General features: G+C 67.7%; 47 protein-coding genes and 2 pseudogenes. 25 read left to right on the forward strand and 24 right to left on the reverse strand.

Going from position 1 to position 56,578, the window contains the following annotated elements; genetic code table 11:
* Positions 1–476 precede the first annotated feature (476 nt).
* The 3 genes and pseudogenes from OEJ37_RS25425 (at position 477) to OEJ37_RS25435 (ending at position 4,581) form a co-directional block, all read left to right on the forward strand.
* Positions 477–1,727, forward strand: a complete 1,251-nt coding sequence (locus OEJ37_RS25425) for a hypothetical protein (protein ID WP_263346722.1) — start codon at positions 477–479, stop codon at positions 1,725–1,727.
* Between the two features lie 953 nt (positions 1,728–2,680).
* Positions 2,681–3,903, forward strand: a pseudogene (locus tag OEJ37_RS25430) (MFS transporter).
* 132 nt (positions 3,904–4,035) lie between these two features.
* Positions 4,036–4,581: a DUF4303 domain-containing protein gene (locus OEJ37_RS25435; protein ID WP_174418651.1), complete on the forward strand. Its 546-nt coding sequence runs from the start codon at positions 4,036–4,038 to the stop codon at positions 4,579–4,581.
* A 105-nt stretch (positions 4,582–4,686) separates the two neighbouring features.
* Here the strand turns inward: OEJ37_RS25435 and OEJ37_RS25440 are convergent, their stop codons facing one another.
* From OEJ37_RS25440 to cobA, 7 genes are all read right to left on the reverse strand, one after another.
* On the reverse strand, positions 4,687–5,385 hold the full coding sequence (locus tag OEJ37_RS25440; protein WP_263346723.1) for a fumarylacetoacetate hydrolase family protein: 699 nt from the start codon (positions 5,383–5,385) through the stop codon (positions 4,687–4,689).
* A gap of 125 nt (positions 5,386–5,510) precedes the next feature.
* On the reverse strand, positions 5,511–6,452 hold the full coding sequence (locus OEJ37_RS25445) for a helix-turn-helix transcriptional regulator (protein ID WP_263346727.1): 942 nt from the start codon (positions 6,450–6,452) through the stop codon (positions 5,511–5,513).
* Between the two features lie 91 nt (positions 6,453–6,543).
* The gene (locus OEJ37_RS25450; RefSeq protein WP_263346729.1) at positions 6,544–7,332 is read right to left on the reverse strand and encodes a YkgJ family cysteine cluster protein; all 789 of its coding nucleotides are present in this window, start codon (positions 7,330–7,332) and stop codon (positions 6,544–6,546) included.
* 61 nt (positions 7,333–7,393) lie between these two features.
* Positions 7,394–7,993: a uracil-DNA glycosylase family protein gene (locus OEJ37_RS25455; protein WP_263346734.1), complete on the reverse strand. Its 600-nt coding sequence runs from the start codon at positions 7,991–7,993 to the stop codon at positions 7,394–7,396.
* A 127-nt stretch (positions 7,994–8,120) separates the two neighbouring features.
* Positions 8,121–9,173 carry a CmpA/NrtA family ABC transporter substrate-binding protein gene (locus OEJ37_RS25460; protein WP_174418647.1) on the reverse strand — a complete coding sequence of 351 codons (1,053 nt, stop codon included), beginning with the start codon at positions 9,171–9,173 and terminating at the stop codon, positions 8,121–8,123.
* A gap of 5 nt (positions 9,174–9,178) precedes the next feature.
* Positions 9,179–9,775 (reverse strand): ANTAR domain-containing response regulator, encoded by a 597-nt coding sequence (locus tag OEJ37_RS25465; protein WP_152857066.1) that lies wholly within the window; start codon positions 9,773–9,775, stop codon positions 9,179–9,181.
* Between the two features lie 165 nt (positions 9,776–9,940).
* The gene (gene cobA / locus OEJ37_RS25470; protein WP_263346744.1) at positions 9,941–10,702 is read right to left on the reverse strand and encodes a uroporphyrinogen-III C-methyltransferase; all 762 of its coding nucleotides are present in this window, start codon (positions 10,700–10,702) and stop codon (positions 9,941–9,943) included.
* Positions 10,703–11,355: 653 nt separating this feature from the next.
* On the opposite strand from cobA, the gene OEJ37_RS25475 reads away from it, so the two are divergent.
* From OEJ37_RS25475 to OEJ37_RS25500, 6 genes are all read left to right on the forward strand, one after another.
* On the forward strand, positions 11,356–12,681 hold the full coding sequence (locus OEJ37_RS25475) for an MFS transporter (RefSeq protein ID WP_263346754.1): 1,326 nt from the start codon (positions 11,356–11,358) through the stop codon (positions 12,679–12,681).
* A gap of 21 nt (positions 12,682–12,702) precedes the next feature.
* Positions 12,703–15,294 carry a nitrite reductase large subunit NirB gene (gene nirB / locus OEJ37_RS25480; RefSeq protein ID WP_263346755.1) on the forward strand — a complete coding sequence of 864 codons (2,592 nt, stop codon included), beginning with the start codon at positions 12,703–12,705 and terminating at the stop codon, positions 15,292–15,294.
* A 38-nt stretch (positions 15,295–15,332) separates the two neighbouring features.
* The gene (nirD, locus tag OEJ37_RS25485) at positions 15,333–15,677 is read left to right on the forward strand and encodes a nitrite reductase small subunit NirD (RefSeq protein ID WP_047903106.1); all 345 of its coding nucleotides are present in this window, start codon (positions 15,333–15,335) and stop codon (positions 15,675–15,677) included.
* A gap of 16 nt (positions 15,678–15,693) precedes the next feature.
* Positions 15,694–19,881, forward strand: coding sequence for a bifunctional nitrate reductase/sulfite reductase flavoprotein subunit alpha (locus tag OEJ37_RS25490; protein ID WP_263346758.1), 4,188 nt, complete (start codon positions 15,694–15,696; stop codon positions 19,879–19,881).
* A 553-nt stretch (positions 19,882–20,434) separates the two neighbouring features.
* A complete protein-coding gene (mprF, locus tag OEJ37_RS25495) occupies positions 20,435–23,029 on the forward strand; it encodes a bifunctional lysylphosphatidylglycerol flippase/synthetase MprF (protein WP_263346760.1) in 2,595 nt (864 codons plus the stop codon).
* A complete protein-coding gene (locus OEJ37_RS25500) occupies positions 23,026–24,309 on the forward strand; it encodes a virulence factor family protein (RefSeq protein WP_263346761.1) in 1,284 nt (427 codons plus the stop codon). The genes mprF and OEJ37_RS25500 overlap by 4 nt, the downstream gene beginning before the upstream one ends.
* A 79-nt stretch (positions 24,310–24,388) precedes the next feature.
* Here OEJ37_RS25500 and OEJ37_RS25505 read toward each other — a convergent pair whose 3' ends face one another.
* From OEJ37_RS25505 to OEJ37_RS25525, 5 genes and pseudogenes are all read right to left on the reverse strand, one after another.
* The gene (locus OEJ37_RS25505) at positions 24,389–24,832 is read right to left on the reverse strand and encodes a DUF934 domain-containing protein (RefSeq protein WP_174418640.1); all 444 of its coding nucleotides are present in this window, start codon (positions 24,830–24,832) and stop codon (positions 24,389–24,391) included.
* On the reverse strand, positions 24,829–26,613 hold the full coding sequence (locus OEJ37_RS25510; protein ID WP_263346762.1) for a nitrite/sulfite reductase: 1,785 nt from the start codon (positions 26,611–26,613) through the stop codon (positions 24,829–24,831). Before OEJ37_RS25510 ends, OEJ37_RS25505 begins: the two co-directional genes overlap by 4 nt.
* 196 nt (positions 26,614–26,809) lie before the next feature.
* Positions 26,810–27,205: a hypothetical protein gene (locus OEJ37_RS25515; protein ID WP_263346763.1), complete on the reverse strand. Its 396-nt coding sequence runs from the start codon at positions 27,203–27,205 to the stop codon at positions 26,810–26,812.
* Between the two features lie 106 nt (positions 27,206–27,311).
* A complete protein-coding gene (locus OEJ37_RS25520) occupies positions 27,312–28,745 on the reverse strand; it encodes a PLP-dependent aminotransferase family protein (RefSeq protein ID WP_263346879.1) in 1,434 nt (477 codons plus the stop codon).
* Positions 28,746–28,850: 105 nt separating this feature from the next.
* Positions 28,851–29,040: pseudogene (locus OEJ37_RS25525) on the reverse strand (MFS transporter); the annotation flags it as partial.
* Between the two features lie 337 nt (positions 29,041–29,377).
* On the opposite strand from OEJ37_RS25525, the gene OEJ37_RS25530 reads away from it, so the two are divergent.
* The gene (locus OEJ37_RS25530) at positions 29,378–30,508 is read left to right on the forward strand and encodes an extracellular solute-binding protein (RefSeq protein ID WP_263346765.1); all 1,131 of its coding nucleotides are present in this window, start codon (positions 29,378–29,380) and stop codon (positions 30,506–30,508) included.
* Positions 30,505–32,286 carry a diguanylate cyclase domain-containing protein gene (locus OEJ37_RS25535; RefSeq protein ID WP_263346767.1) on the forward strand — a complete coding sequence of 594 codons (1,782 nt, stop codon included), beginning with the start codon at positions 30,505–30,507 and terminating at the stop codon, positions 32,284–32,286. The genes OEJ37_RS25530 and OEJ37_RS25535 overlap by 4 nt, the downstream gene beginning before the upstream one ends.
* A gap of 97 nt (positions 32,287–32,383) precedes the next feature.
* Here OEJ37_RS25535 and OEJ37_RS25540 read toward each other — a convergent pair whose 3' ends face one another.
* The 3 genes from OEJ37_RS25540 to OEJ37_RS25550 form a co-directional block, all read right to left on the reverse strand.
* Positions 32,384–32,683 carry a DUF4148 domain-containing protein gene (locus OEJ37_RS25540; protein WP_175918060.1) on the reverse strand — a complete coding sequence of 100 codons (300 nt, stop codon included), beginning with the start codon at positions 32,681–32,683 and terminating at the stop codon, positions 32,384–32,386.
* 276 nt (positions 32,684–32,959) lie between these two features.
* A complete protein-coding gene (locus tag OEJ37_RS25545) occupies positions 32,960–33,217 on the reverse strand; it encodes a hypothetical protein (RefSeq protein ID WP_069617906.1) in 258 nt (85 codons plus the stop codon).
* Between the two features lie 53 nt (positions 33,218–33,270).
* Entirely contained in the window at positions 33,271–34,707 is a 1,437-nt protein-coding gene (locus OEJ37_RS25550; RefSeq protein ID WP_263346774.1) for a D-serine ammonia-lyase, read from the reverse strand.
* On the opposite strand from OEJ37_RS25550, the gene OEJ37_RS25555 reads away from it, so the two are divergent.
* Positions 34,706–35,656 (forward strand): LysR substrate-binding domain-containing protein, encoded by a 951-nt coding sequence (locus OEJ37_RS25555; RefSeq protein WP_263346882.1) that lies wholly within the window; start codon positions 34,706–34,708, stop codon positions 35,654–35,656. The two genes, OEJ37_RS25550 and OEJ37_RS25555, sit on opposite strands and share 2 nt — an antisense overlap.
* Positions 35,657–36,060: 404 nt before the next feature.
* Here the strand turns inward: OEJ37_RS25555 and OEJ37_RS25560 are convergent, their stop codons facing one another.
* Positions 36,061–36,909 (reverse strand): sulfite exporter TauE/SafE family protein, encoded by an 849-nt coding sequence (locus tag OEJ37_RS25560; RefSeq protein WP_263346776.1) that lies wholly within the window; start codon positions 36,907–36,909, stop codon positions 36,061–36,063.
* Positions 36,910–37,327: 418 nt separating this feature from the next.
* Between OEJ37_RS25560 and OEJ37_RS25565 the strand changes: the two genes are divergently transcribed.
* Positions 37,328–38,224 carry a LysR family transcriptional regulator gene (locus OEJ37_RS25565; RefSeq protein ID WP_263346779.1) on the forward strand — a complete coding sequence of 299 codons (897 nt, stop codon included), beginning with the start codon at positions 37,328–37,330 and terminating at the stop codon, positions 38,222–38,224.
* 126 nt (positions 38,225–38,350) lie between these two features.
* Positions 38,351–38,983 (forward strand): LysE family translocator, encoded by a 633-nt coding sequence (locus tag OEJ37_RS25570; RefSeq protein WP_175918058.1) that lies wholly within the window; start codon positions 38,351–38,353, stop codon positions 38,981–38,983.
* Between the two features lie 69 nt (positions 38,984–39,052).
* Here OEJ37_RS25570 and yddG read toward each other — a convergent pair whose 3' ends face one another.
* From yddG to OEJ37_RS25585, 3 genes are all read right to left on the reverse strand, one after another.
* Positions 39,053–40,003, reverse strand: coding sequence for an aromatic amino acid DMT transporter YddG (gene yddG / locus OEJ37_RS25575; protein WP_263346783.1), 951 nt, complete (start codon positions 40,001–40,003; stop codon positions 39,053–39,055).
* Between the two features lie 237 nt (positions 40,004–40,240).
* Positions 40,241–40,522, reverse strand: a complete 282-nt coding sequence (locus OEJ37_RS25580) for a hypothetical protein (protein WP_263346784.1) — start codon at positions 40,520–40,522, stop codon at positions 40,241–40,243.
* 103 nt (positions 40,523–40,625) lie between these two features.
* Complete coding sequence (locus OEJ37_RS25585) at positions 40,626–42,311, reverse strand: purple acid phosphatase family protein (protein ID WP_174418629.1); 1,686 nt, start codon at positions 42,309–42,311, stop codon at positions 40,626–40,628.
* Positions 42,312–42,636: 325 nt separating this feature from the next.
* Here OEJ37_RS25585 and OEJ37_RS25590 point away from each other — a divergent pair, with 325 nt between their 5' ends.
* The 7 genes from OEJ37_RS25590 (at position 42,637) to OEJ37_RS25620 (ending at position 47,932) form a co-directional block, all read left to right on the forward strand.
* Positions 42,637–42,936, forward strand: coding sequence for a YXWGXW repeat-containing protein (locus tag OEJ37_RS25590; protein ID WP_174418628.1), 300 nt, complete (start codon positions 42,637–42,639; stop codon positions 42,934–42,936).
* Between the two features lie 226 nt (positions 42,937–43,162).
* Positions 43,163–43,930, forward strand: a complete 768-nt coding sequence (locus OEJ37_RS25595; protein ID WP_174418627.1) for an RNA polymerase sigma factor — start codon at positions 43,163–43,165, stop codon at positions 43,928–43,930.
* Complete coding sequence (locus OEJ37_RS25600; protein WP_174418626.1) at positions 43,927–44,346, forward strand: hypothetical protein; 420 nt, start codon at positions 43,927–43,929, stop codon at positions 44,344–44,346. The genes OEJ37_RS25595 and OEJ37_RS25600 overlap by 4 nt, the downstream gene beginning before the upstream one ends.
* Positions 44,343–44,846 carry a periplasmic heavy metal sensor gene (locus OEJ37_RS25605; protein WP_174418625.1) on the forward strand — a complete coding sequence of 168 codons (504 nt, stop codon included), beginning with the start codon at positions 44,343–44,345 and terminating at the stop codon, positions 44,844–44,846. The genes OEJ37_RS25600 and OEJ37_RS25605 overlap by 4 nt, the downstream gene beginning before the upstream one ends.
* Before the next feature lie 245 nt (positions 44,847–45,091).
* The gene (locus OEJ37_RS25610) at positions 45,092–46,495 is read left to right on the forward strand and encodes a DUF1800 family protein (protein WP_174418624.1); all 1,404 of its coding nucleotides are present in this window, start codon (positions 45,092–45,094) and stop codon (positions 46,493–46,495) included.
* Between the two features lie 2 nt (positions 46,496–46,497).
* A complete protein-coding gene (locus OEJ37_RS25615; protein ID WP_411859286.1) occupies positions 46,498–47,655 on the forward strand; it encodes a DUF1501 domain-containing protein in 1,158 nt (385 codons plus the stop codon).
* A 58-nt stretch (positions 47,656–47,713) separates the two neighbouring features.
* Positions 47,714–47,932: a YXWGXW repeat-containing protein gene (locus OEJ37_RS25620; RefSeq protein WP_152859865.1), complete on the forward strand. Its 219-nt coding sequence runs from the start codon at positions 47,714–47,716 to the stop codon at positions 47,930–47,932.
* Positions 47,933–48,061: 129 nt separating this feature from the next.
* On the opposite strand, the gene OEJ37_RS25625 is transcribed toward OEJ37_RS25620, so the two are convergent.
* Positions 48,062–49,255, reverse strand: coding sequence for a tyrosine-type recombinase/integrase (locus OEJ37_RS25625; RefSeq protein ID WP_175946344.1), 1,194 nt, complete (start codon positions 49,253–49,255; stop codon positions 48,062–48,064).
* Positions 49,256–49,788: 533 nt separating this feature from the next.
* Here OEJ37_RS25625 and OEJ37_RS25630 point away from each other — a divergent pair.
* From OEJ37_RS25630 to OEJ37_RS25640, 3 genes are all read left to right on the forward strand, one after another.
* Positions 49,789–50,289, forward strand: a complete 501-nt coding sequence (locus OEJ37_RS25630; RefSeq protein WP_244130682.1) for a hypothetical protein — start codon at positions 49,789–49,791, stop codon at positions 50,287–50,289.
* Positions 50,187–50,906 (forward strand): OmpA family protein, encoded by a 720-nt coding sequence (locus OEJ37_RS25635; protein WP_411859287.1) that lies wholly within the window; start codon positions 50,187–50,189, stop codon positions 50,904–50,906. Before OEJ37_RS25630 ends, OEJ37_RS25635 begins: the two co-directional genes overlap by 103 nt.
* A 188-nt stretch (positions 50,907–51,094) precedes the next feature.
* Positions 51,095–51,475: a DUF4377 domain-containing protein gene (locus OEJ37_RS25640; RefSeq protein ID WP_263346802.1), complete on the forward strand. Its 381-nt coding sequence runs from the start codon at positions 51,095–51,097 to the stop codon at positions 51,473–51,475.
* A 9-nt stretch (positions 51,476–51,484) separates the two neighbouring features.
* Here OEJ37_RS25640 and OEJ37_RS25645 read toward each other — a convergent pair whose 3' ends face one another.
* Positions 51,485–52,873 carry a DHA2 family efflux MFS transporter permease subunit gene (locus OEJ37_RS25645; RefSeq protein ID WP_263346804.1) on the reverse strand — a complete coding sequence of 463 codons (1,389 nt, stop codon included), beginning with the start codon at positions 52,871–52,873 and terminating at the stop codon, positions 51,485–51,487.
* A 6-nt stretch (positions 52,874–52,879) separates the two neighbouring features.
* On the opposite strand from OEJ37_RS25645, the gene OEJ37_RS25650 reads away from it, so the two are divergent.
* Entirely contained in the window at positions 52,880–53,275 is a 396-nt protein-coding gene (locus OEJ37_RS25650) for an SDR family oxidoreductase (protein WP_263346805.1), read from the forward strand.
* A gap of 45 nt (positions 53,276–53,320) precedes the next feature.
* Here the strand turns inward: OEJ37_RS25650 and OEJ37_RS25655 are convergent, their stop codons facing one another.
* From OEJ37_RS25655 to OEJ37_RS25665, 3 genes are all read right to left on the reverse strand, one after another.
* Positions 53,321–54,046: a hypothetical protein gene (locus OEJ37_RS25655; protein ID WP_174418700.1), complete on the reverse strand. Its 726-nt coding sequence runs from the start codon at positions 54,044–54,046 to the stop codon at positions 53,321–53,323.
* Positions 54,047–54,377: 331 nt separating this feature from the next.
* Complete coding sequence (locus tag OEJ37_RS25660) at positions 54,378–54,998, reverse strand: c-type cytochrome (protein ID WP_411859288.1); 621 nt, start codon at positions 54,996–54,998, stop codon at positions 54,378–54,380.
* A 51-nt stretch (positions 54,999–55,049) separates the two neighbouring features.
* Complete coding sequence (locus OEJ37_RS25665; protein ID WP_263346890.1) at positions 55,050–56,390, reverse strand: cytochrome C; 1,341 nt, start codon at positions 56,388–56,390, stop codon at positions 55,050–55,052.
* Between the last annotated feature and the right edge of the window lie 188 nt (positions 56,391–56,578).

Here is a 56,578-nt window from a genome sequence, read left to right on the forward strand (position 1 = left end):
CTGCGGAAGACCAGCAGTCGATCCAAAGTGTGTGTGGGTCGCGAAGGCTTTACGCTGGTCCCGCCGCGTACAACGAATGCGTGGCGAGCCAACTGGCCTCGCTGAGCCGGACACCTCGAGCCCCGGACTTTTCGGGTATTTCTGCGGAAGACCAGCAGTCGATCCAAAGTGTGTGTGGGTCGCGAAGGCTTTACGCCGGTCCCGCAGCATATAACGCCTGCGTAATCAGTCAAGTCGTTGCGCTGCGACCGAGAACACAACCCTAATCGTCGTCACGCCATCGCAAGGTTGGGAGCCCTGGAGTCGAATGATTCCTTGCAGAACCTGATGGGACAGGCAGATGCCTACGTTTAAAAATCCGCGAGTGGCCCCAAATGGCCGACCGCAGCCCCACGGTGACCCGATGCCGAATGCCGACGTCGAACCGACTGCATCCGACGGAGGTCGACCCGTTGCAGCCTATCCCTATCGATTGCATGAAACTCAACGGCCAGTTTAGAAAATCAACCGGCCGCACGATCCTGATCAGAAGCGATAGCAGCCGTTTCTTTGTCGCTCGTATAATCAACCGCTCCGCAAATTCGACAGAGTCAGGGATGAACAACAGAGAACCCGAGCAAGAAGAGCCCAATAGGCTGCTGTCGCGCGAGGAAATTCTCGCAGCCTTAGATACGAAACCTGTTTTCGAGATCGTTACTCACGACGCCGGCACAATCAATGTCACGCCCGTGCTGGCGAAAACATTGGAGAGAATCACCGTCGAGTTTGAGCGTGACGACTCTGGCGTCGATGACAAGTTGCGTTTCCTGCTCTGCCAAATCGGTCGAACGAATGGCGACGACGGGCAATTGACCCCTATCTCCGACTCACTCGTAAGCCATGTGACGAGCGTCGAACTTGCGGACTTCGCGCGTAAGCTTCTTGTATCCGAAGAATGGGCCAGCGAGGATGAAGTCGTAGATGAGCCCGATCCGAAGGGACGTGTTATCGAAGCGCTCCGCGGAGAGATTGAGGCTGCCGGAGCCTCCTATCGGAAGTTGCTCGACGCTCTCGGGCCCAGTATATCCGCGGCCACTCGCGCGTCCATCTCGAACGCTACCCGATTGGCCGACAAGCTCCGGATGGACATCGCCACGAGTTCGCATACGTTCAGAGCCATTGAGACCCTACAAAGGGACGGTTCTGTCGCCAAGCTTGCGACGTCCGTGGCACAGATGCACAAGTCGATAGCGGGAGAAGCGGAAATCCGAGGGCAAGCGCTCCGATTGAAAGGCACACTTCCATCGTTCGCCATGTCACCTGTCCCATCAAGAATTCAAAGCCTTCCGCCGATCGTTAATCCCACTGCTGCGTCCGCCAAGGCTACAGCCGAAAGCGCGGCAAAGATGGAACAAGCGTTGGAGAGGTTAGAACAACGCGCTGACGATTCAGCGCTTCTCATCGCGGGTATTCATGACATGATCCGCGATACGACGTTGGATATGGCAAGGAACGCCCAAGAAAGCAGCGCGGCGACGAAGCAATCCTTGGATCAGGCTGCTGCGTCTCTGGCAATCGGCGTGCAGTCGTTAAACTGGGCAAAGTACGCGCTGATGGCCAGCGTTGGTATTGGACTTGTTGGTTTGGTTTTCGCCGGCATAAGCGCGTGGTATGCGGTATTCCTCGCAAACACAGCGCAATCGCCGGGTACTGTGACGGAGACGATTCATGCGCCCTCGAGCATGTAATCGACGCCCACTGATCAGCTCAGAAGGGCGCCAGCGGACAGTGGTGCCCACAAGGACTAGGTGCTGCCTTCGACGTCCGTCTGCCTTCAGACTGCGGATTCAACCCGTCGGTGCAACGGATTGAATCCGCGGTTCGCGGTGGACGTCGCATGTTGGCCGGCTACCGTCCGACGCGGTCAGCTGTAGCCGACTCGGGGTGGACCTTTGCTTTGCTAAACAGAGGGCATTCATGCGTATTCGGCGGGTAACTTCATGGAAGGAAGGGGCCGGCACGTGGAGTTGCTAGACTTCGCCAGTCTATTTCGCTGTATTGGTGGGATCATCGATAAACCCGCTGCCGGACAGTACGCGCGTTGAATCCAGTTCTATATCGGTTTCCGTTGATTCTCGTGAGCGAGTCGCGCAGAGAATTCTTGAGTATTGTGGAAGAAATATTGAACGATAAAATCAATCGCGGCATCCTCGTCCACGAACTCCTTCACAAAGTCGCCAGGTCCTGGGCCGGGCACCCAATCCCGAACTGACACCCACCAACGATCAGAAGCATGCCAGACCACTGGAACGGGAGCGTCGGTGTCGTCGTCAGTATGCCCATCTTTAATAGCATTACGGAGGCTGGGAAGCGAGTTCCCCTGGACACTGGTGGGCTTCATAACCAGATAACCCGAAGGGTATGCACGGTGATCGGACGAGAAGAACGGTTCACCGGACAACTGCAACCCTAGACTACGCAACCTATTGATGGAATTGATTGAAAGTAGCATTAGTAATGTGGCGAACAGGAGCCGTAGCCTAGATCAAAACGGACCTTTCATTGTCAACGATTCGGGCGATGAAGTCGATTGACTATTTCTGGCAGAACGCAGACGGTCTTCTCGCACTCCCCGAAAATCCGCGAAGAACTTCTTTTACATTGCGCACGCCCCTGCGGCGAGTGCGCGGAGGGCATTCGCTTGCAACCGAACCTGCCGATCGATTCCGCTGCGGCGTCGCCTCGACACGCGACGCTGATCCTGCTGTGCGCGTTCTCGGTGCTGCCGTTGAGCCTGTTCCTGCCGTCGCTGCCGGCGATCGCGCGCGACCTGCGCGCCGACTATGCGCTCGTCGCGCTGTCGCTCGGTGGATACGCGGCGGTGGCGGCATCGCTCGAGTTCGTGATGGGGCCGCTGTCGGACCGGTTCGGGCGAAGGCCGATCGTGCTGACGAGCGTCGGCGTGTTCGCGCTCGGCTCGCTCGGTTGCGCGATGGCAACCGATATCCGCGTGTTTCTCGCGGGCCGGCTGATGCAGGCGGCAATCACGTCGGTCTATCCGGTGTCGATGGCGACGATCCGCGACACCGGCGGCGGCAGCCGCGCGGCGAGCCGGATCGGCTATGCGGCGATGGCGGCCGCGTTCGCGCCGATGCTCGGCCCGACGCTCGGCGGCGTGCTCGATCAGACGGTGGGCTGGCGCGCGAGCTTCTGGTTGCTCGGCGCAGCCGGCATCGCGCTGTTCGGCTGGTGCGCGTTCGATCTCGTCGAAACGCACACGAACCGGTCGTCGAGTCTAGGGCGGCAGCTTCGCGCGTATCCAGCGCTGCTCCGCGCCCGCCGTTTCTGGGCCTATGCGCTTTGCATGGCGTTTTCGACGGGCTCGTTCTACGCGTTCCTGGCCGGCGCGCCGCTCGCCGCAAAAACGCTGTTCGGCATCGCGCCGGCGGAGATCGGTTTCTACATGGGGACGATCACCGCCGGTTTCGTGTGCGGCAGCTTTCTGGCCGCGCGTTTCGCACGCCGCTACGCGCTGGCGACGACGATCCTGTGCGGTCGTGTCGTCGCGTGCGCGGGGCCGCTGATCGGCCTCGCGCTGGTATTTGGCGGCGCGACGCATGCGATCGCGTGGTTCGGGCCGTGCGTGCTGGTCGGCATCGGCAACGGGCTGACCAATCCCGGTGCGCATGCCGGTGCGGTGTCGGTGCGGTGTCGGTGCGGCCGGAGCTGGCGGGCAGCGCGTCGGGCCTGGCCGGTGCGATGACGATCGCCGGTGGCGCCGCGCTGTCTTCGTTGACGGGCGCGGTGCTGACCGCCGGCAACGCGGGTTATGCGCCGCTCGCGATGATGCTGCTATCGGCGGCGATTGCGCTGGCGGCCGCCGTCTGCGTGCGCGTGTTCGACGCGCGTGACGCCGGGCAGTGAACACGGATGCGGCCCGCTACCGCGCCGCGCGCGATTGGCGGACAATTCATCGAACGCCGGGAGACGACGAACCATCCGCGAGCCGTATTCCCCGACGCGCGAAGGGCGACTGGGTGACTGGGCGAGGATGCGATGATCGACTTTTCTGATTTCCAGCGGGAAATTGCCGACGCCGCGAGGGCGACGTTCAAGGCGCTGCGGGCGTTGCACCCGGACGAGCATTTCTACGCATTCGCGCTTTATACGGACAGCGGCGCGATGACGGTGGTGCCGGCAGCCAATTCGGTCGAAGGACTGAGCCGGGTCCGCGCGCAACAGGCGGTCGCGGCCGACGATCCGGATCCGTGGTACGTGTGGGGCTGTCCCGAATGGGCGTACGCGGCGGCGGAAGCGTCGCCGTTCAACGCGATCTGCGGCAAGCTGGCCGACGAAGTGCTGAGCCCGACGTTTGTCCGGTCGAGGTTCGCGGAATTCTCCCGGCAACTCCACGCCGACATGATCGAGGCGTTGCGGCTGCTCGATCGCGACGGCCTGTTCGGCACGGGTGAAGCAAGGGAAGCCATCACGCTGTTCGTATCGATCAGCGACGACGACGCAGCCGAGGCGCTGGAAAACGAATCGGCGAAAGCGCTGAATCCGCCGGCCGTCGCCGACAAATTCCTGCGCCGCTACGACTGAGCAACCGGAATGCCGTTGCGGCCGGCCAGAGCCGCAACGCGCAACGAGCAACGAACAACGCACGGCGGGCGCCGCATCCGCCCGCGTGCGTCCCTCTTTGAACCGTTACGGCTTCGCGCCGACGACAAACTCGAACGCCGCGACGCCGTCGACGCCGCCCGTCACGCGGTCGCCCGGTTGCAGCGCGCCGACGCCGGCCGGCGTGCCGGTGAAGATCAGGTCGCCGGCCTTCAGCTCGACCGAGTGCGACACGTACGCGATGACGTCGGGCACGGCCCAGATCATGTCGGCCAGATCGCCTTGCTGGCGCGTTTCGCCGTTGACCGCGAGCCAGATGCGGCCGACGGCCGGGTGGCCGGCGGCCGTCGCCGCGCGCAGCGCGGTCACGGGGCCCGACGCGTCGAAACCCTTCGCCCAGTCCCACGGACGGCTGAGTTTCTTCGCTTCGGCCTGCAGGTCGCGGCGCGTGAGGTCGACGCCGACGCCGTAGCCCCACACGTGCGACAGCGCGTCGGCCGGGTCGATCGACCGGCCGTCCTTGCCGATCGCGACGACCAGCTCGATTTCGTGATGGAGGTCGCTCGTCAGCGGCGGATACGGGACGGTGCCGCTTGCCGGGACGATCGCGTCGGCCGGCTTCGTGAAGAAGAACGGCGGTTCGCGGTCGGGATCGGCGCCCATTTCGCGGGCGTGGTCGGCGTAGTTGCGGCCGACGCAGAACACGCGGCGCACCGGAAAGCGCGCGGACGACTGTTCGACTTCGACGGAAGGACGCTCGGAAGCGTCGATGACATAGGCGGACATCGGATGGCCTCGTTCGGTGGGTAGACGGATGCCGGCGCCCGTGCGGCGCACGGGCCGGCATGCGTGAACGATACCCGACGCGCGTGCGGCCGGGTGCGACGCAATTGCGTTTTACCGGGACAAAACTACGCGTCGGCGGTTGCCGGTGCGTCGTCGCCGTCCGGCAACGCGGCGTTCGCGTCGCGGTACGCCTTCGGCGACACACCGACCCGCGCGCGGAAGCGCCGCGCGAAATATCCTTCGTCGCGAAAGCCGACCGAGCGCGCGATGTCCGCGATGCGCCGGCTCGTGTGAGCCAGCAGCGATTGCGCGAGCGCGATCCGGCGCTCGGTCACGAGATCGGTGAACGTGCTGCCGGTTTCCTTGCGGACCAGGTGCGCGAGGTAGTTCGGCGACAGGAACGCGGCCTCGGCGGTCGCGGCGAGCGTCAGGTCCTCGCGGGTCAGGTTCGCACGCACGTGCCGCAGCACGCGCGCAAGCGCGTCGCGCCGGCCCGCGCGCTGGGCGCTGCGCTGCGCGAGCTTGTCGAGCGCGCCCGCGTACTGCGTGCAGACGAGCCCGATCAGCTGCAGCAGGTAGCCGCGCAGCAGCGTGGTCGAGCCGAAGGTGCGCACGCGATCGGTATCGAGCATGCACAGCGCGAGGCGGCGCGCTTCCTCGTACGTGTCGCCGGTCAGGATGAAGTCGAGATGCTCCTGGAAGCGGAACGGCGTCAGCTCGGGAAAGCGGTGCGCGGGCACGTCCTCGAGATCGAGCGGATCGACGTCGAGATCGGCGCGCAGGAACGCCTGGCTGAAGTTGATCACGATGAAGTGCGCGCCTTCCGGATGCGGGATCAGGTGCTCGCGGTGCGGCAGCACGAACGCGAGCGCGCCGCGCGGAAACGGCCGCGTGACGCCGCCGATCCGCTGCTCGGTGTCGCCGCCGAGGTTGAACTGGATCTGGAAATACGCGTGCCGGTGCGGCTCGGTGATCGCCTGGCGCGACGCTTGGTCGCGGATGTAGAAATCGAGCCGGTCGCTGCGTTCGGGCATCCCGTACAGGCGCGGCGGGGCGGTGGATGGCATGAAGGATTCTGCGGTTCGTGACGCGGTTGAGCCGCGATGGTACAGCGAACCGGGCGCGGCCGGAATGTGTGGCGCCCGCGCCCGGCGGCGATCAAGCGTCCGGATGGAAGCCGAGATAGCGGGCGTCCGGGCCTGCCAGGCTACCGGCAAGCCGGCTCGACGCGTCGACCGACGCGAGTGCATCCGTCGTCGCCGCGCGGTTCGACACCAGTGTCCATGCGAGGGTGTCATCGGCGGCCACCATCGGCGTCGCGAGCAGATCCGTCAGCGCGGCGAGCAGCGCGGGCGCGGGCGGCGCATGAATCACGAACCCTTCATTGGCGACGGCCGCCGTGTCGATCCCCAGCACCGCGCACAGCCGTGCGCGCAGCGGCGTCTCGGCTTCGCTCGCCGCTCGCGAGCGCGCGATGCTCTCGCGCGTGTCCGCGTCGACGATCGTGCCGCCGCGGATCAGCGGCGTCTGCTGCCAGGCGTCGGACGGGCATTCCTTGCCGCCGGGCGTCAGCGGCACGAACGGATTGATCTCGGCCGGGTAGATCCGGCACACGAGCGGGCGTTCGTCGTAGATCCCGCAGCGCAGGTCGTCGCGCAGGTTCGGGCATGGCCCTGCATGGGCGGCGGTGAGCACCACCGTGACGCGCACGGGAAGCGAGCCGCTGAGCGCGGGTGTCGAACGGGCGCGCTTGTACGCGGCGAACGCGTTGTCGGGCTCGGGTTCGACGAGCCATGGCATCGCGTCGCACAGCAGCTCCACGTGACCGCCGCGCCGCAGCCACGCGATCGCCTCGCCGATCGTCAGTGGAATGCGCAGATCGCGGCAGCATCCGCCGCAGCCGGTGCAGGCGAAGTCGATGTCGGGGTCGGTCGCGGTATCGTTCATTGGGTGTGTATCGGGGTATCGGGCGCGCCGCGTAGCATCGCGACGCCGCCGGTGGTTTCGTTCATCGGGCGAGCAGCGGTGCCACGCGGCGGCGCAGCTCGGGCACGACGTCGGCGTCGAACCACGGATGGTGCTTGAACCACGCCTGGTTGCGCGGCGACGGATGCGGTAGCGGCAGCACGCCGGGCCCGTAGTCGCGCCATGCGTGCACGGTGTCGGTCAGCGTCGCCTTGCGCGTGTCGCGCAGGAAATGCCGCTGCGCGTACTGGCCGATCAGCAGCGTCAGCCGGATCGACGGCAACTCGGCGACCAGCCGGTCGATCCACAGTTGCGCGCATTCGGGGCGCGGCGGGTTGTCGCCGCTCGCGCCGCGGCCCGGGTAGCAGAACCCCATCGGCACGATCGCGAAGTGGGTCTCGTCGTAGAAGGTATCGGCATCGACCTCGAGCCAGCCGCGCAGCCGCTTGCCGCTCGCGTCGTCCCACGGGATGCCGCTTGCATGGACGCGTGCGCCCGGCGCCTGCCCGACGATCAGGATCCGCGCGTCGCGATGCGCGCGCACGACCGGCCGCGGGCCGAGCGGCAGCTCGGCTTCGCATGCACGGCACGCGCGGATTTCGGTGAGCAGCACGTCGAGCGGCGCGCGCGTTCGTTTCGGCATCGATTCGGAGCGGGGACGGAGTGGCAATGCGGTGTCGTCCGGGCCGCGCATGCGGAAAGCCGCCGGGTGGCCCGGATCGGCATGGCGCGGCCCTGAAGCGGGCGCCAACTGCATCACATGGCGCGCATCACGTGCGCGACGGGCCCGCTGCGCCGCGTTCGGCGACCGCAGCATCATACAACGCGGTCTGCGCGATCGCCGCGGCGATCCCCGCGTCGTCGCGCGAACCGTCGAGCATGCCCCAGCGCCGGTATTGGGCCAGGAACCACCGGCCGTCGAGCGGATCGGGCCGGTTCACGGCGCCGCCGTCGTGGAAGCGGATCGGCAGCGGCGGCTCCGCGAACGGCCCCGCGCCGTAGTCGCCGAGCAGGCGCGGCGCAATCAGCCGGGCCGGCACGCCGAGCGCGTCGGGCGACGCGAGCCAGTCGGCCGCCTCGCGGCGGTGCGCGGCGCTGTCGAGCCACGCGCAGGCATCGACGAGCGTGCGGATCAGCGCGCGTGCGGTGGCCGGATACAGCGACACGAAGTCGCGCCGGGCCGCGAGCACCTTCTCCGGATGATCGGGCCAGATCTCGCTCGTGACGGCGACGGTGCGGCCGGCCTGACACGCTTCGGCGACCGCATGCCACGGCTCGCCCGCGCAGAAGCCGTCGAGCTCGCCGTTCGCGAGCGCGGCGACCATCTCGGGCGGCGGGATCACGACGCTGCGCACGTCGCGCAGCGGATCGACGCCGTGCGATGCGAGCCAGTGGTTCAGCCACATCGCGTGCGTACCGGTCGGGAACGTCTGCGCGAGCAGCGGCTTGCGGCCGAGCGTCGCGAGCGCGTCGCGCACGCTGCCGCTCTCGTGGTACGCGTCGGCGAGGCCGCGCGAGAACGAGATGGCCTGGCCGTTGCGGTTCAGCACCATCAGCGCGGCCATATCCGCCTGCGGGCCGCCGATGCCGAGCTGCAGCCCGCAGACGAGCCCGTACAGCGCGTGCGCGGCGTCGAGCTCGCCGCTCAGCAGCTTGTCGCGCACGGCGGCCCACGACGGCTGGCGGTTCAGTTCGAGCGTCAGGCCGTGCGCCGCGCCGAGGTTCAGGTGCTGCGCGACGATCAGCGGGGCCGCGTCGCTCAGCGCGACGAACCCGAGGCGGAGATGCGCGCGTTCCGGCGCGGCGGGGGGCGAAGTATTCATGGCGGTCATGGCTGGGGTGACGCATCGAGCAACTGCCGCGCGACGTCGACGATGCGCAGGCCCTGATCCATCGCGCGCTTGCGCAGCGCCGCATACGCATCGTGCTCGGACAGCCTGCGCTGGTCCATCAGCACGCGTTTCGCGCGGTCGATCAGCTTGCGCTCCGCGAGTTCGCGCTCGACGTCGGCGAGCCGGCGGCGCAGCGCATCGTCGTGCGAGAAGCGCGCGAGCGCGACTTCGAGAATCGGCGCGAGGCGCTCGGCCGACAATCCTTCGACGAGATACGCACTGACGCCCGCGCCGACCGCCGCGCGGATCAGCGCCTGGTCGCCGTCGTGGCTGAACATCAGCACGGGGCGCGGCGCGGTCGCGTTCATTACCGCGAGCTGCTCGAGCGTGTCGCGCGACGGCGAATCGGTGTCGATGATCACGACGTCGGGGCGCTGCTCCTCGACGGCCGCCGGCAGGCGCGCGGGCGTCGCGACGTCGTTCAGCATCTCGTAGCCGAGGCGCGCGAGCGCGTCGCCGAGTTCGCCGATCGGTTTGTCGGTATCGGTGACGAGCAGCACGCGCAGGCGGGCGGACAAGGCGGACGAACTCATGAGGCGAGCGGGAGCGGCAGAAGGCCGGCGCGACGCGCGAACGGCGCGTGACGGCCGAGTCGGGACGCGGCGCCGATACCGCGCGTGCGCGACCGGCGGCCGGCGCGAACGCGACCAATGGATTCGGAAGTGGCGGGCGGCCGGCGCCGCGTGATGCAGTGCATGCTACGCGGCCCGGACCAGCGCCGCGTCGCGCGCGGCATCCTCATGCTGCACGGCCGCTTCACCGATCGCGCCGCCGACGAGGATCACGGCCGGGCTGCCGAGCCGCGCGTCGTCGATGCCGCGCGCGAGCGTGCCGAGCGTGCCGGTCCAGCGGCGCTCGTCGGGCGTGCCGGCCCATTGCACGGCCGCGGCCGGCGTCGATGCCGGCAGCGCGGCGAGCAGGCCCGTCGCAATGCTGTCGACGCGGCTCATCCCCATGTAGATCGCGAGCGTGGTGCCGGTCGCCGCGAGTCGCGACCAGTCGGGTTCGCCGTGGTCCTGGCGGTGCGCGGTAACGAACGTGACGCCCTGGCAGTGCTCGCGGTGCGTGAGCGAGATGCCGAGGCTCGCGGCGGCCGCGAATCCCGACGAGATGCCGTTGACGATCTCCACTGGAATCGCGGCGGCGCGCAGCGTCGCGAGTTCTTCGCCGGCGCGCCCGAACAGCAGCGCGTCGCCGCCTTTCACACGCACCACGTGCGCGCCGCGCAGCGCGTAGCGGCGCATCAGCCGCTCGATGAACGCCTGCGGCGTGGAGCGGCAGCCGCCGCGCTTGCCGACGCGGATCACGCGCGCCTGCGGTGCGAGCTCGGCGATGCCGGGCGCGACGAGATCGTCGAGCAGCAGCACGTCGGCGGCGGCCAGTGCCTTCACGGCCTTCAGCGTGAGGAGATCGGGATCGCCGGGGCCGGCGCCCAGCAGCGTGACTTTTCCAGTCGTCATGTCGTGTTCCAGTGCCGCGTGCGTGCGGCCGTCGATAGCGCGTTTTCTGCGCGGCGGCGGCGGGCGGTAGAAACAGTCCGGCATCCGGCCGTGCCGCGCACGGGAGGGACGCCGTTGTCCTGACGGGCCCGCCGTGAATGACGGGCATGGTTTGCGGGAACTGCCCACCGGCGCCGTTGCCGGTGTGATGCATGGGGTTCAGCAATATCCGGGCCAACCGGTGCGATGCACGGCGAGAGCGTGGCACGACGACCGTGTGACGGCCGCGCGCGTGCGCGTGGCCGCGGCGCGCAGGCAGATGCAATGCCGCATCGGCGTGCATCGTGCCCCGTCAGCGCGCACCGCGATGTCGCACGGCGACAGTGCTGCAGCGCACCACATCTGTGCTTCGCTGCTTCATGACGCATCGTGCGCCGCGCGCCGGATCGCGGCGCATGCCGGCCGGCGAGCCTTGCGCAGCGGGGATGCCGACGCGATTCGGGCCGACATGGCACGGCGTTTGCGTAAGCTGGTTCGGACGGGTCAATGGCGATTCGTCCGCAGTACCGAATACATACGCGCCCGGCAACGGGCTTCATGGGCAACGGCGTCCTACGCATCAGGTCTCGACGAGACCGGGTGCGCAGGACGCCGTTTTTCGTTTGGCGGATGACATGACCGACAAAGCTACCCGTATCGATCTCTTCAGCCTCCGCACCGCGCCGATGCGCGCGTTCCACCTGACGTGGATGGCGTTTTTCGTGTGCTTCTTCGCGTGGTTCGCATGCGCGCCGCTGATGCCGCTCATCGCACGCGAATTTCATCTGACGGCGGCACAGGTCGCCAACATCAACATCGCCGCGGTGGCCGCGACGATCGCCGTGCGCCTGCTCGTCGGCCCGCTGTGCGACCGCTTCGGCCCGCGCCGCGTGTATGCCGGCCTGCTGCTGCTCGGCGCGATTCCCGTGTTCGCCGTGCCGTTCGCACATGACTACCTGACGTTCCTGATCTGCCGGCTCGGCATCGGCGCGATCGGCGCGGGCTTCGTGATCACGCAATATCACACGTCGGTGATGTTCGCGCCGAACGTGGTCGGCACCGCGAACGCGACGACGGCCGGCTGGGGCAATGCGGGTGCGGGCGCGACGCAGGCGCTGATGCCGCTGCTGGTCGCCGCCGGCCTGATGCTCGGTTTCGGCGAAAGCTCGTCGTGGCGCATCGCGCTGGTCGTGCCGGGCGTCGCGATGCTCGTGATGGCGTGGGCGTACTGGCGCTTCACGCAGGATTGCCCGCAAGGCGATTTCGTCGCGCTGCGCAAGGAAGGCGTGACGGTCGACAGCGGCAAGAAGGGTGGCTGGGCGAGCTTCGTCGCCGCGTGCGGCAACTATCGCGTGTGGATGCTGTTCGTCACGTACGGCGCGTGCTTCGGCGTCGAGGTGTTCATCCACAACATCGCCGCGCTGTACTACGTCGATCACTTCAGCCTGTCGCTGAAGGACGCGGGCTTCGCGGTCGGCATGTTCGGGCTGCTCGCGCTGTTCGCCCGCGCGCTCGGCGGCTGGCTGTCCGACAAGATCGCCGCGCGGCGCAGCCTCGACGTGCGCGCGGCGCTGCTGTGCGCGCTGATCGTCGGCGAAGGGCTCGGGCTGATCTGGTTCTCGCATGCGCAAAGCGTCGGTATCGCGCTCTTCGCGATGCTGACCTTCGGCCTCTTCACGCACATGGCCTGCGGCGCGACCTACGCGCTGGTGCCGTTCATCGACCGCAAGGCGCTCGGCGGCGTCGCGGGGATCGTCGGCGCGGGCGGCAACGTCGGCGCGGTTGCCGCGAGCTTCCTGCTGAAGGGCATCGGCGACGTGCAGCACACGCTGAGCCTGCTGGGCCTGGCCGTCACCGCGACCGCGCTGTGCGCGATGGCCGTGCGTTTCAGCGAAGAACACAAGGCACGCGAGGCCGAGCTGCGCGACCGCGCGCTGGCCGCAGGCAGCGTCGCGAACTGATCGACCGAAGGAAACGCCATCATGAAACTCATCGTCATCGGCCACGGCATGGTCGGCCACAAGCTCCTCGAATGCGTCGCGGCGGAAGCGGGCACGGCGGGCGCGCTGCAGGTCACCGTGCTCGGCGAGGAACCGCGCCCGGCCTACGATCGCGTGCACCTGTCCGAATTCTTCGCGGGCAAGTCGGCGGACGACCTGTCGCTCGTCGAACCCGGTTTCTTCGAGCGCCATCCGCAGTTCGACCTGCGCCTGAACGCACGGGTCGCATCGATCGACCGCGCCGCGCATACGGTCACGCTCGCGTCGGGCGAAACGCTCGCGTACGACAAGCTGGTGCTCGCGACGGGCTCGCGCCCGTTCGTGCCGCCGATGCCGGGGCACGATCGCGCCGGCTGCTTCGTGTACCGGACGATCGAGGATCTCGAAGCGATGCAGGCGTGCGGCACGCACGCGAAGCGCGGCGTCGTGGTCGGCGGCGGGCTGCTCGGCCTCGAATGCGCGAAGGCGCTGCGCGACATGGGGCTCGACACGCACGTCGTCGAATTCGCGCCGCGCCTGATGGCCGTGCAGGTCGACGATGGCGGCGGCCGGATGCTGCGCGCGAAGATCGAGGCGCTCGGCGTGACCGTGCATACGGGCAAGAACACGCTCGAGATCGTCGATGGCGAAGAGGGCACGCACCGGATGGCGTTCGCCGACGGCACGCACCTTGATGCCGACATGATCGTGTTCTCGGCCGGCATCCGCGCGCGCGACGAGCTGGCGCGTGCATGCGGGCTCGACGTCGGCCCGCGCGGCGGCGTCGCGATCGACGACGCATGCCGCACGAGCGACGCCGACATCTACGCGATCGGCGAATGCGCGGCGTGGAACGGCATGGTGTACGGCCTCGTCGCACCCGGCTACGACATGGCGCGGGTGGTCGCGAAGCAGCTCGGCGGCGACGTGAACGAGGCACCCGCTTTCGCCGGCGCCGACATGAGCACGAAGCTGAAGCTGATGGGCGTCGACGTCGCGAGCATCGGCGATGCGCACGGCACGACGGCCGGCAGCCGCACGTACCAGTACGCGGACGAGCGCCGCCAGGTCTACAAGAAGCTCGTGGTGTCCGACTGCGGCAAGTTCCTGCACGGCGCGGTGATGGTCGGCGACGCGGCGGAATACGGCACGCTGCTGCAGATGATGCTGAACCGCATCGAGCTGCCGGAGTCGCCCGAATTCCTGATCCTGCCGTCGTCGGACGGCGCGGCGAAGCCGGCGATCGGCGTCGACGCGCTGCCGGACGGCGCCCAGATCTGCTCGTGCAACAACGTGTCGAAGTCGCAGATCTGCACGGCGGTCGCCGACGGCGCGACCAGCCTCGGCGCGCTGAAGTCGTGCACGGGCGCCGGCACGTCGTGCGGCGGCTGCGTGCCGCTCGTCACGCAGATCATGAAGGCCGAGATGAAGAAGCAGGGCCTCGCGGTCAACAATCATCTGTGCGAGCACTTCCCGCATTCGCGCCAGGAACTGTTCCACCTGATCCGCGTCGAGCGCATCACGACGTTCGACGAACTGCTCGCGAAGCACGGCCACGGGCTCGGCTGCGACGTGTGCAAGCCGGCCGTCGCGGGCATCCTCGCGTCGTGCTTCAACGAGTTCGTGCTGAAGAAGGAACATGCGGGGCTGCAGGATTCGAACGACTACTACCTCGCGAACATCCAGCGCGACGGCACGTATTCGGTCGTGCCGCGCATGCCGGGCGGCGAGGTCACGCCGGAAGGGCTGATCGCGGTCGGGCAGGTCGCGCAGAAGTACGGGCTCTATACGAAGATCACCGGCGGCCAGCGTGTCGACCTGTTCGGCGCGCGCGTCGAGCAGCTGCCGTCGATCTGGGAAGAGCTGATCGCGGCCGGCTTCGAATCGGGGCATGCGTACGGCAAGGCGCTGCGCACCGTGAAGTCGTGCGTCGGCTCGACGTGGTGCCGCTATGGCGTCGACGATTCGGTCGGCCTCGCGATCGACCTCGAGAACCGCTACAAGGGCCTGCGCGCGCCGCACAAGATCAAGTTCGGCGTATCGGGCTGCACGCGCGAGTGCGCGGAAGCGCAGGGCAAGGACGTCGGCATCATCGCGACCGAGAAGGGCTGGAACCTTTACGTGTGCGGCAACGGCGGGATGAAGCCGCGCCACGCGGAACTGCTCGCGTCCGACCTCGATCGCGCCACGCTGATGCGCTATATCGACCGCTTCCTGATGTTCTACGTGCGCACGGCCGACCGGCTGCAACGCACGAGCGTATGGCGCGACAACCTCGAAGGCGGGCTCGACTACCTGGCCGACGTGGTCGTGCACGACAAGCTCGGGATCGCGGCCGAACTCGAAGCCGACATGCAGCGCGTGGTCGACACCTACGAGTGCGAATGGAAGAAGGCCGTGACCGATCCCGACACGCGCAAGCGCTTCCGCCACTTCGTGAACAGCGATGCGCCGGACGCGAACATCGCGTTCGTCGAGACGCGCGGCCAGATTCGCCCCGCGACGCCCGACGAGCGCGTGCGCGGCAAGCCCGTGACGATTCCCGTCGTCGCCGAAAGCGCGACGCAGGCCGTCACCGAATCCGCAACCGTTTGACCCTGACCGACACCAGTGTCTTTTCCAAGGAGCCCATCATGAACGATCGTCTTCCGCTGTCCTGGACCCGCGTGTGCCCGCTCGACGACATCGTGCCGAACACCGGCGTGTGCGCGCTCGTCAACGGCGAGCAGGTCGCGGTGTTTCACGTCGCGCACGCCGACGGCGGCGTGTTCGCGATCGACAACGTCGATCCCGTGTCGCAGGCGGCCGTGATGTCGCGCGGGCTGATCGGCAGCCTCGGCGAGCGCGTCGTCGTCGCGTCGCCGCTGTACAAGCAGCATTTCGACCTGCGCACCGGCGAATGCCTCGAAGCGCCCGAGCAGTCGGTGAGCGCGTATCCGTCGCGGGTCGAGGACGGCTTCGTGTGGATCGCGGCCTGACCGCCCCGGAGCGCGCATGACCGCCACCCCCGTCAAGAGCGTGTGCCCGTACTGCGGCGTCGGCTGCGGGATGGTGCTGCACGTCGAGGATGGCGAGGTCGTCAAGGTGTCCGGCGACTCCGACCATCCGACCAACTTCGGGCGGCTGTGCACGAAGGGTTCGTCGGCGCACGTCGCGCTGCGCCGCTCCGGACGGCTCGACCGCGCGTTCGTGCGCCGTGCGCGCGAGGACGACCTCGTGCCGCTGCCGGCGCGCGACGCGATCGCCGAGACCGCGCGCCGCCTGCGCGCGGTGCTCGATGCGCACGGCCCCGACGCGCTGTCGTTCTACGTGTCGGGGCAGATGTCGATCGAGGCGCAATACCTCGTCAACAAGCTCGCGAAGGGCTTCGTCGGCACCAACAACATCGAGTCGAACTCGCGCCTCTGCATGGCGAGCGCGAGCACCGGCTACAAGCAGTCGCTCGGCGCGGACGGCCCGCCCGGGTCGTACCAGGATTTCGATCGCGCGAACCTGTTCTTCGTGATCGGCGCGAACATGGCCGACTGCCATCCGATCCTGTTCCTGCGGATGATGGATCGCGTGAAGGCCGGCGCGAAGCTGATCGTCGTCGATCCGCGCCGCACCGGTACGGCCGACAAGGCCGACCTGTTCCTGCAGATCCGGCCCGGCACCGATCTCGCGCTGACGAACGGGCTGCTGCACCTGTTGCATGCGAACGGCCGCACCGATGCCGCGTTCATCGACGCGTACACCGAAGGCTGGGACGCGATGCCCGCGTTCCTCGCCGACTACACGCCCGAGCGCGTCGCGGAAATCACGGGGCTCGCGGAAGCCGACCTGCGCACGGCCGCGCAATGGATCGGCGACGCGCAGGAGTGGATGAGCTGCTGGACGATGGGGCTCAACCAGAGCACGCACGGCGTGTGGAACACCAACGCGATCTGCAACCTGCATCTCGCGACGGGCCGCATCTGCCGCCCCGGCAGCGGGCCGTTCTCGCTGACCGGCCAGCCGAACGCGATGGGCGGGCGCGAGATGGGCTACATGGGCGCCGGCCTGCCGGGCCAGCGCTCGGTGCTGTCCGACGACGACCGGCGCTTCGTCGAGAACCTGTGGCGCGTGCCGGCCGGCACGCTGCGCAAGGAAACCGGCCACGGCACCGTCGACCTGTTCTCGCGGATGGCGGCCGGCGACATCAAGGCGTGCTGGATCGTCTGCACGAACCCGGTCGCGACCGTGCCGAACCGGCAGAACGTGATCGCCGGGCTGCAGGCCGCGGAGCTCGTGATCGCGCAGGACGCGTTCCTCGACACCGAGACCAACCGCTACGCGGACATCCTGCTGCCCGGCGCGCTGTGGGCCGAGGGCGACGGCGTGATGGTCAACTCCGAGCGCAACATGACGCTGATGCACGCGGCGGTCGCGCCGCCCGGCGACGCGCTGCCCGACTGGCGCATCGTCGCGGAAGTCGCGCGCGCGATGGGCTTCGGCGACGCGTTCGACTATGCGTCGGCGGCCGACGTGTTCGACGAGATCGTGCGTTTCTCGAATCCGGCGACGGGCTACGACCTGCGCGGCGCGAGCCATGCGGCGCTGCGCGATGGCCCGGTGCAGTGGCCGGTCGCGCCGGGCACCGCGCGCGAGCGGCACCCGATCCGCTACCTGAACGACGGCGTGAGCCAGACGCCGCGCACGGCGGCCGACGGGAGCGATGCGCCGCATCTCGCGTTCCCGACGCCGTCGGGCAAGGCGCGCTTTTTCGCGCGGCCGCACGTCGCGCCGGCCGAGCTGCCCGACGACACGTTCCCGATCGTGCTGAACACCGGGCGGCTGCAGCATCAATGGCACACGATGACGAAGACGGGCAAGGTCGCGATGCTGAACAAGCTGAACCCGCGCCCGTTCGTCGAGCTTCACCCGGACGATGCGAGCGCGCTCGGCATCGCCGCGAAGGACAGCGTCGAGATCCGTTCGGCGCGCGGCCGCGCGGTGCTGCCGGCCGTCGTGACCGAGCGCGTGCGGCGCGGCAACTGCTTCGCGCCGATGCACTGGAACGACGTGTACGGCGACGACCTGTGCATCAACGCGGTGACGAACGACGCGATCGATGCCGAATCGCAGCAACCCGAACTGAAATATTGCGCGGTCGCGCTGCGGCGCGTCGAGACCGACGCGTTCGCGTCCGCCGACGACGAGACGGCGCAACCCGATGCATGCGCCGACGACGCACGGCCCGCTTCGGCGATGGTGCAGGCCACTGCTTCACAGGAATCCGACATGGCAGACATCGACACTTTCGCGGCCGAGCTCGGCGTGACCGACCTCGCGCCGCCGCCGCTGACCGACACCGAGCGGCTGTACGTGGCCGGCCTCGTCAGCGGGCTGAAGGCGAGCGCCGGCCGGCGCGAGGGCGGCGTGCCGGTGCTGCCGGCCGGCGCGCCGCTCACGCCGCCGGTGCGGTTCTGGCTCGACGGGATGCTCGCGGGCCTGTTCAGCCGTTCGCTGCCCGTGAGTTCGCAGGTTGCCGTTGCATCGGCATTGCCGGCCGATGCCGCCGCGCCCGGCGGCGTGCGGATCGTGCGCACGCGCCCGAAGGTCGTGCTGCTGTGGGCGTCGCAGACCGGCAACATCGAATCGCTGACCGAGGATTACGCGACGCAGCTGATGAACGCAGGCTTCGAGATCCGCACCGCGTGCATGTCCGACTATCCGGTCGCGTCGCTCGCGGGCGCGCAATACGTGCTGCTGATGACGAGCACGTTCGGCGATGGCGATGCGCCCGACAACGGCAGCGAGTTCTGGGACGCGCTGCAGGCCGGCAGCGCCGCGCGCCTCGACGGCGTGCACTTCGCGGTGCTCGCGTTCGGCGATCGCAACTACGACCGGTTCTGCGGCCACGGCCGCCGGCTCGACGCGCGGCTCGCGGAACTCGGCGCGGCACGCCTGTGCGCGCGGGTCGATTGCGATGTCGAATTCCAGAACGATGCGGACCAGTGGCTCGAACGCGTCGTCGCGCGGATCAAGGAGGCCGATGCCGCGCTGCATGCGGTGCCGTCGGGCGGAATGAGCCCGTCGGGGCTGCTGCCGTCGAAGGCGCATCCGGCGCCGTCGAAGCTCGTCGCGAACCTGCGGCTCAACCGTCCGGGCGCCGCGAAGGACACGCGTTATGTGTCGCTGTCGACCGAAGGCGCGAACCTCGAATACGAAACCGGCGACGCACTCGGCGTGTGGCCGACCAACTGCCCGGAGCTGGTCGACGAGTTGCTGTCCGTCACCGCGCTGAAGGCCGACGCACCCGTGTCGGTGGCGGGCGTCGGCGACGTGCGGCTCGGCGATGCGCTCGCGCGCCACTTCGACATCACGCGCCCGCATCCGGACACGCTTGCGTTCATCGCATCGCGCAGTGCGAACGGCGCGCTGAAGTCGCTGCTCGGCGACGATCGCAAGGGCGACCTGAAGCAATGGTTGTGGGGGCAGCAGCTTGCGGACGTGCTGCACGAGTTTCCGGTCGAGCTGTCGGGCACCGAGCTGGTCGGGATGCTGAAGCGGCTGCAGCCGCGCCTTTATTCGATCGCATCGAGCCCGAGCGCGCATCGGGGCGAGATCCACCTGACCGTGTCGGCCGTGCGTTATCACAACGGCCGGCGCGCGCGCAAAGGCGTTGCATCGACGTTTCTCGCCGATCGCGCGGACGACGGCCGCGTGCCGGTGTTCGTGCAGAAGTCCGCGCATTTCCGGCCGCCGGTGAACGGCGACGTGCCGATCGTGATGGTCGGCCCGGGCACCGGCGTCGCGCCGTTCCGCGGCTTCCTGCATGAGCGGCAGGCGCGCGGCGCGCGCGGGCGCAACTGGCTGTTCTTCGGCGAGCAGCACGCGCAGACCGACTTCTATTACGGCGACGAGCTGGGCGCGATGCACGACAGCGGCTTCCTGACGCGGCTCGATCTCGCGTTCTCGCGCGACCAGGCCGACAAGATCTACGTGCAGGACCGGATGCGCGAGCAGGGCGCCGAGTTGTTCGCCTGGCTGGAGGAAGGCGCGCACTTCTACGTGTGCGGCGACGCGTCGCGGATGGCGAAGGATGTCGATACGGCGTTGAAGGCGGTCGTCGCCGAGCACGGCGGGATGTCGGACGACGACGCGAGCGACTACGTCGCGCGGCTCGCGAAGGCGCGGCGCTACATGCGGGACGTGTATTGAACGCAGGCGGGGCGGCTCGACGCGGCCGTGCCGGCTTGCTGGCCCGGCACGGTGGCCGGTCAGCCGGCGGCGATCCGGGCTGTCGGGATGGCCGTTCTGCAACGCGTTTCCGCCGCCGGGCGTCGAAGCGGCGAGCTGGACCGTGACGATGGGGATCGGGCAGTGCGTCGTGCCGAGATTGCCGGCGTCGTGGCTGCGCGAGGGGCCCGCCGGTGATTTCGTGCTCGCCCGCGCAGCCCGGCCGGGAGAATTTCCCCCAAATGCGCGGTCCGTCATTCATCAGATGAAAAAACCGCTCCGGTTCCCGGTATGATGCGCACCTTGCGTTTATCGGCCGCACGAATTTGATGCGATGTTAACGCGTCCCGCGTGCCACAAAACCGCACAATGCGGGCCCGAAAGATTCTGTAATATAAATTCCGTATACTCGTAAGTTCTGATCCAGGCGCCACCTGCCTCCGTCTTCGGCCGACCGCCCACGCAGAACAACCAGATATGTCGCCGCCGGGCCATCCCGCGCCGCGACTCGCTATGCACCACCACTGAACAACCTATGTCTTCCCGCCACCCTGGGTCGCCGGGCCGTGCCGCGGCGGCGATCGCCCGTGCCTCGGCGCTGGTTCGCAACGAGCGCGTGCTGTCGCCGCTGCTCGCGTTCGGCATCGGCCTGCTGCTGATCGTCGTGTTCCAGCACCTGTCGGAATCCGTCGACTACCGGTCGGTGATCCGCCAGTTGCGCCACATGTCCGTCGGCGAATGGGGCGCGTCGCTGGCCGCGACGGCCCTCAGCTATCTCGCGCTCGTCGCCCGCGACGCGGTCGGCCTGCGTTATGTCGGCGCGAAGGTGCCGCGCGTCGCGCTGTGGATCGGCGCGATCGCCGGTTCCGCGCTCGGCAACGCGACCGGCTTCGGCGCGCTGACGGGCGGCGCGGTCCGCGCGCGCGTGTACGGCGTGTCGGGCGTCACGCCCGCGCAGATCGGCCGGATGACGGTGTTCACGAGCGGCACGCTGGCGCTTGCGATGGTGCTGATGACGGCGGTCGGCATGGTCTGCGTGCCGGAGGCGCTCGCCGCGATGCTGCACGTCGCGCCCGGCGTGCTCACCTGGAGCGGCGCCGCGCTGCTCGTGGCGCTGGCCGCGCTGGTCGTCATGTGCGGCAACACCGCGCGCCCGGTCGTCACGCGCTTCAAGTGGCTGTCGTTCGACGTGCCGGCGCGGCGCGATCTCGTCGCGCAGGTCGTCTACGCGGTGCTCGACGTCGTCGCCGCGGGCCTGACGCTGTGGGTGCTGCTGCCGGCCGCGCCGGTCGGCTTCCCGACCTTCATCACCGTGTACGCGGCCGCGCTGCTGCTCGGGATGATCGGCCATACGCCGGGCGGGATCGGCGTGTTCGAAGCCGCGATGGTCTTCACGCTCGGCCGCGAAGTGCCCGCGCACGCGATGGTCGCCGCGCTGATCGCGTATCGCGCGATCTACTTCGGCGTGCCGCTCGTGCTGTCGGCCGGCCTGCTGGCCGGTTTCGAGGGCCGCGCGCTGCGGCGCCGGCTCGTGACGCGGCAGGCCGCGCGCGTGTCGCTGCTCGCGCCGCTGTTCCTGAGCCTCGTGACCTTCGCGGTCGGCAGCATGCTGGTGATCTCGAGCGCGACGCCCGCGTTCTGGCACCGGATCGCGATCCTGCGCCACCTCGTGCCGCTGTGGGTGCTCGAAGGCTCGCAGGTGATCTGCAGCGTGCTCGGCGTCGCGCTGCTGTTCGTCGCGCGCGGGCTGCTGCGCCGCCTTGACGGCGCATGGTGGATGACCTTCGCGTTGACGCTCGCGAGCCTCGCGCTGTCGCTGGCGAAGGGCCTCGCGTTCGTCGAGGCCGGCGTGCTCGGCACGCTGCTGGTGCTGCTGCTCGTCAGCCGCCGCCGCTTCAACCGTCATTCGTCGCTGCTCGCCGAGCGCTTCACGGTGAGCTGGTTCGTGTCGGTGACGATGGTGCTGATGCTGGCGGTGTGGGTGCTGTTCTTCGCGTTCCGCGACGTGCCGTACACACGCGAGCTGTGGTCGCATTTCTCGTTCGACGCGCGCGCGCCGCGTGCGCTGCGCGCGACGCTCGCGGCCGGCGTGTTCGTCGCGATGTTCGCGCTGTGGCAATTGCTGCGCCCGGCGCCCGGCCGTTTCGTGAAGCCTGCGCCGCAGGATCTGTTCGATGCCGAACGGATCATCCGCGCGCAGGAATGCAGCGATGCGGGCCTCGCGCTGATGGGCGACAAGTCGTTCCTGTTCTCGGAATCGCGCCAGGCGTTCCTGATGTACGCGAAGTACGGCCGCACGTGGGCCGCGCTGCACGACCCGGTCGGGCCGCGCGAGGAATGGCCGGCGCTGATCGGCAAGTTCATTGCGCTCGCGCACGCGCACAGCGGCCGCGCGGCGTTCTACCAGGTGCGCGCGAACGCGTTGCCGCTGTATCTCGACGCGGGGCTCACGCTGATGAAGCTCGGCGAGGAAGCGCATATCGCGCTCGACCAGTTCGACCTGAAGGGCTCGAACCGCTCGCACCTGCGCTACGCGCTGCGCCGCGGCGACAAGGACGCACTGACGGTCGAGGTGATCGCGCCGGGCGACGTGCCGGTCGCGCTGCCGGCGCTGCGCGACATCTCGGACGGCTGGCTCGACAGCCGCGACGCGCGCGAGAAGAGCTTCTCGGTTGCCGCGTTCCACGACGGTTATCTCGCGACGCAGTCGGTGATGCTCGTGCGGCAGGCCGACAAGCCGATCGCGTTCGTCACGTTCATGACGACCGACCTCAACACCGAGGCGACGGTCGGCGTGATGCGCCATCTGCCGGACGCGTCGCCGTACGCGATGGAGTATCTGTTCACGCAGCTCGCGCTGCATCTGAAGGAAGCGGGTTTCCGCAAGCTGAGCCTGGGCATCGCGCCGTTCTCGGGGATGGGGGCGGCGAAGATGCCGTCGCCGTGGCACCGGCTCGGGCTGATGGTCTGGCGCTTCGGCGGCCGCTTCTACAACTTCCGCGGCTTGCGCGCTTTCAAGAGCAAGTTCGAACCGCACTGGGAGCCGCGTTACCTCGCGGCCTCGGGCTCGGTCGGCGTGTTCGTCACGCTTGCGGATCTGTCATTGCTGGCTGGAGGTCGGCGTTCATGATGTCGAAGAAGGGAATCGCGCGGGCGGCAGCCGCCTGCGCGGGAATGATGCTGGCCGGCGCCGCGTGCGCCGCGCAACCGGCCGCCGTGAAGGCCGAAATCGTGTCGGGCGGCCGCTACGGGCCCGTCACCGTGACCAAGCCGAGCGGGCCGCTGCGCGGCTTCGTCGTGCTGTTCTCGCGTGAGGCCGGCTGGAATGCCGCCGATCAGCAGGCCGCCGATGCGCTCGCGAAGGCCGGTGCGATGACGGTCGGCGTCGATTCCGAGCGTTATGCGACGAACCTCGCCGCGAAGCAGGAGACCTGCCATCACCTCGACGGCGACGCCGAGGCGGTCAGCCACCAGCTCGAACGTCTCGCGCAGTCGTCGCGCTATTTCACGCCGATCGTCGCGGGCGTGGGCCGGGGTGGTGCGATCGCGAAGCAGATCCTGGCGATGGCGCCGGAGAGCACGATCGCCGGCGTCGTATCGGTCGCCCCGGCACCGAAGCTCGATCCGCGCTTCAAGCCGTGCCCGCCCGATCCGACGATCGTGCGCCGCGCGATGCCGGGTTTTGTCGAAACGGCTGCCGCGGGCGACACCACGAAGCTCGTGTCGCTCGTCGCGTCGCACCTGCGGGACAACAGCAGCAGCGGTGACGAACTCGACGTGTCGGACCTGCCGCTCGTCGAGCTGCCGGCCAAGGGCGGCAGCGACCGGCTCGCGATCGTGATCTCGGGCGACGGCGGCTGGCGCGATCTCGACAAGACGATCGCCGAGGCGCTGCAGCGCGATGGCGTGTCGGTGGTCGGCATCGACAGCCTGCGCTATTTCTGGAGCGAGAAGCCGCCCGCGCAGGTGAGCCGCGATCTCGCGCGCGTGATGCGCACCTACATGGCACGCTGGCATGCGAACCGTGTCGCGCTGGTCGGCTATTCGTTCGGCGCCGACGTGATGCCGTTCGCGTACAACCGGCTGCCGGGCGACCTGCGCGACAAGGTCGCGGTGATGTCGCTGCTCGGCTTCGCGCCGTCCGCCGATTTCCAGATCCGCGTGACGGGCTGGCTCGGCATGCCCGCGAGCGACAACGCGCTGAAGGTTGCGCCGGAAATCGCGAAGGTGCCGCCGCAGCTCGTGCAGTGCTTCTATGGCGCGGAAGAGAAGGACACGATGTGTCCGGCGCTCGTGAACACCGGTGCCGACGTGATCAAGACGCAGGGCGATCACCACTTCGGCCGCGACTACCTCGCGCTCGAGAAGAAGATCCTCGGCGGGTTCGGCAAGCCGGTGGCGGCGCGCTGAACGCCGGCGCCCGCTTCGCGGCGGGCGCCGGCCGGTTTGCTTCCGGTTCATCGTACGGGCGGCCAGCGTGCCGCCCGTTTCATTTTCCGGCTTGCGCCGCCGTGCCGTGCGGCGGCGTTGCCGTTCTCGCATCGCGCTGATAGAAGCCGGGAAACCGGTCGAGTTGCCGCCGCGCGGCCGCGATGTCCGCGCCGTCGCCGAGCACCGCGCTCGAAAACCCCGTGCGTTCCATCAGCAGCAGCTGGTCGACCAGCACGTCGCCGGTCGCGCGCAGGTCGCCGGCAAAGCCGAAGCGCTTGCGCAGCAGGTATGCCTGGCTGTACGCACGGCCGTCGGTAAACGACGGGAACTGCAGGTCGATGCGCGCGGCCTGCGCGATCCGCGCGGCAAGCGGCGGTAGTTCCTCGTCGTTGCCGATCGTCAGCGTCGAATCGTCGTGTTCCTGCGTATCGCCCGCGTGTTCGGCCGGCGTCAGCAGCCGGATGCGTGCGTTCGTGCTTGCGTTGTCGCTGGCTGGCTTCATGCGTGCTCCGCCTGGTGGCGCGCGTCGTTCGCGGCGGCCTTGAAGGGTTCCGCGCCGATGCGGAGCACCGTGTCGATGAATCGTTCGCTGCGACCGTTCGCCTCGATCCGCGCGTCGAGATACACGTTGACGATCGCGTCGACGACATCGACGATCTCGTCCGCCGAGAACGACGGGCCGATCACCTTGCCCGGCCGCGCGGGGCCGCTCGCGATCGAGCCGTCCGACCCGCCGAGCGTCACCTGGTACCACTCCGCGCCGTCCTTGTCGACGCCGAGGATGCCGAGGTGGCCGCTGTGATGGTGGCCGCACGAGTTGATGCAGCCGCTGATGTGCAGGTCGATGTCGCCGACGTCGTGCAGCAGGTCGAGATCCTGGAAGCGCTCGGCGATCGCATCGGCGATCGGGATCGAGCGCGCGTTCGCGAGCGCGCAGAAGTCGCCGCCCGGGCACGCGATCATGTCGGTCAGCAGCCCGACGTTCGCGCTGGCGAGTCCGATCGCGCGTGCGTTCTCCCACAGCAGGAACAGGTCGTCGACATGTACCCACGGCAGCACGACGTTCTGCGTATGCGTGACGCGTGCCTCGCCGGCCGAGTAGCGGTCGGCGAGATCGGCGAGCGCGTCGAGCTGGTCCGGCGACGCGTCGCCGGGCGCCTGCAGGCGGCGCTTGAACGACAGCGTGACGATACGCAGCGCCGGGTCGCGGTGCGCGGCGACATTGCGCGCGAGCCAGCGCGCGAATGCCGGATGGCGGCTCGCCTGTGCGGACATGCGCGCATTCGCGTCGGGCAGGTCGAGCGTGCGCGGCTTGAGCCGCGGCGGCACGAACGACGCGGCGACGCGATCGAATTCGGCCTGCGAAATCGTGTGCGGGCCGCCGTCATGGTCGACGATCTGGCGGAACTCCTCCTCGACGTCGTCGATGTAGCGCTGCCCCTCGGTCTTGACGAGAATCTTGATCCGCGCCTTGTACTTGTTGTCGCGCCGCCCGTAGCGGTTGTACACGCGGACGATCGCCTCGATGTAGTTCATCACGTGCCGCCACGGCAGGAACGCGCGCAGCAGCGTTGCGATCATCGGCGTGCGGCCCATCCCGCCGCCGACGCTCACGCGAAAGCCGAGCTCGCCCGTGTCGTCGCGCACGAGCTTCAGCCCGACGTCGTGCCAGTCGGTCGCCGCGCGGTCTTCGGCGGCGCCGGTGATCGCGATCTTGAACTTGCGCGGCAGGAACGCGAACTCGGGGTGCAGCGTCGTCCACTGGCGCATCACTTCGGCGAACGGGCGCGGATCGGCGATCTCGTCCGGCGCGACACCCGCGCGCTCGTCGCACGAGATATTGCGGATGCAGTTGCCGCTCGTCTGGATGCCGTGCATGTCGACGGTCGCGAGCAGGTCCATCACGTCGGCCGCCTTCGCGAGCGGAATCCAGTTGAACTGCACGTTGGTGCGCGTCGTGAAGTGCGCGCTGCGGGTCGGCAGGCGCAGCGTGCCGAGCAATGCCTGCGCGTCGCTCGCGGCGCGGTAGGTGGCGTCGTCGGGCACGTCGTAGTCGCGCGCGATCCGCGCGAGCACGCGAAGCTGCGCGCTCGACAGTTCGCCGTACGGCACGGCGACGCGCAGCATCGGCGCGTGGCGCTGCACATACCAGCCGTTCTGCAGGCGCAGCGGCCGGAACGCGTCCTCGCTCAGCGTGCCGTGCTGCCAGCGCTCGAGCTGGTCGCGAAACTGGGCGGCGCGGCTGTGCACGAGCGCCCGGTCGAAATCGGTATATCGATACATGACGTGATACGCGAGAGGAGCCGCGGCGCGGCATGCGCACGGCTCGGAGGGGCGTTGCGACGGATGTCGGGCAACGGAAGACAGCGTAGGGAACGCGGTGCGGCGGGACAAGCAGCAGATCGGGACGAAAAGGGCGCAGCAGATGGCGGGCCCGGCGCCGGCGCGGGGCGGGCATGCGTCGATGCCCGTGGCGGTTTTACGCGTCGGCGTCGACGACGAGCGCCGGATCGAGCGCGCGGATGCGCTGGTCGACGAAGTAGCCGCCGCCTTCCTGATAGCGCAGGAACAGGCGGCCGCACGAGCGGCAGCGGCTGACGTTGCAGCGGTTGTACGGGAAATGACGCAGCGCGATCGGTGCATCGTCCGACGCGTAGCGCGTACCGGCCGGATGATATTCCGCATAGGTCGGCTCCGCATCGCCGGGCGGCACGAGCGTGGCTACTTCGGCCAGTTGCGCTTCCGGCAGCGACAGCGGCAGGCTCGTCCATCCGGCGAGCGAGGTCTTCGTGCACGTGCAAGGCTGCGTGACATGCGCCGCTTCGGCCGCCAGTTTCAACAGCGCGTCGTGATCGAGGTAGGGCAGTTGGCTCATGGGAATTCTTGAAAAAGCGCCGAGACCGGCAATGTAACCCGCGCGCGGATTGGCTGCATGGCCGTGGCCCGCGTGTCGGCGGCGCGCATCGTGCCCATCGCGCGCTTCAACCGGCCTTGCGAACCGACGGCTGCGCGACCAGTTCGCCGAGCACGCGGATCGCGCGCTCGATGTCGTGGCTCCACGGATGGCCGAAGTTCACGCGCACGCAGCGCTCGAAGCCGTGCGCCGCCGAAAACAGCGGCCCCGGCGCGAAGCTGATCCCGCGCGCGATCGCCTGGCGATGCAGTTCCATCGCGTCGATCGCTTCGGGGAACGCGAGCCACAGGAAATACCCGCCTTCGGGCCGCACCCATTCGACGCCGGCCGGCAGCCAGCGCCGCAGCGCATCGTCCATCCGGTCGAGCTGCGTATGCAGCGCGCCGCGCAGCTTGCGCAGATGGCGGTCGTAACCGCCGTGTTCGAGATAGTTCGCGATGCCGGCCTGCGCGGGAATGCTCGCCGACAGCGTCGTCATCAGCTTGAGCCGCTGCACCTTCTCCGCGAACCGGCCGGCGGCGGCCCAGCCGATCCGGTAGCCGGGCGCGAGCGTCTTCGAGAACGAACTGCAGTGCATCACGAGGCCATGCCGGTCGAACGCGCGCGCGGGCAGCGGATAGTCGGGGCCGAAATGCAGTTCGCCGTAGACGTCGTCCTCGATCAGCGGTACTTCGCGCGCCGCGAGCAGGTCGACGAGCGCGCGCTTTTTTTCCACGGACAGCGTGACGCCGGTCGGATTCTGGAAGTTGGTCATGAACCAGCACGCGCGGATGTCGTGCCGGTCGAGCGCGTTCGCGAGCGCATCGAGATCGAGGCCCGTGCGCGGATCGACGGGAATCTCGACTGCACGCAGGTCGAGCCGCTCGATCGCCTGTAGCGCCGCGTAGAAGCCGGGCGCTTCGACGGCGACGACGTCGCCGGGCCGCGTGACGGCCATCAGGCACAGGTTCAGCGCTTCGAGCGCGCCGTTCGTGACGACGATCTCGTCGATCGGCTGCGACACGCCCGTCGCGAGATAGCGCCGCGCGATCTGCTGGCGCAGCGCCTCGTTGCCGGGCGGCAGGTCGACGACCGTGCTCCACGGGCTGACGAGCCGCGTGGCCTGCGCGAGCGACTTCGCGAGGCGCTGCAGCGGAAACAGGTGCGGCGACGGGAACGCGGAGCCGAGCGGCACGATGCCGGGCTGCGTCGCCGCGTCGAGGACGGAGAACACGAGGCTGCTGATGTCGACCTTGCGCGATGCGCCGGCACGGCTCGCGCGGCGCTTCGCGGCCGGGCCTGCTTCGGGCGTTGCGCCCGGCGCGACGTAGTAACCCGAGCGTTCGCGCGCGCGGATCAGCCCCCACTGTTCGAGCAGGTAGTACGCGCGAAACACCGTCGACTGGCTCACGCCGTGCTGCGCGATGATTTGCCGCAGCGAAGGCAGGCGCGTGCCGACCGCGAGGTTGCCGTTGCGGATGTCGTCGGCGATCGTGTGGGCGAGGGTTTCGTAGCGTTTCATCGGCGTGGACGGGGGCGCCTTCGCCGCGTGCGGGCCGGAGTGGCGCCGCGCCGGCGGGCGCGGGTCATTGTCCGATGCACGGCCCGAAAAGAAAAGCGCGGGCGGCGCGGCGAGGGTGCCGCTGCGGCGCCGGAACGAGCTGCTCGACACATATCCGCCGAGCCCGGCCGCCGGGAATCGCGAGCAGCGCGGGCAGCATGCCCCACGTGCCGAGCGACGCGAGCGAGAAGCCGCGCGACTGCAGCAGGTCGCTCGGGAACCACGTGATGAAGCAGTAGATCGCGAAGTTCACGCAGGCGTGGCGCTGACGGTCATTCCCGCGGACGGAGGCGGACCGGCGCAATCGGGGCGTCGACGGTCGCAGGCACGCGTGCGACGCATGCGGTGCGTCGTCACCGCAACCGTCGTCGCGATGCGAACCGGCCAACGTCCGGCAACGCGCATTCTTCTGATCATTCCTCGCCCGGCTTGCCGCTCTCCTGCGCCCGCAACGAGATCGGATCGACGCTGCGTCGCGCACGTCGCCGTCTGCATGCGCGACGCCTGCCGCGTGCGGCTATTTCCAATTGCGCGCCCGTATTTTTTATGGTCTTGTTGCGGGATATCGCATCGACTCGAAAAAGGATAGTCGAATGCAGCCGGGCGATTCATACGGGGTCCGTTTCATCAGGGGAATCGGCACGCGTACGCGCGCCCGCGGCGCCGTGCGCGTGCTGCTCGTCATCTTGACGCTGGGCTTGCTGGCGCCCGGCCTGCCGGCTTTCGCCGACTCTCCCGAAACCGTCAACGACAGCGTGCTGCGCGTGCTGGCCTGGCCCGGCTATGCGGATCGCGACGTCGTCCGCGCATTCGAGGCGCGGTTTCATGTGCGTGTCGAAGTGACGTTCGTCGATTCCGACGAAGCACTGTGGGCGCGGATGCACAGCGCGGCGCCGCCGCCGTACGACGTGCTGGCCGCGAACACGGCCGAGATCCAGCGCTATGCGCACGAACGCCTGCTCGCGCCGATCGACCTGGCGCGCATCCCGAACCGGCGGCGGCAGTTGCCGAACTTCCGGCAGCTCGCGACGATCGGCGGGCTCGTGCGGGACGGCGCGACCTATGCGATCCCGTTCACGTATTCGTCGATGGGGTTGATATACGACCGCAAGCAGGTCCCGGCCGCGCCGCGCTCGATGCGCGAGCTGTGGAATCCGCGCTATCGAGGCAAGGTGCTCGATTTCAACAGCGCGCAGCACAATTTTTCGTTCGCGGCGCTGGCGCTCGGTTATCCCGATCCGTTTCGACTGTCGTCCGCGCAGACGCTCGCCGTCGCGCGCAAGCTGATCGACCTGCGCCGCAACCTGCTGACGTACTACACGCTCCCAGAAGAGGCGACCGCGCTGTTCGTCCGGCATCGCGCGGCGCTGATGTTCGGCAACTACGGCACGCAGCAGGTCGAGCTGTTGCGTCGCGCCGGCGCGGACGTCGGTTATGTGATTCCGGACGAAGGCGCGCTTGCGTGGCTCGATTGCTGGGCCGTCACGCGCGGCGCGCAGCGTGACGACCTCGCGTTCGCGTGGATCAACTACATGCTCGAACCGGCGATCGGCGCGCTGTTGACCGAGCGCCAGGGGCTCGCGAATACGCTCGAGCCGCCGCCGGGCCTCGACACGGGGCACCAGCATCTCGTGTGGCTCCAGCCCGTCGAGGACATCGAGCGGCGCGAATCGCTGTGGAGCCGCATCGTGTCGGGCGACCGGCCGGAGCGGTTCGACAAATGATCCGGCTCGGGCTCACGTCGAAGCTGTCGGCGCTGTTCGCGTGCATCGGCGTGATCGCGTCCGGCACGACCGGCTATTACGCGTATCACGCGAACCGCACGATGCTCGTGCAGGAAGCGCAGCACAGCCTGCTGATGTCGACCCAGCTGCTCGGGCAGCGCTTCACGACCGCGCTGTCCGACGTCGCCGCCGATGCGCTCGTGCTCGCGCAGTTGCCGTCGTCCGCGCTCGTCGCGGGCAGCGACACTCCGGACAGCGCGCGACACATGCGGCTCGAGCAGGTGTATTACAGCTTCATGAAAAATCATCCGGAATACCTGCAGATTCGGTTGATCGAGGGCGGGCAATTCGGGCTCGAGCGCATTCGCGTCGATCGCGATGCGCACGGCATCGTCGTGCTGCCGGAAAGCGCGTACCAGGAAAAAGGACAGTTTTCCTACGTATTCGATACGCTCGCGACGGCGCCCGGTCATATCTACGTGTCGCCGATCGCGATCAACCACGAGACGGGTTCGCACGCGGCCGAAGGGCTGCCGATCCTGCGCGTGGGCACGCCGGTCGTCGACACGTCGGGCCAGACGGTCGGCGCGCTCGTCGTCGATGTCGAACTGTCGCGCGTGTTCGACCGGCTCGAACGCGATCTGCCGGAAGACTATGCGGTGTATCTCGCGAACGAGTGGGGCGATTTCCTCGTGCATCCCGATCCGGCGCAGACGTTCGGCTTCGATCGCGGCCGGCGCGTGCTGATGCAGGACCGTTTTGCCGTCACGCGCGAACTGTTCGACGGCGCGCGCACGAGCGTGACGCTCAATGGCCTCGAGCAGCCCGACGCGGCGCCGGGGCAGATGTTCGCGTTCGCGCGCACGCCGTTCGGGCAAGACGAGGGCAACCGCTTCGTCGTGCTCGGGATGGCGCGTCCGCTTGCCGACGTGCTGGCGCCGGCCGGCGTGCTCGGCGATCGGATCGTCCGGATGGTGCTCGTGTCGAGCCTGATGGCGGTGATCCTCGCGATCCTGTTCGCGAGCGCGATCACGCGGCCGCTGCAGGCGCTCGCGCGTGCCGCGACGCACGTGTTCGACGATCCGGCCGCCGAACGGCTGCCGGTCGGACGTGCCGACGAGATCGGCGTGCTCGCGCGCTGTTTCGACAGCATGCGTGTCGAGATCCGCACGCAGGTCGCGATGCTGCGCGCGAAGCAGCAGGAGCTCACGCACCTCGCCGGCCACGATCCGCTGACCGCGCTGCCGAACCGCCTGCTGTTCATGGAGCATCTCGATGCCGCGATCCGGCATGCCGCGGCGGTGCGCGAAGGGCTGGCCGTGATGTTCGTCGATCTCGACCGCTTCAAGCAGATCAACGACCAGCACGGGCATTCGGCCGGCGACCGCACGCTCGTCGCGGTCGCGAAGCGGCTGAGCCTCGCACTGCGCAACGGCGACATGGTCGCCAGGCTCGGCGGCGACGAATTCATCGTGCTGATTGCGGATGTGCGATCGCCGGCGATGATCGCCGATGTCGCGTCGCGCATCCAGATCGTGATGGCCGAGGAGCTGGAGTTCGGCGACCGGCGTGTGGCCGTCGGTGCGAGCATCGGCGTCAGCGAGTTTCCGGCCGACGGCTCGTCGGCCGAGGAGCTGCTCGTCAAGGCCGACGCGGCGATGTACGCGGCGAAGGCGTCCGCGCAGTGCGCGTACGTGCGCTATCAGGACCTGGTCGGCGGCGCCGTCGCGACGGACCCGGCCGAGGCCGGCCGCGTCGCATCGGGCGGCAGCCGGTGATCACCGGCCGATAAAACACGCGATGCAAACGCAACGAGCCCGTCACGGACGGGCTCGTTGCATGTGCGGACTGCGCGCGGGGCGCGCAGCGGCAGGCTTAATGACCGAAGTAGACCGAGTCGCGCGGGCTTTGCGCCTTGGCGGCCGGCGCGCCGCCCTGGACGGTCGCGGCCGGTTGCGCACCGTAGCCGGTATTGTCGGCGGCGCGCACGCGGGCTTGCGCGGCCTGGATGTCGTCCGGGTAGTGCGGGCTCGACAGGCCCGGCGTGTAGCCGGCTTTTTCGAGCTGGACCAGTTCGTTCTTCACTTGTGCGCGGGTCACGGTGCTTTGGGCGAATGCACCGAACGAGGCGGACAGGGCGACAGCGGCAACGACTGCGGAAACGAGCGATTTCATGATGACCTCCGATGTTTGTCTTGGCTTTCCGCGTTCGACACCATGTCGTAAGCGGTTGATTACATCGTAGGCGCCGGTCGGCCTAGGGTAAACGTGGATTTCGGCGAAAGATCGTTGCGGCTGGGGTAACAATTCCGGGATAAATACCTTCTGTCCCCATTCGATATTGCCGGATTTGCAAGAGCGCGGTGGGGCTGGCGGGCGTTGCTCACGCGCGGGCGCGTGGTGGCAACGGGGGCGGTGGAGATGATGCGGGCGAGCCGCGGTGCGGCCGGATCAGACGCCGTCGTCGTCGATTTCCTTGCGCTCCCGGCGTTCCTCGTTGCCGCGGCGCGCGCGCAGGCGCTGGCGCGACAGGACGGCGATCACCTGCTGGGTGGGCGCGCCGGACGGCAGCTCGTTGCGGATGCGATCGGGCACCATCGGCAGGCCCGCGCGCTGCCGGCGCAGCGCCTTTGCGATTGCCCGGCGGCATTCGTCCCCGTGGCAATCCCATTCATCGCGAACTCTCTGGCAATAACGGCATTGTTCCATCGGGACAGTCTAACGCGTCTTCGGGAACCGGGCAGGGCGCAGGGCCGAACACGTCAAGCGCCGGGTGCGGCGCTCGCGAGCGCTTGCGCGTGCGACTGGAAGCGGTGGTGTTCTTCCGGCGGCACGAGCGAGCCGCCCGTTGCCCAGATGACGTGCGTCGACCGGCGCATGTCGATCGCGTGGCGACGCACGTAGTCGCGGCCGGCGGACGACCGCGTCAGCCAGCCGGGCCCGCCGACGGCAGCGGCGGCCGACGGCTCGAGTTCCACGCCGGTGGTGCGCCGAACCGCCAGCAGTTGCGCGTAGAGCTGCTCGTCGCTGACGGTGAAGACGCCCGACAACTGCGATGCCATCAACGGACCGACAAGGTGCGATGCCTGTGCGACCGCAAGGCCGTCGGCTTCGGTCCGGTTGTCGAGCCCCACGTCGTAGACGGACACCGGCTTGTCGACCCCGGCGGCAAGCTGGACCAGCATGCATGGCGAAGCGACGGGCTCGGCGAAAAAGCAGTGCACGTGCTTGCCGAACAGCGCGTTGAGACCATAGGCGATGCCGCCCGGCGCACCGCCGACACCGCACGGGATATGGACGAAGAGCGGATGCGCCGCGCTCACGATGCGGCCCGCCGCGGCGAGCTGCGCGGCAAGATGCCGGGCGCTTGCGGCATAACCCAGGAACAGCATCAGCGAGCCTTCGTCGTCGACGAAATGGCAACGCGGGCGATTGCGCGCCTGCGATCGTCCGGCCGCGACGGCTTGCGCATAGTCGCCGTCGTGCTCGACCACGCGAACGCCGCGGTTTCTCAGGCGTGCCTTCTTCCACGGCTTCGCGTCGGTCGACATGTGAACGACCGACTCGAACCCCAGCGCGGCGGCCATCACGCCTATGCTCAAGCCGAGATTGCCGGTGCTGCCCACGATGACGGTGTGCGCGGCAAACAGCGCGCGTGCGGCGGCCGACGCGAGGATCCGCCGGTCTCCCGCGGGTTCGAGCAGCCCGTGTTCGATCGCGATCGACTCCGCGAGCGCCAGCACTTCATGAAAGCCGCCGCGCGCCTTGATCGAACCCGCGATCGGCAGCGCATCGTCGCGCTTGATGAACCAGGCGCCGTGCTCGTCGGCCGAGTGCGACAACGCGCGCTGCAAGTCATCCGCCGGCATCAGCGGCGACTCGATTTTCCCCGCAGTTGCCGCGAGCTCGGGAAACAGCTCGGCCATCAGCGGCTCGCATCGCGCCAGCCGCGCTTCGGCCGCTGCAATGGCGTCGAACGACGGCGCGTCCTGCGGCAACGGGCTGCCGGCATCGGGGTTCAGCCACAGCAATGGGCGGCGGGATTGCAGTTCAGCTAATAGGTTGGCGGGTTGGAGCGTGGCGGTCACGGATCGGCCTCGGTGTCGTTCAGCAGAATGATGACGGGTAATGCTACGATTTCGGCCGGTGGCGCGAAAGCGCCGATTTCTAATGGAAGCATTAGCCTGGCTTATATCCATGCGACTGGACGGTTCGATTCTCGGTGCGTTGCTCTGCTTTGAAACCGCCGGCCGACTGCTGAGCTTCACGAAGACGGCACAGGCGTTCAACCTGACGCAAAGCGCCGTGAGCCAGCAGATCCGGCACCTGGAGGACCGGCTCGGCTATCCGCTGTTCGTTCGTCAGGCGCGCGGGCTGAAGTTGACGGAGAAAGGCGCGACGCTGCTCGGGACGATGTCGGGCGCGTTCGGCGACATCAATCGCACGCTTCAGGCGCTCGGGATGCCGAACGCGCCGTTGCAGGTGAGCTGTCTGCCGTCGCTTGCGCTGCAATGGCTGATGCCGCGCCTGACCGAGTTTCACCGGCAACAGCCGAACGTGTCGGTGCGCGTGAAAGCCGAGTTCCAGTTGCTGGACCGGCAGGCGATGGAAACCGACGACATCGATGTGGCGGTGCGCTACGACCCGGTGCAATACAGCCGGCTGCATGCCGACGCGATCCTCGACGAAACCCTGTTTCCGGTCGCGACGCCTGCGTATCTGGCGCAACATCCGTCGTTCGCCGGCGGGGAGTCGCTCGACGGCGTCGTGCTGCTGCACGATGCCGCGCCGTGGGCCGGCGCGCCCGAGTTCGTGGAGTGGCGCACGTGGCTGGAGGAAGCCCGTCCGGCGTGGAGCGCGCATCTGGACGGTCCACAGTTCAATTTCTCCAGCCTTGCGATCACGGCCGCGCTGAACCATCAGGGCGTCGCGATGGGCCGCGCAGCGCTGGTGCATGACGAAATCGTGAGCGGACGGCTGGTCGACGTGTTCGGAACGCACGTGCGCGCGCCGGCGCGCTACATGCTGCTGTCACGCAATCCCGACGATCCGCGCACCGCGGCGTTTTCGGACTGGCTCAAGGCCGAGTGCGCGCGCTTCGACGAAGCACGGTCGCAATGGTTTTCGAACGGGAATGGATGCCGGTGACGATGTCGCTTCGTTCGCGCGGCGCTTTCGTCGGGAAGCATCGACCACGGCCGATTGAATGGGACTGCGAAGCAATCGGGTCAGGAAGCGTGCGTGAAACTACGATTTCCCATCCGTCTCCATACGGATTCCTTGCAGGCCGGTGGGATCGCGCGGTTTACCTGAGCGACCAGATTCCCCAGACGGCGATCAACAGGCCAAGGCCGAGTCCGCAGCCAAGCAACACATAAGTTTCCATCTCGTGCCTCTGAAAGCGGGGCAGCGCCGACGTCGGCATCAGCGTGCGGGCAGAAAATCGGTAACGTGTCGTCCGCGCCGTCGGGCGGAGCGAAACGCCGGGCCCGCGAATATTACGCTTTGCAGCTTTCAGAACGCATGCGCGATCGATGGCGGCGCGTCGATCGTCATTTCTTGCCCGCGTGCCCGCTGTCCGTTTGAGCGACGGGCGATCCGCCATGCCTGAACACGCCCGATTTCCAGATCATCTGCGATGCCGCGGCGAGCACGAACAGCAGCACGACCATCCGGAAGATCCTCGGCGACATCTTGTCCCGCAGCGGGCGGACGAGCCACATGCCGGCAATGGCGGGCAGGCTGGCCGCCGCCGAGATGGCCAGGTCGGCGGCGCTGGCGTGCGCGGTGCCGCTGAACGTCGTGATCAGCGTGACGATCGACACGACGAGGATGATCGCGATCTGCTTCGTGAATACGCGCCCGGTCGCGCCTGACGAAATCAGGTAGGTGGCGAGCAGCGGGCCCGGAACCGATGCGATGCTTTCCATCAGCGCCGCGCCGAACCCGAGCGCGAATCCGACGGGCTTCTGCCACGCGTCCGGCAGGTTGAGCTTCGGCGCGGCGAGCATCAGCGTCGCGGCAACGATCAGCAGTGCGCCCGATGCCGCCTGTGCGTGCCCCGGATTGAGGGAGAGCAGGATCGCCACACCGACGATATTGCCGATGACGGTGCCCGCGATCGGTGCCGCGATTTTCCGGGCCGTCGCCAGCACCTGGCCGCCTTCGAGCGCCTGCGGAATGTTGCCGAGGATGATCGGCATCGACAGCAGCAGTACCGCATGCCGGATCGGCAGGAACTGGCTGAGTATCGGCATCGCGATCAGCGGCACGCCGATGCCCGTGATCCCCTTGGCCATGCCGCCCAGCAGCAGCGCGACGGCGATGCCGGCCAGGTCGAACGCGGTAAGCCCCTGCAGGCTGGAGACCAGCACACCTTCAGTCAGATTGAAGTGAATCATGGAATGGCATGTCGCGGCATCACCGGCAGCGAGCGCGGTCGATGGAGCCTGTTGCGGTCACGTGCGTTCCGCACGCATTCGTTTTGGTCTGGCTTGAACCGGTCATCCGATCGCATGGCAGCGCCTTTGGTGCGGCCTGCGGGCGCGCGGCCCTTCAGGCCGGCAGGTCGTACCGGCAAGCATGAGCAACGCGGCGGCGTGGTTCAACATGGGTTCTCGCCCGCCGGCCGGTGCGTATGCAATCGGCGTGGCGGATCGAGCTTGCATCTTACCTGAGCGCTGCCGGAGGACGTTCGGCTCGATCGCTGCGCGGCGCCGGGTGCGATGCCGTCTGCCGTATCGTCGGTCGGGTTCAATATAATTCATGATGCTTTGCCGCCTCATGTGAAACATACATGCCCTGGAACAAGGAGACCCGATGACGCTTGCGCAGTTGCAGGCACTGGCCGCCGTAGTCGAACTCGGCTCGCTGACGGCCGCGGCCGACAAGCTCAGTCGCAGCCAATCCGCGATCAGCCATGCATTGACCGAGCTGGAGGACATCACGCAGGTCAAGCTGCTCTGGCGTGACCGGCAGCCGGTCGTGTTGACGGCGGCGGGCGAACGCCTGTGGCCGTATGTCCAGAGCGTGGTGCGTGAAGCTCAGATGCTGCGCCAGCAGTTCAGCCTGTCGCGCGGCAAGCTCGAAGGGAAGCTGGTGGTCGCGTCGCTGCCGAGCGTCTCGCTGGCGTTCGTCGTCCCCGCGCTCGAGGCGTTGAAGGAGATGCACCAGGGCGTGTCGGCGGTGCTGCTCGAAGGCACGGACAGCGAAGTCGAAGGGTGGATCGACGACGGCACCGCCGACATCGGCGTGGTGGCCGGCACGAAGACCTTCGCGCACAATCTGCCGCTGCTCGACGAGGATTTTGTCGCGGTGGCGGCGGACGGCATGTTCGGCGGCCGCAAGAGCGTGTCGGCAAAACAGTTGTCCGCGGCGCCGTTCATTTTCTCGAAGGCAGGGTGCGGGCCGCTGATCGCGGATTACTTCATGCGTGGCGGTGCGCCGCTTCGGGCCGCGTTCAACGTGGTCGAGATGCGCACCATTCTTTCGATGGCGGAGGCCGGCATGGGCGTGTCGATCGTTCCGCGCATCACGCTCACGTACACGCCGTTCGGCGGCCGCGTGCTGGAACTGTCGCCGAGGCTGCATCGTTCCGTGCGGTTGTCGTGGAACGTGGCCGGCAACGCGGTTACCGACGAGTTCGTGAGGCTCGTCGACGCACAACGCGTCAAGGCGGGGAAGACGATCCAGACGCGCGCAAAGAAGGGCAGGTAACCCGCGATCCGCACGATGAAAAGCGCTCATGGGGGGCTTGCAATTTACTCATGCTGAAGATGGTCGAGATGCAATACATTGTTCGAACCTCGTCAACTTGACTGCTCTGCCGCGAAGGAGACTGCCGTGCCGGCCTTGCCCACCCTGTTTGCGTTCGGACTCGTGTCGCTCGGCATGGTGCTGACACCCGGACCGAACATGATCTACCTGGTTTCGCGCTCGATTTGCCAGGGCCGCCGCGCGGGGCTCGTGTCGCTCGGCGGCGTCGCGCTGGGGTTCGTTTTCTACATGTTTTGCGCGGCGCTCGGCATCACCGCGCTGGTGCTGACCGTGCCGTATGCGTACGACGTGCTGCGCTTTTCCGGCGCGCTCTATCTGTCGTACCTGGCGTGGCAGGCGCTCAAGCCGGGCGGCCGCTCCGCGTTCCAGGTCCGGCAGTTGCCGCACGACAGCCGCGTCAGGCTCTTCACGATGGGTTTCGTCACGAACCTCGCGAATCCGAAGATCGCGGTGATGTATCTGTCGCTGCTGCCGCAGTTCATTTCACCGGGGCACGGTAGTGTGCTCGCGCAATCGCTGGCGCTCGGCTGCGTGCAGATCGCGGTGAGCGTCAGCGTCAACGCGTTGATTGCCTGCATGGCCGGTTCCATCGCGGGATTTCTGGCGGGACGGCCGGTCTGGGCGTCGATCCAGCGCTGGTTGATGGGCACCGTGCTCGCCGGATTGGCGGTGCGTATCGCGCTGGAATCGCAACGCTAGAGCGGGCGGCTTGCGGTTCGCGCAGCCGCAGCCAGCAACCCTGCTTCCCGTCGGAAGCATCCCGCATCGTCACCCGGGGCAATTGCCCTTGGCATCCTTCCCGACCGGGACGGGTGCGGCCTTTTCACTGCGTCGGCCGCGTGTCGCGAGCCAGCACAGGATCGATCCGCCGCAAACCATCACCGCGCCTTGCCAGAATTCGACGGGCAGCGGCGCATGCAGCAGCGTTGCGGCGAGCGCGGCGGCGAGCACCGGTGTCAGGTACGACGCGCCGACGATGATCGTCACGTTGCCGTGCATGATGCCGGTGTTCCATGCCGCATAGCCGAACCCCAGCGCCGACGCAGCCAGCACGAGATAGATGACCGCGTGAAGGCTGAACGTCATGGCGCCGCCGCCCTCGATCGCGAACTTGATCCAGAGCGCCGCTGCGACCAGCATGAAGAACGGCGTGACGCCGTTCTTGCCGTCGGCAATGCGTGCCGTCACCGTGCAATAGCCGGCCCAGATCAGCGCGCCGAAGAAGGCGAGGCCATAGCTCAGCGGATTGTCCGCGACGTTGCGCAGCATGCCGGCCGGATCGAGCCCCTGGTCGCCGCCGAGCACCCAGCAGATGCCGAGCATCGACAGCAGGACGCCCGGCACGACCAGCAGGTTGGCACGCTGCTTGTTGAACACGATGGCCGCGACCAGCGTCAGGCTCGGCCACAGGTAGTTGACCATCGCGACTTCGATCGCCTGCCGGCCGTTGCTCGCATATCCGATCGACAGCGCCAGGCACAGCTCGTACGAGACGAACAGCAGTCCGCCCCAGAGCAGGTAGCTTTTCGGGAACTTGCTCAGGTCGGGGAAGCCGATCGAAAACAGCAGAAGCACGGACGCCACCGTATAGATCATCGCGGCGCCGCCGGTCGCACCGAGGCTTTCGCTGACCCCGCGGACGAGGGCAACCACCGAGGCCCACAACAGCACCGCGCCGAGCCCGGCGAGCGTTGCCTTGTTCTTGTTCTTGCGCTTCATGCTTCCTGCCTGTTTCAACATTCAAATTCGATTTCGGATGATGCGGTTGCGCTTGCGTGTACCGTCGTCGCGAACGGAAAAATCCGGTTGCGTCCGCAACCGGCAATGCAATACAGCTATTACGCCGAATACGCGTAGTTTAAATGGGCCGAGCCGGGGCGACCGAGCGGCGGACGTTGGTGGGGAGCGGCCGCGTGCGTGCGACCGATTCAGGCGTGTGCGGAACGCGGTAGCCGGTCATGCGTCGTCGATGCGCCATGTCGCACCGATTGCCGACAATGCGTGTCCGATCGAGTCGAGCATTGCGCTCCGCGTCGGCCCGAGTGTCGTGACGAGGAAGAACCCGTGTTCGTCGGTCGACAGGCCGATCAGCGGCCAGCCGCCGGTGTCATCGCGAATTTCGAGCCGTCGTCGGTCGGGATCGACGTCGATGTCGCCGTGTGTTTGCCGTAGCGCATCCGCGATTGCATCGAATGCGTCGGCCGACGGGGGCGTGTGGATGCGATATTCGAAACTCATCTTCATCGGCCGGAGTGCGAGGCGGCAGTCTAACCCGCTTCATCGCACGCCCATGCCTCGATGCCAATGCAACCGGCGCCCGCCGCAGCGGGCGCCAGCCCGATCACCGCTCGTGCCGCTTCTTGCTCAGCTCGATCGTCTCGAACAGTTCGTACTGCGCGGTCGGGTGCTGATCGGCGCCCGGCGCGTGGTAGTAGCGCATCGTGATCGTCGTGTGGCCGCCCGGCTTGCCCGGGTCGTGGTCGAACACCGCGATCCCGTAACCGGTGCCCGTATCGCGGCGCGCGGACCAGATCGCATCCTCGAGCGCATCGGCCGGCTTGCGTACGAACGTGTTCGGCGCGGTGCCCGGCACCGGCCGGTTCGGCTTCGTGAACACCTTCGCCTGCGCATAGCCGGTCGACGGGTTCTCGCCGTACACGTCGAGCGGCGCGCTGGTGCCGCCGCCGCCGAGGATCAGGTGGATCGTGCCGTGGCTCGTGTCGAACGTCGTGCGATCCGGGTCGTTCGAGCCGACCGGGCGCGGCTGCAGCGTCTCGACCACTTCGCCGGTCGTCGCGTCGACGCCCGCGCGGTGATTGCAGCCGCGCACCGGGTAGCTGCGCTCGTAGTCGTGATCGTGGCCGCACAGCACGAGGTCGACGCCGTAACGATCGAACAGCGGCAGCCATGCCTCGCGAATGCCTTTGTCGGAACCGTTGCCCGTCTTCGACGAACTGAGCGCGTCCTGGTGCATCTGCACGACGATCCAGTCGATGTCGTCGTCATGCGCCGCATGGCGCAGCGTGTGTTCGAGCCAGCGCGTCTGCTCGCCGTTGCTGTAGCCGCGCACGTAGAACGACGTGCCGGGCTCGATCGGCGGGTGGCCCGTGCTCGCGGCCGGCACGAGCGGGGCGGGGCCGCCGACGAACGCGGCGGCGTCCTGGTACACGACGTCATCGGCGTCGAGCGACACGAACAGCACCGAGCTCACGCGGAAGCTGTACCAGCGGCCCGGGAAACGCGTGCCGTTCTCCGGCAGCGTATAGCGCGCGAGATACGAGTCGAGCCCTTGCGGACCGTTGTTGAACTCGATCTCGTGATTGCCGGGGCACGGCATCCACGGGCGATTCGCGGCCGACGTCTGGTTGTTGTTGCCGAAGTCGCGCCACACCTCGGGCTGGTGCGCGGGGTTCAGGTTCGCGTAGCAGAGGTCGCCGTTCAGCAGGTGGAACAGCGGCTGGAACTGCTCGACGGCCTGCACCGCGAAGCGGCTCTGCGGCGACGACAGCACCCATGCGCCGTTCGGCGTCGCGAGATCGCCGTAGCTCGTGAAGCGGAACGGCGCGCGGCCGCGCGGCGCGGTCGAGAAATTCGCGGCGAACGGCTGCGCGGCGTTGCTGTCGTTGTCGGCCGTGATCTCGTAGCGGTAGCGCGTATCCGGCTTCAGCCCGTGCACGCGCGCGTGGTACGCGAACACGGTTTCGCCGTTCAGGCCGTCGGTGTACAGGCGCTGGACGCCGTGCACCGTGCGCGGCGGCTCGCCGTCGGCGACGATGCGCGCGCGCGGATTGACGGCCGGTGCGAGCGACGCCCACGAGATCACGACTTCGGACGTCGGGTCGTTGCCCCACGTCAGATGGACCTGTTCGGGCGTGCCGTCCGGATTCGACGCGGCGGCCCGGGCGGCCGCGAGCCCGCCGGCAGCGGTGGCAAGGCCGGATACGCCGGCGAGTTTCAGGAAGCCGCGACGCGACACCGACGCGGCCGGCTCGTTCGGCTGATCAGGGAGATTGTCCTGGTTCGACATGGTCGTGATTTTCGTTGATGGGGACGCGAGACGTGGAACCGCGCGGCCATGCGCGAGCGCGGCCGGGGCGTGTGCCGGAAACGAGCGGGATCCCGGTGACACGCATTGTCGAGGGGCAGTTTTGCCGCGTTGTGACAGCACGGCAAGCCTGCGCGTGTGGCGGCCGATACGAAGAATCGCGCATCGCGCGCCATCCGGTCCGCTCCAAAGCGCGCTCGGTCGCCCCGAAATTTATTCGCCAACCTCGCGACGGATTTCTCTTGCCCGCGCCGTTTAACGCATGAACGACCGCTTCCGGTCGATGCCCGTTACTTCGGAGTCTTTCATGAAACTTTCTGTTCCATTGCGATTTGCCGCCGGATGCGTGGCTGCGCTGGCGGCGTCCGCCGCCTTCGCGCAGGCCGTCATCGTCGCGCCTTACGCACCGCCGCCATCGCGCGTCGAAGTGATGCCGGCGCCGCGCGCGGGCTACGTGTGGGACCAGGGCCACTGGCACTGGCGGCAGGGTCGCTACGTATGGATTCCGGGCCACTGGCAAGTGGTGCGCGTCGGTTACCACTGGGTGCCCGGGCACTGGGCCGCGCGCGGCCCGGCCTGGCGCTGGGTGCCGGGCCACTGGGCCTGATGCGCACGCCGCCGCGTGGCACGCGGTGCCGGCGCGGTGGATCCTTCACGCAATGTCATGAGTCGAAGCCATGCCTTTTCGAACTATCGTGATTCTGGCGGCCGTGGCCATCGTGCTGGCCGGCTGCGTCGTGGTGCCGGCGCGTCCGGTGTATTACCGGCCCGCGCCGGTCGTCGTATATTGAGCACGCCGTCCGACGGTCGCGTGACCGGGAGACAGGATCGATATGCCGCGCGAACCGGATGTCGATGAAACGGACATGGCCGACGCCGTGTGCGATGCCGCGCGCGATGCGCGCGGCGCCGCCGAACCGTCGGCGTGGCGCCGCGCGGCGATGGCCCGACGCATGCAAGGAGAGCACGACGATGAGCTTCAGCCGGGCGGCGGGGCGGCGCAATCGCGCTGCGCGACGGAGCAGGCGGCGTTGAGCGATCGCGGCGACCGCGATCCGGACGCGGAACTCGTCGCGCGCGTCGGCGCGCGCGATTCGTCGGCGGTGCGCGTGCTCGTCGCACGCAAGCTGCCGCGGTTGCTCGCATTGGCGACGCGCATGCTCGGCGACCGGAACGAAGCCGAGGACGTCGCACAGGAGACGTTCTTGCGAATCTGGAACCAGGCGCCGCGCTGGCGCGAAGGCGAGGCGCGCTTCGACACGTGGCTGCATCGCGTCGTGCTGAACCTGTGCTACGACCGGTTGCGCGGCCGGCGCGAGGAGCCCGTCGATACGTTGCCCGACGTGCCGGACCCGCAACCGGAGCCGGCCGCGCATGCGGAACTGCGCTCGCGCGACGCGCGCGTGCGGCAGGCGCTTGCCGCGCTGCCGCCGCGGCAGCGGGAAGCGCTCGTGCTCCAGTACTATCAGGAAATGTCGAATGTGGAAGCAGCCAACCTGATGGGCATCACCGTCGATGCGCTGGAAAGCCTGCTCGCCCGCGCGAGGCGCAACCTGCGCGCGCAACTGGCCGGCGACCCACCTAGCGAGGACAAGCGATGACACCCGAACGATTTCGTACCATCGTCGCCGCGTACGGCTCGGACGCGCGGCGCTGGCCGGACGGCGAACGCGCGGCCGCCGAGGCGTGGGCACGCGCGAACCCGCGCGAAGCGCTGCTGGCACTGGACGATGCCGCCGACCTCGATGCATGGCTCTCGTACGACATGGTCGCGCCGCCCGCGCCGGCGCTGGTCGAGCGCATCGTCGCGACGGCACCCGCGCCGCAACGCGCACGGCGGCGCGGCAACGTGTGGTGGTCGGGCGCCGCGTTCGCGGGCGTCGGCCTGGCCGGTGCGCTGGCGGGCGCGGTGGCCGTGTCGATGCTGATGCTCGGCAGCGTGCCGACGTCGCAGCATGAACCGGGTTATCTGACGACGACGTTCGGCGGCCCGAGCATCGACGGGAGCGACGAATGAGCGAACGCGGCTGGAAATTCATCCTCGTCGGCTCGGTCGTGCTGAACGTGTTCATGCTCGGCGCGATCGGCGGCGGCGTGTATCAGTGGTTCTCGACGCATCGCGACCAGCTTGCGGCGGGCGCGCCCGCGCAGCGCACCGCGTTGCGTTTCGCGGCGGAAGAATTGCCCGATGCGCGGCAGCGCGAGTTTGCCGCTGCGCTGAAAGCGGCGCGCAAGAACGGCCGCGATTTCGCGCGGGAAGGGCGCGACGGCCGGATCACCGTGCTGGATCTGCTCGCCGCGCCGCAACTCGATCGCGCGGCGATCGACGCCGCACTCGACCGCACGCGCGCGGCCGACACCGCGATGCGTGCGCAGGTCGAGCGCAGCGTCGTCGATTTCGCGGCGACGCTGACACCCGAAGAGCGCATGAAGTTCGTCGACGGATTGCAGCACAGCGGCAACTGGCGTCTGCCGCCGAGACTGCAGAAGAAGCCGGACGCGCCGGCGAGCCAGTAAGCATCCGGTAGCGCGACACGCGGCATGCGTGTCGCCGACATTCGCGTTCGATCATGCGCAATGCGTGCACGAGATGAATCGCATGCGCCGTTGCGTGTCGATGACTTGCGCACGTTGCCGTGCATCGCCTCCGCCGACTCTCCCGTTCCTCGTTTCTCCGATCCAAAAAATAGTTTGCCCTCCCCGCGACGGATTTCCGTGCGTGCCGACGTTAAACGTGGGTACGCACCGCCAGAGAGCCCGTCATGGACCACCCGAACGACACCACACCGGCCGCGATCGCGCTGAACCGCTTCGGTCTCGGCGCGCGGGCCGACGAAGCGCCGCCTGCCGACCCGAAGGCGGCGCTCGTCGCGCAATTCGACCGTTACGACGCGCGGCCCGCCGCGTGGGCCGGTGAACCGGACGCGGTCGCACTCGCGACGCGCTTCGCGAACGCGCGCAACGCGATGACGGGCGACGACGCGGCCGCGAAACGCGCGACCGCGCAATCGATCCGGCGCGACGGCTACGACGCGTATCGAAGCGCCGTCGCCGCACGGTTGAACAGCGCGCTGAACACGCCCGCGCCGTTCGTCGAGCGTCTCGTGCATTTCTGGGCGAACCATTTCGCGGTGTCGGTCGACAAGGGGCAGGTGGCCGCATACGCGGGCGCGTTCGAACGCGACGCGATCCGCCCGCACGTGCTCGGCCGCTTCGAGGACATGCTCGTTGCCGTCGAACAGCATCCCGCGATGCAGGTCTTTCTCGACCAGGCACGCTCGGTCGGCCCGGACAGCCCGGCCGCGCTGCGTGCTGAAGCACGCAATCCATCCGCGAAGCGCGGGCTCAACGAGAACCTCGCGCGCGAAATCATGGAACTGCACACGCTCGGCGTGCGCACCGGCTACACGCAAGCCGACGTGACGGAATTCGCGCGCGCATTGACGGGCTGGAGCGTCGCGGGCGGACGCGGGCCGCAGCCGGGCGATGCCGCGCCCGGCGCGTTCGTGTTTCGCCCGAAGCTGCATGAACCGGGCACGCGCACGGTGATGGGGCGCACCTACGACCAGCCGGGCGAAGCGCAGGCGCGCGCGATCCTGCACGACCTCGCGCGGTCGGATGCGACGGGCCGGCATATCGCGTTCCAGCTTGCCCGTCATTTCGTCGCCGACAATCCGCCGCCCGCGCTGACCGACCGGCTGGCACGCGCGTTCGATGCGAGCGGCGGCGATCTGCCGACCGTCTATCGCGCGCTCGTCGATGCGCCCGATGCGTGGTCGCCGGTCAACCGCAAGTTCAAGACGCCGTGGGAGTGGGCCGTGTCGTCGCTGCGCGGGCTCGGCTGGCGTGAGATGGACGATCGGGGCGACCTGAAGGCCGCGCCGCTGCTCGCGCAGCTCGGCCAGCCGGTGTGGCGGCCGGGCTCGCCGGCCGGCTACGACGATGTCGCCGCGAGCTGGGCCGCGCCCGACGCGCTCGTGCGCCGCGTCGAGATCGCGCAGCGCCTGGCCGCACGCACCGGCGACCGGCTCGACCCGCGCACGCTTGGCAACACACTGCTCGCCGGTTCGATGAGCGCGCCGACCGCGATCGCGCTGGCGCGTGCCGAAAGCGCGACCACGTCGCTCGCGCTGCTGCTCGTATCGCCCGATTTCCAACGGAGATGAACATGGCCCTGTCCCGCCGACAATTCCTGAGCGTTGCCGCCGCCGGCGCAGGCGCGATCCTCGTGGCGCCGCGGATCGTGTTCGCGAACGTCGAGACCGACCGGCGCTTCGTGTTCGTGATTCAGCGCGGTGCGGCCGACGGCCTGAACATCGTCGTCCCGTATGCGGAACCCGCGTATGCGTCGCTGCGCGGCGCGCTCGCGATCGACACCGCGGCCGCGACGCGGCTCGACGGCACGTTCGCGCTGCATCCGTCACTCACGCAGACCGCGCAGTTGTACCGCGACGGGCAGGCGCTGTTCGTCCATGCGATCGCGTCGCCGTATCGCGACCGCTCGCATTTCGACGGGCAGAACGTGCTCGAAACAGGCGGCCGCGCGCCCTATCAGGTGAAGGACGGCTGGCTGAACCGGCTCGCCGCACTGCTGCCGGCGACGCGCGAAAGCGCGATCGCGTTCGCGCCGACCGTGCCGCTCGCGTTGCGCGGCACCGTGCAGGCCGCGTCGTATGCGCCGTCCGGTTTGCCGGCCGCGCCGGACGACCTGCTCGCGCGCGTGTCGGCGCTTTACGAGGCCGACGCGCAGCTCGGCCCGCTGTGGCAATCGGCGATGCAAGCGCGCGGCCTTGCCGGCGACGCGCATGCGCGGCAGGACCCCGCGGGTGTCGGCAAGCTTGCCGCGACGTTCCTCGCGCGCGACGACGGCCCGCGGATCGCGATGATCGAAACGGGCGGCTGGGACACGCACAGCGCGCAGAACGCGCGGCTCGCGAATCAGCTGAAGGCGCTCGACACGATGCTCGCCGCGCTGCGCGACGGTCTCGGGCCCGCATGGCAGCAGACCACGGTGCTGGTCGCGACCGAGTTCGGCCGCACGGCCGCGGCGAACGGCACGGGCGGCACCGATCACGGGCAGGCGTCGGTCGCGATGCTGGCGGGCGGCGCGGTCGCGGGCGGCCGCGTGATCGCTGACTGGCCGGGGCTGCGGCCGGGCGACCTGTATGAAGGCCGCGACCTGAAGCCGACCGTGTCGCTCGACGCGCTGATCTCGGGCGCGGCTGCCGAAAGCCTGCGGCTCGATCCCCGCCGCACCGCGTCCGCGCTGTTCGCGGAAAGCGGCGCGACGCGGCCGATGACCGGCCTGATTCGCGGGGTGGCGTGACGCGGCGCGTTGCCGCGTTCGTCCTCGCCAAACGATTACACAACAGGGAGAATCGACGATGAAGATCCGATCCGTTTCGCTGGCCGTGCTGGTGTGCGCGAGTGCCGTGCTGATGTCCGCCTGCGTGGTGGAACCCGTGCGGCCGCCGCAGCCGGCGCCGCTCGTCGAAGTGGCGCCGCCGCCGCCGGCAGCCGGGTATCGCTGGGCGAAGGGGCATTACCGGTGGGCGGGCAATCATTGGGCGTGGGTGCCCGGGCACTGGGTGGCCGTGTACTGATCGGAAGCGACGTGCCGCGCGGTTCGCGGCGAGGGTGCCGGGAAGCGGGCTCGAACCCGCTCACTGAACGCCGGTGCGAAACGCAAGTCGACATCGACGGCACGCTACCGAGCGAAGCGCGCGGAACGCCTACCACCCGATCCGGTGCTTCTCCTCCGTCTCGCGATGGCGCCAGTCGTCATCCGCGTGCAGGTACTGGCTCGTCGTCGTGAGCGACACGTGGCCGAGGTTGTCGCGCACGAGCCGCAGGTCGACGCGGCCGTCCGCCATATGCGAGCCCGCGCTGTGGCGTAGCCAGTGCGCGGACGCCTGTTCGAGCACGCGCGCCTGTTCGTCGCCGGCTGCGCCGCTCTCGCGCAGCCGGTCGGCGGCGTGCCGGAACACCTGCTTCACGATCCGGTGCAGCGCCGCGCGCGTGAGCGGCTTGCGCGCCTGGCCGAGCGGCAGCACGAGCGGCGTGGGCTCGCCGTCGCTCGGCAACGCGGGCAGGCCGTGCGTGCGCCGGTAGCGCGACAGCTCGGCCATCATCTCGTCGGTGGCCGGCACGAGCCGCTGCCGGCCGCCTTTGCCCGTCACGTCGAGCCACCAGCGGTCATGCCCGTTCGCGTCGCGCCGGCAGAAGAACTGGCCCATCGTCGTGTCGGCCGCTTCGGTGATGCGCAGCCCGCCGAGATACAGCAGCGTGAACAGCCAGCGCGCGCGATCCGCGTGGAAGCAGGCTCGTGCGTCGTCGCGAGGCATCGCGACGATCGCGTCCTTGACCGACTGCCACAGCGGTTGCCCGAGATGGCGCGTGATGCGCGGCGCGGGACGACGCTGCCGCTGCCGCGACAACGCGAGCGGATTGCCGGCGAGATAGCCGGCCTGCACGAGCCACGAGAACATCACGTTCAGGATCACCAGCGCCTGCCGCTGGCTGGCCGCCGACAGCGGTCCGTAGAACGGCCGCCAGCGCGGGTCGTCGCGCGGATGCTTGCGGCCGCCGTTCGCGCACCACACATCGGCCGGCACGGGCGCGAGCAGGAACTGCCGGTAGACGACGAGATCTTCATGCGTGAGCGACGACAGCGGCTTGCCGTACGCAATCACGGCCCACAGCAGCAGGCGCTCGGCTTCCTTGCGGTAGTTCTGGAACGTGGTCGGCGTATCGACGAAGCGCGCGAGCCATGCGCGCACGGCGTCGAGATCGTTGGTCGCGGCGATCTGCGGATGTGCGCTGCCCGAGCGGTTGGTGCCCGCGCGTCCGTCGAGCGCGGCCGGCACGGTCAGCGTATCGATCGGCAGCGGGCGCAGCGCGGCGCCGGACGGAACGGGTGAGGTCATGCGAAGCGGGGGGCGCAGTGCGAGCCGCGCGGGCGGACGAAGGCAGCGCGACAAAGCGTATCGGGAAGCGCCGATGGTACACGATCGTCATGCGGCGTATGCCGGTGCTTCGACGTTGAAGCGGACCAGGGTCCGTTGATGCGGATCACTGACGTTCCGCTGATTCTGCAAATTCACTCGCGGGCTGGCCGTATCTCCGCACTCGAAACCCCCATGACCACGATCGCGTGCGAAGTGCGGTCGGTTTTCCCGTACGACATGGCCGATTCGATGGCATCGGGCATGTCCACGCCGCGCGCAGTCCCTTGTGTTTTCAACGAGCCACCGGACAGTCGGAAATATTTACGCTCGAATCGCGCCACGGGAATATGCCCGCGACGGTTGTCGAGCCTTACGAAAGACGTGTATTCTCCCTACAAATTCATAAATCCAAAGCCGAGACACAGTCAGGGTTCCAGCGCCGGAATGGCAATGAGAGAACTCGTTTCGTAATTGACGCACGCTACCAATAACCTCAAAAAAGGACGGTTCCCGTGACACCAATTAGAAACGCAGCAACCATCTGCACCGTCGTGGGGGCGCTCCTGGCGACCGCGGCACTTTCCAATACCGCGTCGGCTCAGGCGCCCGCGGGGTCTTCCTCCGCTACGCCGCTGGCTGTCGGGCTCGTTTCGAGCGGCGTAGCCGAAGCGCAGGCAATCGAGGCGATCCGCGAAGGCGATATCCTGACGATCAAGCTGCGGTTCAAGCCGCTCGTCGCAAACAAGGTGGAAGTGCTCTATAGCTCGATCAGCAAGAGCGACTACGAGAACGGCATCTACGTGCTCGCAGGCAACAAGAAGCACTTGCTGCTGACGGACAGCAACAACCAGCCGCTGGCCAGCCCTCGCGTTGTTCTCAGCACATCGAAGGATTCGCCGAGCGCGGGCACGTGGTACGGGAGATTTCCCGCACCGCCGAAGAACGTCACCAAGGTGTCGTTGTCGATTCCGGGTGTGGAAGCGCTCGACGGCATCAAGATTACCGATCGCTGACCATGGCCGGAGCGATCACATCAATCGTGGCGCTGATCCTGTCGGCGACCGCCGTCGGCAACAGTGCCTTCGCGCAAGCGCCGCCGGCGCATCGCGACATTCGGGATCTCAAGGCAACCGTCCTGGACGTGAAGGGATTCTCGTCCGATCTGAACAGCACCGTATCGGATCTGTCGGCCAAGGCATCGGGGCTTGCGGCACGGCACGACGGCCTGTCCGTGCGTGAGGACAAGGCGACGGTGCGGGTGTCGATGCTGGGCGACATCCTGTTCGACTTCGACAAGGCCAGCATCCGGCCGTCTGCCGAGCCGACACTCGACGACATCCTGCGGCTCGCCGCGTCCGTTCCGTCCGGGGCGATCGTGATCGAGGGGCATACCGATTCGAAAGGGTCTGCCGCGTATAACAAGACGCTGTCTTTCCGTCGCGCGAATGCCGTGGCCGACTGGCTCACGTCGCACGGGATGAAGAAGGCGCGCTTGTCGGTCAGGGGGCTGGGTGGCAGCCGGCCCGTCGCGCCCAATACGCTCAGGAATGGCGCGGACAATCCGGACGGCCGTGCACTGAATCGCCGTGTCGAGTTCGTGTTGCCGAACGACGCGAAACGCGCGAAGTAGGCGCCCGACGTGCACATGCGGACCGCCGGCGGCGATGCGCGCGGCTGAACCGGAGCACGGTAACGTGTCGGCGTGCGCGCAACGTCGCACGAATGAGGGGGGAGAATCGCCGGCCGTAAGGCATTTGCGAACTTTCCCGCCGCGCGGATCGTCTAACCGCCCCTCCAACGCTTCCAGAGGAACATCAGATGCTTCGCCATTCCAGAACGCTGCTCGGCGCGGCCGTCGTTGCCGGCAGCACGCTCCTCGCCGGATGCCAGACCGACGCGGCCGTCACGGCCGCGAGCGCGGCTCGCCCGGCCGACAGCGGGCCGGTGGCCAGGACCGTCTATGTCGCGCCGCAATCCGCGCGCTGCACGGGCGTCGCACCGATGGAATGCCTGCAGGTCCGCAGCAGCCCGAGCGAGCCGTGGAGCCTGTGGTACGCGGGCATCGAAGGCTTCGCGTACCAGCCCGGTTACCTGTACACGCTCGAAGTCGACGAATACCGCGTCGCGCAGCCGCCGGCCGACGGTTCGTCGATCCGCTGGGTGCTCAAGCGCGTCGTCGAGCGCCGCCAGGCGAACTGACTGCCGCGCTCACGCGGACGATCGCGCCGCCGCACGGGCCGGCGGCGTTGCCGTATCGATCCGCCGGAACACGACGGACGACAGCAGCGTGACGGCGCCCATGCACGCGAACGACAGCATGAACCCGCGCCCCATCGAGCCCCACCAGCCGGCGAACAGGTTGACGAGCCCGCCGCCGATCGACACGCCGAGCCCCATCGCCAGCATCTGCATCATCGTGAACAGGCTGTTGCCGCTGCCGGCGTCGGCATGCGACAGCCCCTTCAGCGTCACGCCGTTCATCGCCGCGAACTGCATCGAGTTCGCGGCGCCGAACACGATCAGCAGCACGATCTCAAGCATCGGCGCGGGCCGCGCCGACACCAGCGCGAACCCCGCGATCGCACAGCCGACGATCCCCGTATTCACGACCAGAAACGTCGCGTAGCCGAAGCGCTTCACGAGCGGCGCGATCCAGCGTTTCGCGATGACGCCCGCGATCGCGGCCGGCAGCATCATCAGCCCCGACTGCAGCGGCGTATAGCCGAGCTGCACCTGCATCAGCAGCGGCAGCATGAACGGCACCGCGCTCGTGCCGATCCGGCACAGCAGGTTGCCGAGCAGCCCCGAACCGAAGTTCGGCTCGCGAAACAGCCCGAGCCGGAACAGCGGCTGCGCGCACCGCCGCGCATGCGGCAGGTAGGCGAGCGCGCTCGCCAGGCCGAGCACGGCGAGCCCGGCCGCCCAGGTCGCGCGATGCGCGGGCATCGGCGGGTCGATCGCGAGCGACAGCGCGATCATCGCGACCGACAGCAGCGCGCAGCCGACGAAGTCGAACGGCGGCGGCTGTTTCGCCTGGTCGTGCGGCAGGTAGCGCTGCACGGCGATGAAGCCGACCACGCCGACCGGCACGTTGACGATGAACACCCAGTGCCATGAAATCGCCTGCGTGAGCCAGCCGCCGAGCGTCGGCCCGACGATCGGGCCGAGCTGGCCGGCGATCGACACGAACGCGATCGCCGCGACGTACTGTTCGCCAGGCACGCGGCGCAGCACGGCGAGCCGCCCGATCGGCAGCAGCATCGAGCCGCCGATGCCCTGCACGGCGCGCGCGACGACGAGCTGGCCGAGCGTATGTGATGCCGCGCAGCCGATCGACGCGAGCACGAACACGAGAATGGCGACCGAGAACACGCGGCGCGTGCCGAACCGGTCGGCGAGCCAGCCGGACGCCGGCGTGAGCATCGCCATCATCAGCGTGTAGGCGACCACGACGGGCTGCATCGCGAGCGGCGACGCGTGCAGGCTTTGCGCGATCGAAGGCAGTGCGGTGTTGACGATCGTCGTGTCGAGCGACTGCATGAAGAACGCAGCGGCGACGATCCAGAGCAGCGCGGAGTGTGTGGGTTCCCGGGACATGGCGAAATGGTGGTGCGAAGGCCGGGCGCGGGCGGCGCCTGCCGGTCTTCAAGCGCTCGATGGTACCGATTCCTGTGGCCATCGGGAAGCTGCCAGGAGACATCGATTGTCATCGGCAATGCCGCCGACAATGCGCGATGCTCGGTCCCGTCCGGCGTAGCGCACCTGTCGCGCGCGATGCGCCCGCATTCCTGCACGCGCGTCGCGCGTCGTCATGTCGGCCGTTTCTCCGCAATCACGAGCAGCGCGCTCGACGAGACGCAGAAGATGCTCGCGCTCAAGCGCTGGGGGAAGGCGCACGACGTCGGGCGGGCGGCGGTGTTTCTGGCGTCGGACCGGGCGGATTACATTACCGGGCAGCAGTTGAACGTTTCGGGGGGATATGGGTTGTGGCGGGTGTGAAAAAGCCCGCTCGGGCGAGCGGACTTTGGAGTCGCTTGACGCGTATCAGTTGTCTTGGGCGGTGACATCGCCAGTTTGTGCGATCTTTGTCAGTATGCGTTTCTGGTATGCGTACCACGATGTCAGGCATTCCTTGTCGCGACAATTTTTCTCCCGGAAATTCCACTGTTTGCGTGTTCGTTCAACAAACGCAGTTTTGTCGATGACTGCATCTTTCGCTTGTTGGTATGTCGCTGCGAGATCCCGGTCGGCGGCTGCAAGATCCGCATCGTGACAGATCAGGAATTCAGGAATGGACTTGGCTTTAGCACAGTCGAAGCTCGTTTGTTGCAGCGGAGCAGCCATCGCATCGCTTGCGGGTTGATTGGCAATCGGTTGAGCGACAGGCAGGTTCGATTGTGTCGAGGGCGTGATGTTCGCTGACGGCTGCGATTGATTCAACGCTGCCGTACGTTGACCGTAGGGAGTCAGTTGTCCGGACATCGCGTCTTCGATCATTGCGCCAATCAGGGAGTTAGGTACAACCCGCACTGTTTCGGTTCTTAGAATCGAGTCGCCGGCCATGGTTTGCGACTTGGCGAAATTGCACGGAGCCTCGCAAGTAATGCGATTCGAAATATTTGGATTATCCTCGTCGACCAACAGCAGAATATAGCTGCCGTCCCTCAGGCCGACGTAGCGCATCATGACGAGCGCCTTCGTTGCTTTTCCTGCTCTCACGTCGTCTTCACTGAGCGCTGGCTCGTAACCATACGTGCCGTCCTGGCTCATCGCGTAATTGTGTGAAGGGGGCGGGGGCGCGGCAACTACCGGCTGCTGCGGTTGTTGTGGCGCGGTGGTATCGCTGGACGCACTGGGGCTCGTCGCTGACGATTGAGTGCTGTTGTCGGATTGTTTGGAATTACAACCCGCGACCATGGCCGCAGCCAACAAAAGAAGTGCGATGCGATTCACAATTTCCCCGCTAGTCGATGGGTCTTATTAACTGCCGCTGGCTAGCCCGGATTACTAGAGGTGCGTTGCATCTCCGGTGATTTTCTGGAATTTCCCCAGCTTGAAGCGGCTGGGCTTCGTCTTGAATTTCACGCCTTTTCAGATATGCCTAACGGGATTCCAGCCACTCGGCAACGGCTTTCGCCCCATCGGCGTCCAGAGTGTGCGCGACAGTACTCATGACTGGCGCATTTCCGCGCGTCCCGTTCCTGAAGACTTCGATCTGACGAAGCAGATACTCCTTGTGCTGGCCGGCAAGGCGCGGGAACGGGCCGGCTCCCTGGCCTTCCGCGCCGTGGCACAACGAGCATGCCGGGGTCCCGCGTTCAGGCACGCCGTGTTGGAAGATTTCCTGTCCCTTCGACATCAACGCCGCATCGCCCGGCGCGCCGCGCACCGGCTCCTGGTGCGAGTAATAGTCGGCGAGCGAAGCGATCGTGGCATCGTCGAGTTGCGACGCGATTGCCCACATGTACGAGCGGGCATCCGTTTCGCCGCGCGCATGTTCACGGAATCCCTTGAGCTGCGCGGTCAGATACTCCGGCGTCTGAGCGCTCAGACGCGGAAATATCGGCGATTCGCTATGCCCGTGTACGCCGTGGCAAGCAGCGCAAAGCTGGCCCGCGAGGCGTGCGCCGTCTTCGGCGCGCGCGGTTGATGGCATCCCGACCAGGATCGCCAGGGCGCCAACGACCGGGGCCAGCGGCATCGGCAAGCGAAGCAACTTCATCAGGGTTGCTCCGGACCGGCAGGAAATTGTGCGCATGAGTTACCTCGCGGGTCAGAAGACAAGCCAGGCGAGCAGGTACAACGTGTTGTTATCGCTGGCGTTCCGTCCACTTCCGTCGTAGTTGAAGCGTGCGCCATTGAACTTGAGGAACCACGTGTACTGCACGGACAGCTTCACTTGCGGCAGCGGCAGGTAGTCGAGTTCGAGGATGATGCCCCGCGTGTCGGGCAGGCCATTTGCACTACCTGTCACTGGAACGGCGCCATACAGTCCCGCATCCGCATTTCCTGTCGTCGAGAAGTAGCCCAGCGAAGCGCCGTACTTGCGCTGGTAGTAATACGATGCCTTGAGCTTGAGGGTATTCAGGTGGTCAGTCGGATTGGTGGGTGTAGGTCCTGCACCGATCCCTCCGCTCGGGAAGCTTGCGCTCCAGTCCTGCTTTTCGTGAATGAACGCAATCTGGGTCGTGAATGCGTGAGACAGCGTGAGGTACTGGTACTGGGCGTCCACGCCGAAATCGGTGAAGCGATCGGTTGGGGTCGTCGGGATGGTGTTGTCCGGATAGACGTCAGCGACCATGCCGAAGGTGCCCACTTCGAGAGAATGCGGCCCGAACTCGCGATTGTAAGCAAGCCGCCAGTACGGGTTCGCGCCCTTCAGACGCTTGACGCCACCGGGCGTAGCAGTGTCCTGGCCGGTCCGGAACACTGAAAACATCTGATCGGCCGTACGATAAAAGCCGAACTCCGCATAGATGGTGCGATTCCAGAAAGCGTAGGCGGAAATGCCGACAACCTGTTGTGCGAGGCCGCCATCGATAAGCGTACCTGCGGTCGGAGTCAGGGAAATGCTGCTCGACGCATACGGAAAGCCAAATGCAGGGGTGGTATTCCAGACATCGGAAACGGTTGGATTATTGTTGACGGATACGCCGTAGATGAAATCGATATCTTCGCGCGTGAAATGTCCCGCGGCACGGATATCCGTATCGTCGATTCCGCTGTGGTGAGCGATCCCGTCGTACGTCCATTGTGCAAACGCGCCGACCGGACCGGCAATGCGTCCGCCATAGAAGAGGCTCGCTTGCTGCAGCACGACGTCCTGATTTCGAGCGAAATCATAATTGGCGTTATTGATGCTGCGCGTGTTGGTCTGGGATACCTGGACCATTCCTGCAAGCGGGATCGTCCATTTGTTGGAAAGCGTGTAGGCGGTCAACTTGAAGAAACGGCCGAAGGGCGTCAACTCGGGGAAGCTGACATGACACGCGACGCAGGCGAGCCCGGTTTGCCGCGCGAATGCCGGCACTGCCGTGGCCTCGGGGGAAAACGACAGCGCCGCCACGGCCAGCAGAAACAAGGCAACGAAATACCTTCTGATCCGATTGACCATGGCGTCCCCTTCGTCATTCTTCTCGATGGTCCCGCATCCGAGCTGGTTGGCAACGAAGCCGGCATGTTGCCGTCGGCGCTTTTTTTTCAGTATTTTCAGAATATAACGAAATGCCGTTTCGTCAACTCGAAAAATACCGCGGATATGTCGGTCTGCTAATGGCACGCGCCAGGCTCTGGCTATGGGCC

Source organism: Burkholderia sp. BKH01, assembly GCF_025685725.1.
Taxonomy (GTDB): domain Bacteria; phylum Pseudomonadota; class Gammaproteobacteria; order Burkholderiales; family Burkholderiaceae; genus Burkholderia; species Burkholderia pyrrocinia_C.

What these genes read in the sequence shown, in the direction of transcription:
- OEJ37_RS25435 (WP_174418651.1), top strand. Translation starts at nt 4,036, where the DNA reads ATGATCGACTTTTCTGATTTCCAGCGGGAAATTGCCGACGCCGCGAGG.
- nirD (WP_047903106.1), top strand. Translation starts at nt 15,333, where the DNA reads ATGAACGATCGTCTTCCGCTGTCCTGGACCCGCGTGTGCCCGCTCGAC.
- OEJ37_RS25500 (WP_263346761.1), top strand. Translation starts at nt 23,026, where the DNA reads ATGATGTCGAAGAAGGGAATCGCGCGGGCGGCAGCCGCCTGCGCGGGA.
- OEJ37_RS25460 (WP_174418647.1), bottom strand. Translation starts at nt 9,173, where the DNA reads ATGAATACTTCGCCCCCCGCCGCGCCGGAACGCGCGCATCTCCGCCTC.
- OEJ37_RS25445 (WP_263346727.1), bottom strand. Translation starts at nt 6,452, where the DNA reads ATGCCATCCACCGCCCCGCCGCGCCTGTACGGGATGCCCGAACGCAGC.
- OEJ37_RS25490 (WP_263346758.1), top strand. Translation starts at nt 15,694, where the DNA reads ATGACCGCCACCCCCGTCAAGAGCGTGTGCCCGTACTGCGGCGTCGGC.
- OEJ37_RS25530 (WP_263346765.1), top strand. Translation starts at nt 29,378, where the DNA reads ATGCAGCCGGGCGATTCATACGGGGTCCGTTTCATCAGGGGAATCGGC.
- OEJ37_RS25580 (WP_263346784.1), bottom strand. Translation starts at nt 40,522, where the DNA reads ATGAGTTTCGAATATCGCATCCACACGCCCCCGTCGGCCGACGCATTC.
- OEJ37_RS25450 (WP_263346729.1), bottom strand. Translation starts at nt 7,332, where the DNA reads ATGAACGATACCGCGACCGACCCCGACATCGACTTCGCCTGCACCGGC.
- OEJ37_RS25425 (WP_263346722.1), top strand. Translation starts at nt 477, where the DNA reads ATGAAACTCAACGGCCAGTTTAGAAAATCAACCGGCCGCACGATCCTG.
- mprF (WP_263346760.1), top strand. Translation starts at nt 20,435, where the DNA reads ATGTCTTCCCGCCACCCTGGGTCGCCGGGCCGTGCCGCGGCGGCGATC.
- OEJ37_RS25645 (WP_263346804.1), bottom strand. Translation starts at nt 52,873, where the DNA reads ATGTCCCGGGAACCCACACACTCCGCGCTGCTCTGGATCGTCGCCGCT.
- OEJ37_RS25505 (WP_174418640.1), bottom strand. Translation starts at nt 24,832, where the DNA reads ATGAAGCCAGCCAGCGACAACGCAAGCACGAACGCACGCATCCGGCTG.
- OEJ37_RS25620 (WP_152859865.1), top strand. Translation starts at nt 47,714, where the DNA reads ATGAAGATCCGATCCGTTTCGCTGGCCGTGCTGGTGTGCGCGAGTGCC.
- OEJ37_RS25660 (WP_411859288.1), bottom strand. Translation starts at nt 54,998, where the DNA reads ATGAAGTTGCTTCGCTTGCCGATGCCGCTGGCCCCGGTCGTTGGCGCC.
- OEJ37_RS25655 (WP_174418700.1), bottom strand. Translation starts at nt 54,046, where the DNA reads ATGAGCCAGGACGGCACGTATGGTTACGAGCCAGCGCTCAGTGAAGAC.
- OEJ37_RS25565 (WP_263346779.1), top strand. Translation starts at nt 37,328, where the DNA reads ATGACGCTTGCGCAGTTGCAGGCACTGGCCGCCGTAGTCGAACTCGGC.
- OEJ37_RS25610 (WP_174418624.1), top strand. Translation starts at nt 45,092, where the DNA reads ATGGACCACCCGAACGACACCACACCGGCCGCGATCGCGCTGAACCGC.
- OEJ37_RS25520 (WP_263346879.1), bottom strand. Translation starts at nt 28,745, where the DNA reads ATGAAACGCTACGAAACCCTCGCCCACACGATCGCCGACGACATCCGC.
- OEJ37_RS25600 (WP_174418626.1), top strand. Translation starts at nt 43,927, where the DNA reads ATGACACCCGAACGATTTCGTACCATCGTCGCCGCGTACGGCTCGGAC.
- OEJ37_RS25665 (WP_263346890.1), bottom strand. Translation starts at nt 56,390, where the DNA reads ATGGTCAATCGGATCAGAAGGTATTTCGTTGCCTTGTTTCTGCTGGCC.
- OEJ37_RS25475 (WP_263346754.1), top strand. Translation starts at nt 11,356, where the DNA reads ATGACCGACAAAGCTACCCGTATCGATCTCTTCAGCCTCCGCACCGCG.
- OEJ37_RS25590 (WP_174418628.1), top strand. Translation starts at nt 42,637, where the DNA reads ATGAAACTTTCTGTTCCATTGCGATTTGCCGCCGGATGCGTGGCTGCG.
- OEJ37_RS25650 (WP_263346805.1), top strand. Translation starts at nt 52,880, where the DNA reads ATGGTGGTGCGAAGGCCGGGCGCGGGCGGCGCCTGCCGGTCTTCAAGC.
- OEJ37_RS25540 (WP_175918060.1), bottom strand. Translation starts at nt 32,683, where the DNA reads ATGAAATCGCTCGTTTCCGCAGTCGTTGCCGCTGTCGCCCTGTCCGCC.
- yddG (WP_263346783.1), bottom strand. Translation starts at nt 40,003, where the DNA reads ATGAAGCGCAAGAACAAGAACAAGGCAACGCTCGCCGGGCTCGGCGCG.
- OEJ37_RS25595 (WP_174418627.1), top strand. Translation starts at nt 43,163, where the DNA reads ATGCCGCGCGAACCGGATGTCGATGAAACGGACATGGCCGACGCCGTG.
- OEJ37_RS25455 (WP_263346734.1), bottom strand. Translation starts at nt 7,993, where the DNA reads ATGCCGAAACGAACGCGCGCGCCGCTCGACGTGCTGCTCACCGAAATC.
- cobA (WP_263346744.1), bottom strand. Translation starts at nt 10,702, where the DNA reads ATGACGACTGGAAAAGTCACGCTGCTGGGCGCCGGCCCCGGCGATCCC.
- OEJ37_RS25605 (WP_174418625.1), top strand. Translation starts at nt 44,343, where the DNA reads ATGAGCGAACGCGGCTGGAAATTCATCCTCGTCGGCTCGGTCGTGCTG.
- OEJ37_RS25440 (WP_263346723.1), bottom strand. Translation starts at nt 5,385, where the DNA reads ATGTCCGCCTATGTCATCGACGCTTCCGAGCGTCCTTCCGTCGAAGTC.
- OEJ37_RS25560 (WP_263346776.1), bottom strand. Translation starts at nt 36,909, where the DNA reads ATGATTCACTTCAATCTGACTGAAGGTGTGCTGGTCTCCAGCCTGCAG.
- OEJ37_RS25545 (WP_069617906.1), bottom strand. Translation starts at nt 33,217, where the DNA reads ATGGAACAATGCCGTTATTGCCAGAGAGTTCGCGATGAATGGGATTGC.
- OEJ37_RS25585 (WP_174418629.1), bottom strand. Translation starts at nt 42,311, where the DNA reads ATGTCGAACCAGGACAATCTCCCTGATCAGCCGAACGAGCCGGCCGCG.
- OEJ37_RS25615 (WP_411859286.1), top strand. Translation starts at nt 46,498, where the DNA reads ATGGCCCTGTCCCGCCGACAATTCCTGAGCGTTGCCGCCGCCGGCGCA.
- OEJ37_RS25465 (WP_152857066.1), bottom strand. Translation starts at nt 9,775, where the DNA reads ATGAGTTCGTCCGCCTTGTCCGCCCGCCTGCGCGTGCTGCTCGTCACC.
- nirB (WP_263346755.1), top strand. Translation starts at nt 12,703, where the DNA reads ATGAAACTCATCGTCATCGGCCACGGCATGGTCGGCCACAAGCTCCTC.
- OEJ37_RS25515 (WP_263346763.1), bottom strand. Translation starts at nt 27,205, where the DNA reads ATGAGCCAACTGCCCTACCTCGATCACGACGCGCTGTTGAAACTGGCG.
- OEJ37_RS25625 (WP_175946344.1), bottom strand. Translation starts at nt 49,255, where the DNA reads ATGACCTCACCCGTTCCGTCCGGCGCCGCGCTGCGCCCGCTGCCGATC.
- OEJ37_RS25510 (WP_263346762.1), bottom strand. Translation starts at nt 26,613, where the DNA reads ATGTATCGATATACCGATTTCGACCGGGCGCTCGTGCACAGCCGCGCC.
- OEJ37_RS25535 (WP_263346767.1), top strand. Translation starts at nt 30,505, where the DNA reads ATGATCCGGCTCGGGCTCACGTCGAAGCTGTCGGCGCTGTTCGCGTGC.
- OEJ37_RS25640 (WP_263346802.1), top strand. Translation starts at nt 51,095, where the DNA reads ATGCTTCGCCATTCCAGAACGCTGCTCGGCGCGGCCGTCGTTGCCGGC.
- OEJ37_RS25555 (WP_263346882.1), top strand. Translation starts at nt 34,706, where the DNA reads ATGCGACTGGACGGTTCGATTCTCGGTGCGTTGCTCTGCTTTGAAACC.
- OEJ37_RS25550 (WP_263346774.1), bottom strand. Translation starts at nt 34,707, where the DNA reads ATGGATATAAGCCAGGCTAATGCTTCCATTAGAAATCGGCGCTTTCGC.